The 57,671-nt window shown below is 74.4% G+C and carries 35 protein-coding genes and 1 pseudogene (1 of these 36 cut by a window edge); 15 read left to right on the top strand and 21 right to left on the bottom strand.

Annotated elements, in window-relative coordinates; all coding sequences use genetic code 11:
* Positions 1-1,363 carry the 5' portion of an APC family permease gene (locus tag IE313_RS11400; protein ID WP_189930879.1) on the bottom strand. 143 nt of this gene lie to the left of the window's left edge, so the window shows 1,363 of its 1,506 coding nt (coding positions 1-1,363); the start codon lies at positions 1,361-1,363; its stop codon lies off the left edge, out of view.
* Between the two features lie 221 nt (positions 1,364-1,584).
* On the opposite strand from IE313_RS11400, the gene IE313_RS11395 reads away from it, so the two are divergent.
* Both IE313_RS11395 and IE313_RS11390 read left to right on the top strand, forming a co-directional pair.
* Positions 1,585-2,859: an ROK family transcriptional regulator gene (locus IE313_RS11395; RefSeq protein ID WP_189930878.1), complete on the top strand. Its 1,275-nt coding sequence runs from the start codon at positions 1,585-1,587 to the stop codon at positions 2,857-2,859.
* A gap of 355 nt (positions 2,860-3,214) precedes the next feature.
* Entirely contained in the window at positions 3,215-5,989 is a 2,775-nt protein-coding gene (locus IE313_RS11390) for a glycoside hydrolase family 2 protein (protein ID WP_189930877.1), read from the top strand.
* A 46-nt stretch (positions 5,990-6,035) separates the two neighbouring features.
* Here the strand turns inward: IE313_RS11390 and IE313_RS11385 are convergent, their stop codons facing one another.
* The 8 genes from IE313_RS11385 to IE313_RS11350 all read right to left on the bottom strand — a co-directional run bounded on the left by IE313_RS11385 (position 6,036) and on the right by IE313_RS11350 (position 17,013).
* On the bottom strand, positions 6,036-8,180 hold the full coding sequence (locus IE313_RS11385) for a SpoIIE family protein phosphatase (RefSeq protein WP_189930876.1): 2,145 nt from the start codon (positions 8,178-8,180) through the stop codon (positions 6,036-6,038).
* A gap of 202 nt (positions 8,181-8,382) precedes the next feature.
* Positions 8,383-9,435 (bottom strand): aldo/keto reductase, encoded by a 1,053-nt coding sequence (locus IE313_RS11380; RefSeq protein WP_189930875.1) that lies wholly within the window; start codon positions 9,433-9,435, stop codon positions 8,383-8,385.
* Between the two features lie 424 nt (positions 9,436-9,859).
* Positions 9,860-10,282 carry a peptidase inhibitor family I36 protein gene (locus IE313_RS11375; RefSeq protein WP_189930874.1) on the bottom strand — a complete coding sequence of 141 codons (423 nt, stop codon included), beginning with the start codon at positions 10,280-10,282 and terminating at the stop codon, positions 9,860-9,862.
* A gap of 340 nt (positions 10,283-10,622) precedes the next feature.
* Positions 10,623-11,543: an ROK family protein gene (locus tag IE313_RS11370; RefSeq protein ID WP_189931006.1), complete on the bottom strand. Its 921-nt coding sequence runs from the start codon at positions 11,541-11,543 to the stop codon at positions 10,623-10,625.
* Positions 11,544-11,578: 35 nt separating this feature from the next.
* Positions 11,579-13,288, bottom strand: coding sequence for a dipeptide ABC transporter ATP-binding protein (locus tag IE313_RS11365; RefSeq protein WP_189930873.1), 1,710 nt, complete (start codon positions 13,286-13,288; stop codon positions 11,579-11,581).
* On the bottom strand, positions 13,285-14,199 hold the full coding sequence (locus IE313_RS11360; protein WP_189930872.1) for an ABC transporter permease: 915 nt from the start codon (positions 14,197-14,199) through the stop codon (positions 13,285-13,287). The genes IE313_RS11365 and IE313_RS11360 overlap by 4 nt, the downstream gene beginning before the upstream one ends.
* The gene (locus IE313_RS11355; protein ID WP_189930871.1) at positions 14,196-15,155 is read right to left on the bottom strand and encodes an ABC transporter permease; all 960 of its coding nucleotides are present in this window, start codon (positions 15,153-15,155) and stop codon (positions 14,196-14,198) included. Before IE313_RS11355 ends, IE313_RS11360 begins: the two co-directional genes overlap by 4 nt.
* Before the next feature lie 49 nt (positions 15,156-15,204).
* A complete protein-coding gene (locus IE313_RS11350) occupies positions 15,205-17,013 on the bottom strand; it encodes a peptide ABC transporter substrate-binding protein (RefSeq protein WP_189930870.1) in 1,809 nt (602 codons plus the stop codon).
* 305 nt (positions 17,014-17,318) lie between these two features.
* Between IE313_RS11350 and IE313_RS11345 the strand changes: the two genes are divergently transcribed.
* Positions 17,319-18,578, top strand: coding sequence for an ROK family transcriptional regulator (locus IE313_RS11345; protein ID WP_189930869.1), 1,260 nt, complete (start codon positions 17,319-17,321; stop codon positions 18,576-18,578).
* 6 nt (positions 18,579-18,584) lie between these two features.
* Positions 18,585-20,114, top strand: coding sequence for a M81 family metallopeptidase (locus tag IE313_RS11340; RefSeq protein WP_189930868.1), 1,530 nt, complete (start codon positions 18,585-18,587; stop codon positions 20,112-20,114).
* A 225-nt stretch (positions 20,115-20,339) separates the two neighbouring features.
* Here the strand turns inward: IE313_RS11340 and IE313_RS11335 are convergent, their stop codons facing one another.
* Positions 20,340-21,377 (bottom strand): DUF4331 family protein, encoded by a 1,038-nt coding sequence (locus tag IE313_RS11335; RefSeq protein WP_189930867.1) that lies wholly within the window; start codon positions 21,375-21,377, stop codon positions 20,340-20,342.
* 462 nt (positions 21,378-21,839) lie between these two features.
* Here IE313_RS11335 and bla point away from each other — a divergent pair, with 462 nt between their 5' ends.
* Positions 21,840-22,769 carry a class A beta-lactamase gene (gene bla, locus IE313_RS11330; protein WP_189930866.1) on the top strand — a complete coding sequence of 310 codons (930 nt, stop codon included), beginning with the start codon at positions 21,840-21,842 and terminating at the stop codon, positions 22,767-22,769.
* Between the two features lie 70 nt (positions 22,770-22,839).
* Here the strand turns inward: bla and IE313_RS11325 are convergent, their stop codons facing one another.
* From IE313_RS11325 to IE313_RS11315, 3 genes are all read right to left on the bottom strand, one after another.
* Positions 22,840-23,634 (bottom strand): SDR family NAD(P)-dependent oxidoreductase, encoded by a 795-nt coding sequence (locus IE313_RS11325; protein ID WP_189930865.1) that lies wholly within the window; start codon positions 23,632-23,634, stop codon positions 22,840-22,842.
* Between the two features lie 139 nt (positions 23,635-23,773).
* Complete coding sequence (locus IE313_RS11320) at positions 23,774-24,838, bottom strand: trypsin-like serine peptidase (protein WP_189930864.1); 1,065 nt, start codon at positions 24,836-24,838, stop codon at positions 23,774-23,776.
* Positions 24,839-25,129: 291 nt separating this feature from the next.
* On the bottom strand, positions 25,130-25,873 hold the full coding sequence (locus IE313_RS11315; RefSeq protein ID WP_189930863.1) for a response regulator transcription factor: 744 nt from the start codon (positions 25,871-25,873) through the stop codon (positions 25,130-25,132).
* A gap of 516 nt (positions 25,874-26,389) precedes the next feature.
* Between IE313_RS11315 and IE313_RS11310 the strand changes: the two genes are divergently transcribed.
* Both IE313_RS11310 and IE313_RS11305 read left to right on the top strand, forming a co-directional pair.
* Positions 26,390-27,307, top strand: coding sequence for a GHMP family kinase ATP-binding protein (locus tag IE313_RS11310; protein ID WP_189930862.1), 918 nt, complete (start codon positions 26,390-26,392; stop codon positions 27,305-27,307).
* 171 nt (positions 27,308-27,478) lie between these two features.
* A pseudogene (locus IE313_RS11305) lies at positions 27,479-27,724 on the top strand (cupin domain-containing protein); the annotation flags it as partial.
* A 54-nt stretch (positions 27,725-27,778) separates the two neighbouring features.
* Here the strand turns inward: IE313_RS11305 and IE313_RS11300 are convergent.
* Positions 27,779-28,690, bottom strand: a complete 912-nt coding sequence (locus tag IE313_RS11300) for an SAM-dependent methyltransferase (RefSeq protein WP_189930861.1) — start codon at positions 28,688-28,690, stop codon at positions 27,779-27,781.
* Between the two features lie 474 nt (positions 28,691-29,164).
* On the opposite strand from IE313_RS11300, the gene IE313_RS11295 reads away from it, so the two are divergent.
* Genes IE313_RS11295 through IE313_RS11285 form a run of 3 tightly spaced genes read left to right on the top strand, consistent with a single transcriptional unit; the run spans position 29,165 to position 40,082 of the window.
* The gene (locus IE313_RS11295; RefSeq protein WP_189930860.1) at positions 29,165-35,848 is read left to right on the top strand and encodes a type I polyketide synthase; all 6,684 of its coding nucleotides are present in this window, start codon (positions 29,165-29,167) and stop codon (positions 35,846-35,848) included.
* Entirely contained in the window at positions 35,848-38,421 is a 2,574-nt protein-coding gene (locus tag IE313_RS11290) for a hypothetical protein (RefSeq protein WP_189930859.1), read from the top strand. The genes IE313_RS11295 and IE313_RS11290 overlap by 1 nt, the downstream gene beginning before the upstream one ends.
* The gene (locus tag IE313_RS11285) at positions 38,421-40,082 is read left to right on the top strand and encodes a PfaD family polyunsaturated fatty acid/polyketide biosynthesis protein (protein ID WP_189930858.1); all 1,662 of its coding nucleotides are present in this window, start codon (positions 38,421-38,423) and stop codon (positions 40,080-40,082) included. Before IE313_RS11290 ends, IE313_RS11285 begins: the two co-directional genes overlap by 1 nt.
* Positions 40,083-40,171: 89 nt before the next feature.
* Here IE313_RS11285 and IE313_RS11280 read toward each other — a convergent pair whose 3' ends face one another.
* Positions 40,172-42,589 (bottom strand): MFS transporter, encoded by a 2,418-nt coding sequence (locus IE313_RS11280; RefSeq protein WP_189930857.1) that lies wholly within the window; start codon positions 42,587-42,589, stop codon positions 40,172-40,174.
* A gap of 744 nt (positions 42,590-43,333) precedes the next feature.
* On the opposite strand from IE313_RS11280, the gene IE313_RS11275 reads away from it, so the two are divergent.
* Complete coding sequence (locus IE313_RS11275; protein WP_189930856.1) at positions 43,334-43,780, top strand: PaaI family thioesterase; 447 nt, start codon at positions 43,334-43,336, stop codon at positions 43,778-43,780.
* A gap of 142 nt (positions 43,781-43,922) precedes the next feature.
* On the opposite strand, the gene IE313_RS11270 is transcribed toward IE313_RS11275, so the two are convergent.
* The 3 genes from IE313_RS11270 to IE313_RS11260 form a co-directional block, all read right to left on the bottom strand.
* On the bottom strand, positions 43,923-44,906 hold the full coding sequence (locus IE313_RS11270; RefSeq protein WP_189930855.1) for an NAD-dependent epimerase/dehydratase family protein: 984 nt from the start codon (positions 44,904-44,906) through the stop codon (positions 43,923-43,925).
* 39 nt (positions 44,907-44,945) lie between these two features.
* Positions 44,946-45,320, bottom strand: a complete 375-nt coding sequence (locus tag IE313_RS11265) for a DUF805 domain-containing protein (protein ID WP_189930854.1) — start codon at positions 45,318-45,320, stop codon at positions 44,946-44,948.
* A 571-nt stretch (positions 45,321-45,891) separates the two neighbouring features.
* The gene (locus IE313_RS11260; RefSeq protein ID WP_189930853.1) at positions 45,892-47,073 is read right to left on the bottom strand and encodes a cation diffusion facilitator family transporter; all 1,182 of its coding nucleotides are present in this window, start codon (positions 47,071-47,073) and stop codon (positions 45,892-45,894) included.
* Positions 47,074-47,539: 466 nt separating this feature from the next.
* Here IE313_RS11260 and IE313_RS11255 point away from each other — a divergent pair, with 466 nt between their 5' ends.
* The 3 genes from IE313_RS11255 to IE313_RS11245 all read left to right on the top strand — a co-directional run bounded on the left by IE313_RS11255 (position 47,540) and on the right by IE313_RS11245 (position 50,966).
* Complete coding sequence (locus IE313_RS11255; RefSeq protein WP_189930852.1) at positions 47,540-48,499, top strand: ATP-binding protein; 960 nt, start codon at positions 47,540-47,542, stop codon at positions 48,497-48,499.
* Positions 48,500-48,700: 201 nt separating this feature from the next.
* Positions 48,701-49,093 carry an SCO5389 family protein gene (locus IE313_RS11250; RefSeq protein ID WP_189930851.1) on the top strand — a complete coding sequence of 131 codons (393 nt, stop codon included), beginning with the start codon at positions 48,701-48,703 and terminating at the stop codon, positions 49,091-49,093.
* Positions 49,094-49,523: 430 nt separating this feature from the next.
* A complete protein-coding gene (locus IE313_RS11245) occupies positions 49,524-50,966 on the top strand; it encodes a hydrolase (RefSeq protein WP_189930850.1) in 1,443 nt (480 codons plus the stop codon).
* A 386-nt stretch (positions 50,967-51,352) separates the two neighbouring features.
* On the opposite strand, the gene IE313_RS11240 is transcribed toward IE313_RS11245, so the two are convergent.
* Both IE313_RS11240 and IE313_RS11235 read right to left on the bottom strand, forming a co-directional pair.
* A complete protein-coding gene (locus IE313_RS11240) occupies positions 51,353-52,492 on the bottom strand; it encodes a GTP-binding protein (protein WP_189930849.1) in 1,140 nt (379 codons plus the stop codon).
* Positions 52,489-55,761 carry a GH116 family glycosyl-hydrolase gene (locus tag IE313_RS11235; RefSeq protein WP_189930848.1) on the bottom strand — a complete coding sequence of 1,091 codons (3,273 nt, stop codon included), beginning with the start codon at positions 55,759-55,761 and terminating at the stop codon, positions 52,489-52,491. Before IE313_RS11235 ends, IE313_RS11240 begins: the two co-directional genes overlap by 4 nt.
* Before the next feature lie 364 nt (positions 55,762-56,125).
* On the opposite strand from IE313_RS11235, the gene IE313_RS11230 reads away from it, so the two are divergent.
* On the top strand, positions 56,126-56,599 hold the full coding sequence (locus tag IE313_RS11230) for a hypothetical protein (RefSeq protein WP_189930847.1): 474 nt from the start codon (positions 56,126-56,128) through the stop codon (positions 56,597-56,599).
* A 112-nt stretch (positions 56,600-56,711) separates the two neighbouring features.
* Here IE313_RS11230 and IE313_RS11225 read toward each other — a convergent pair whose 3' ends face one another.
* Complete coding sequence (locus tag IE313_RS11225) at positions 56,712-57,569, bottom strand: endonuclease/exonuclease/phosphatase family protein (RefSeq protein WP_189931004.1); 858 nt, start codon at positions 57,567-57,569, stop codon at positions 56,712-56,714.
* Positions 57,570-57,671 lie beyond the last annotated feature (102 nt).

The following is a 57,671-nucleotide window of genomic DNA, read 5'->3' as shown; positions in this document are numbered from 1 at the left end:
CCACCCACGCCAGCGACCACTCGATGGGATGCAGTCCCGGGTTGTTCTTGTCGGCGAAGACGTAGACGCTCAGCCAGCCCGCCAGTGCGACCACGCTGGGCAGCGGGTAGAGCCACATCCGGTACGGCCGGCGCAGCCCGGGCTGCCGCCTGCGCAGCACGGTGACGGCGGCGATCTGGGCGAAGGACTGGACGATGACCATGACGGTGGTCAGCAGCGTGATCAGCACGGTCAGGGGCGGCGTCTTCGCCGAGGTGCCCAGATGGCGGCTGATCAGGAAGGCCGCCGCGGTGATCACGCCCATCGCGACCAGGCTCAGCACGGGGAAGCGGTGCCTGGGGTGCAGACGCCCGAACTGCCGGAAGAAGACGTTGTCGCGCGCCGCGTCGTACGGCACCCGGGAGCCGCCGAGCAGCCCGGCGAAGACCGAGGTGAACGCGGTGACGAGGATCAGGACGGTGATGACGTCCGCCGTGGTCCTGCCCCACGCCCGCTCCAGGACGACCGCCGCGACCGACCGCGAGGCGGGGTTGGCCGGGTCGATCATGTCCTTCCAGTTGACCACTCCGAGCGTGCCGATCTGCATCAGCAGGTAGATGACCATCACGCCGGCGATCGCGTAGAAGATGGACCGGGGCAGCACCCGGCCGGGGTTCTTGATCTCGGCGCCCAGGTACGCGGTGGTGTTGTAGCCCAGGTAGTCGTAGATGCCGATGGTCAGTCCCGCGGCGAAGCCCAGCCAGAAAGTGGAGCTGCCGAGCGAGAAGGCGCCCGCCGGGTAGGTGAAGGCGTCGTGGGCGTGGAAGTGGGTGAAGGAGGCGATGACGACGCACCCCACGCTGATGATCATGATCACCCACAGCAGCGTGGCGAGCCGTCCGATCGACTCGATCCGCCGCCACAGCAGCAGCACCACCGCGAGGCACATGGCGAGCCCGACCAGGTCGCCCTGCCCGCTGCTCATGGACGGCCACAGATAGGTGAGGTACTGCACGAATCCGGCCACACCCGTGGACATGATCAACGGGATGAAGAGCATGGCGGTCCAGGTGAACAGGAACGGCATGAGCCGGCCCGTGCGGTACTGGAACGCCTCGCGGAGGTAGATGTACGACCCGCCAGCGCCCGGCATGGCGGCGCCCAGCTCGGCCCAGATCAGCCCGTCGGCCAGGGCGAGGACGGCACCGGCGACCCACCCGATCACCGCCTGGGGCCCGCCGAAGGCGAGCACCATGGCCGGGATGGTGATGAACGGACCGACGCCGACCATCTGGCTCATGTTGATCGCGCTCGCCTGGAACTGGCCGATCCGGCGTACGAACCCGGAATCGGCCGGCGCGGGCTCCCGCTCCGTGTCGGCCATCGGGCCACCTCCTCTGGCTGTCGTGGGGCACCGTCAGGAAAACGTCAGGAAGACCTCATCAAGTTAGGGTCCTTAACAAAAAGCCGTCAACAGTCCGGCCGGAATCCGCCGAGGCCGCCCGGCGCCCCGACCGCCGTCTCGTAACCTGGACGTCATACGCAGGGCATTCGCCGGGAAATCACACACGAAGCCACTCACCGAGGACGGCGGCCAGGGGGACGATGCTGAACGGTCTTACCGGGGACGACGAGACCGCCGTCGGCACACCGCAGGGCGAGCCCACCGGGCGGCCGTGGAACCGCGGCGTGCTGCGCGGCATCAACGAACGCACCCTCCTCGACGCACTGCGCGCCGCCGGCACCACCTCGCGCGCCGAGCTGGCCCGCGCCACCGGCCTGTCCAAGCCCACCGTCTCCGCCGCGCTGGCCAGCCTGGAGCGGGCCGGCCTGGTGCGCCGCACCGGCGAGGTCGCGCGCGGCCGGGGCCGGGGCCGGGCCGCGGTGCTCTACGAGGCCGACCCGGAGGCCGGCTTCGTGCTCGGCGTGGACGTCGGCCGCGACTGGCTGCGCGCCGCGGCCGCCGACCTCGACGGCCGGGTCGTCGGCCGCCGGGACGCACCGAACACCGCGCGCACCGCGAGTGCGATGGTCCACGACGCCGCCCGGCTGGCCCGCTCGGTCGCCGAGGAGGCGGGGCTCGACTGGTCGCAGGTGGTGCACACGGTCGTCGGCAGCCCCGGGGTCACGGACCCGGGCACGCACCGGGTGCGGTACGCGGTCAACCTCCCCGGCTGGGGCCGCAGCGGCCTCTTCGAGCGGCTGCACGCCGAGTTGGGCACCGGCCTCGACGTGATGAACGACGCCAACCTCGCCGCCCTCGGCGAGTACGCGCTGGGCGCGGGACAGGGCTCGCGGCTCTTCGCCTACCTGTGGGTCGGCACCGGCCTCGGCGCCGGAATAGTCTCCGAGGGCAAGCTGTTCCGCGGCCGGCACGGAGCGGCCGGCGAGATCGCCTACCTGCCGCTCTTCCCGCTCCCCGACGGGGCCGAGCCGCGCCCGGAGGCCGGTCCGAGGGACGTCTCCGTACCGCGCGGCCCGATGGAGGACGCGGTCAGTGCCGACGCGGTCGTGCGCCTGGCGCACGCGATGGGCATGCCGGCGGCCACGACCCGCACCGCCAAGGACGTCTTCGCCGCGGCCCGCGCCGACGAGCCGACCGCGCGGCGGGTCGTCGAGCGCGAGGCGGCCCGGCTCGCCCACGCGGTGGCGGCGCTGTCCGCGGTGCTCGACCCGGACCTGGTGGTGCTCGGCGGCGGTGTCGGGCGCAACGGCGACCTGCTGCTCGCCCCGCTGCGCAGCGCGCTGCGCGAGCTGACGCCGCTGCGGCCTCGGGTGGTCTCGTCCACGCTGGGCGACGACGCGGTGCTGCTCGGGGCGGTGGCGATGGCCGCCCAGGCCGCCCGCGAGCGGGTGTTCGACACGCGCAACGGCGGTTGACCCGCTCCGGCGGGACACGGGCCCGGCGGGCGGCGACCGGGGGCGGCCAGGTGGCCGGGCGGCCCGGTGCGGCCCGCCGGGGCGGCACGTCGGCCGGGGGCGGCACGGTGGCCCGGTGCGGTCCCCGGCTGCCCCTTCGGACGGTGGCGGTTCACCGGCCCGCCGGGCCGGGCGCGCGGTCCCCCGCGCCCCTTGGTGCGCTGCGCGTCCCCTGGTGCGCTTCTGCGCGCCGCTGCCGGGCCGTCAACCTTTTGCCCGTGAGGCGCACTTGACTTAGTTAGGGAGCTTTCCTGAATCATGGGTGGGGCCCCGAGTCCGGGGCCGCCGCGTCGCCGTCCACCTTCCGGAGGCAGGCATGCCCGTACTGAGCCCCCGCTCCCGTCCCGGCCGCAGAGCGCATCCGCGAAGGGGCCGCCGCCGGGCCGCGCTCCTTGCCGCCGCCCTGCTCACGGCCCTGCTCCCGTTCGGCCCCGGCGCCGCGCCCACCCAGGCCGCGGCCCAGGAACCGCCGCCACCGGTCAGCACCCCGCCGTTCAGGACCACGCCTTCCGGCGGGCCGGGCACGGCGAGCGCCATCCGCTCCTGGCAGGTGCAGTCCAGCGCCGTCACCGGCGACGACGGCGCCGCCGTCTCCCGCACCGGGTACGGCACCGCGGGCTGGTACGTGGCGCCCGCGCGCTCCACCGTGCTGGCCGCGATGCTGGCCGACGGCCTGTACCCGGACGTCTTCTACTCGAAGAACCTGAGCGGGATCGACCCGGCGATGTTCCAGGTGCCGTGGTGGTACCGCAGCACCTTCACCGCCACCGGCGGCGGCCGCACCGTGCTGCGGGCCGACGGCGTCATCCCCGGCGCCGACGTCTGGGTGAACGGCAGGAAGGTCGCGTCGCGGTCGACGGTCCAGGGCGCGTACACCGTCAACGACATCGACATCACCGCCGACGTCCACCCGGGTGAGAACGCCATCGCCTTCGAGGTCCCGCCCACCGACCCCGACAAGGACCTCTCCACCGGCTGGGTCGACTGGAACCAGACCCCGCCCGACAACAACATGGGCATCTGGCGCGACGTGGAGATCGTGCGCACCGGCGGCGTCGCGCTCTCGGGCGCCCGTGTCACCCCGGACCTCGACCTGACGTCGTTGCACCGCGCCGACCTCACCGTGGCCGTGGACGCGCACAACACCGGCACCGAGGCCACCACCGTGCGGATCACCGGCACGGTCGGCGGCCACGGGGCTCCGGTCGCGCTCGACCGGAGCGTGCGCCTGGCCGCCGGTGAGACGAGGACGGTCACCTTCAGCCCGTCCGACACACCGGGCCTGTCCCTGCGGGACCCCGCCGTCTGGTGGCCCGTCGGCGAGGGCGCCCATCCGCTGTACGACCTGAAGCTGGCGGCCCACCAGGGCGCTGCCCTCACCGACCGGGCCGGGACCTCCTTCGGCGTGCGCGAGGTCACCAGTTCGGTGGCGCCCGGCGGCGGGCGGCAGTTCGTCGTCAACGGCCGCAAGGTGCAGTTGCGCGGCGGTGGCTGGGCACCGGACATGTTCCTCCGCGACGACAAGGGCCGCACCTCGGACGAGCTGGGCTACGTCGCCGACCTCGGGCTGAACACCGTCCGGCTGGAGGGCAAGCTGGAGAACCCGGAGTTCTACGACCTGGCCGACCGGGCCGGCATCATGGTGCTGCCCGGCTGGGAGTGCTGCGACAAGTGGGAGGCGTGGGCCGGCACCGGCGGTGAGCCGTGGACCGCCGAGGACCGCGCCGTCGCCGCGCGCTCGATGGCCGACGAGGCGGTGCTGCTGCGCAACCACCCCTCCGTCGTCGCCTTCCTCATCGGCAGCGACAACGCCCCGCCCGCCGACATCGCGGGTGCCTACACTGACGCCCTGGAGCACGCGGGCTGGTCGGTGCCCATCGTCTCCGCCGCGTCCGACCAGAGCACCGAGCCCACCGGCGAGTCCGGCATGAAGATGAACGGCCCGTACGCCTACGTGCCGCCGAACTACTGGTACTCCACCCGTGACGACCAGGGCGGGGCGATCGGCTTCGACTCGGAGACCAGCGCCGGCGAGGCCATCCCGCGCCTGCCCACCCTCCGGGCGATGCTGTCGCCCGAGGAGCAGCGGCAGTTGTGGCAGGAGCCGAAGACCCCGCAGTACCACTCGGGGCGCACCGGCTCGCAGTTCTCCGACCTGTCCATCTTCGACAACGCGCTCACGCACCGCTACGGCGCTCCGACGAGCCTTCGCGACTACGTGCGCAAGGCCCAGCTCGCGAACTACGAGGCGACGAGGGCCCAGTTCGAGGCGTTCGGCAGCAGGGCGGACGCGGACCGGCCCGCGACCGGTGTCATCTACTGGATGCTCAACGGCGCCTGGCCGAGCCTGCACTGGCACCTCTTCGACCACAACCTCGACCAGGCCGGCGGCTACTTCGGTGCCAAGAAGGCGGGCGAGCCGGTGCACATCCAGTACGCGTACGACACCTCCGCCGTCCAGGTGGTCAACCACACTCCGGACGCGACGGGCGACCTGACGGCACGCGTACGGGTGCGGGACCTCGACGGCACCGTCCGGCTCGACCGGCACTCCGCCGTCGGCCCGGTGGCGGGCGGGCACACCGCCACCGCCCTCACCCTGAAGCCGCCGGCCGGACTGACGAGCGCCTACTTCACCGAGCTGACCCTGACCGATGCGCACGGCAGGCAGGTCAGCCGCAACGTCTACTGGAACTCGACCGATCCCGACGTCCTCGACGACGCCCACACCACCTGGTACTACACGCCCCAGAGCCGCTACGCCGATCTGACCGCCCTGCAGAAGCTCGCCGACGCCTCGATCACGACGGCCGTGCACACCACCGCCACCGGCGAGAGCACCACGACCCGGGTCACGCTGCGCAACACCGGAACGGTGCCCGCCGTCGGACTGCACACCAGCGTGGTCGGCGCCCGCCACGGGGCCGCGGTCGCACCGGTGTCGTGGAGCGATGACGACGTCACCGTCTTCCCGGGCCAGGAGTTCACGCTGACCGCGACGTACCGCACCGCCGACCTCCGCGGCGAGGCACCGGCCGTGCAACTGTCCGGGTTCAACGTGCCGGAGGCGGTGGTGGCCGCACGGGACTGACGGCGGATGTGCGCACCGCCCGGGCGATCCCGCGCCCGGGCGGTCCTCACGTCATGCCGATGATCAGCAGGGCGATGTCGTCGTTGCGGGTGTCGCCCTGCGGGGCGTGCGTCAGCAGCAGGTCGGCGCGGTCCTCCACCGACTCCCCGTGGTGCGTGTGCGCGAAGCGGCCGATCAGCTCCTGCGTCGACAGGTCGGGATCGTCCCCCGGTGCCTCGACCAGGCCGTCGGTGTACATCAGGAGCTCCGCGCCGGGCGGCAGCGGTATCTCGATGGTCGGGTACTCCGCGGCGCGGACGATGCCGAGCAGAGGTCCCGGCGGCACGTCAACGACCGACACCCGACCGTCCGGGTGGCGGAGCAGCGGGGGCGGGTGGCCCGCGCTGGACAGCCTGGCGCGGCGGGCCGAGAGGTCGAGGTCCGCGTAGAGGCAGCTCGTGAACAGCCCCGCGTCGAGGTCGGTCAGCAACCGGTTGGTGCGCGCCAGCACCTCCGCCGGCGGCACGCCGGAGGTGGCGTGCACGGCGGTGCGCACCTGGCCCATCAGCGCGGCCGCGGTGGGGTTGTGGCCCTGCACGTCGCCGATGGCGGCGGCCGCGCCCCTGCCGTCGAGCGGAATGAGGTCGTAGAAGTCGCCGCCGATCTCCATGCCGTGGGCCGATGCCTGGTAGCGGGCCGCCACAGTGAGGCCGCTGATCCGCGGCAGGGCGCTCGGCAGCAGTCCGGCTTGCAGACGCCGGGCGAAGCGGTACCGGGAGTCGTGCATGAGGGCGCGTTCGAGGGCCTGGGCCAGCAGCCCGGCCAGCGACGTCAGGAACGCGCGCTGTCCCGGCGTGAACGTGCGGGGCCGCTCGTAGGAGACCACGCAGCAGCCGACCGGGCGGCCGGCCGCGATCAGGGGCAGATAGGCCCAGGACGCCTTGCCGGTGAGGGTGGACATGCCGGTGTACGCGTCGTCCATCTCCTGCGGTGTGGAGTAGAAGGCCGCCTGCCCGCGGCTCAGGGCCAGGGACGCCGGCGTGGGCGTCCAGCGCATCTGCGCGCCGTCCAGTTGCCGCATGGCCCGCTCGGTGTAGCCGCGGTAGCCGATGTTCTTCAGCCGGCCGTCCTGGAGCACGAGCAGGGCGAGCCCCTGGGCCTCGAAGGCGGCCATGATCGGGTGGGCGGCCAGCTCCGCGATGTCCTGCACCTCCACGGCCTGGGTGAGCATCGCGGCGAGGTTCATGAGCTGGTACATCGTGCCGACGGGGGTGGGCGCGTTGTCGCTGCCCAGGACGTGGTCGCCGTCGGCCGCGGTCCCGCCCGCGGGCCGTCCGGCACCCCTGGGCGGCGGCCCGGGCCGCGGCCTGGCCGGGGCGATGCGCACGCTGACGCCGGAGTCGCCCGGGTAGAGCGTGAACGAGAGCCAGGTGCCCGGTGGCCGCAGCGCGGTGAAGGCCGCGGGCTCCCGGCTGAAGAGCGCGCCCCGATAGCGGTCCTCGAAGACCGGGTCGGCCAGCCAGGGCAGTGCCTGCCAGGGCCGTTGGCCGCGCAGGCGCCCGGTCGGGACGCCGACCAGTTCGGCCGCCGAGGCGGTGGCGAAGACGATGCGGCCCTCCAGGTCCAGCGCCATGCCGCCCTCGGGCAGCCGCTGGGCGAAGTCGACGGCGGCGACCGCCTCGTCGGCGGCCGGGACGATCGGCGGGGGCCGCCGCATCGTGTGCGGTTCGGGGCCGGGCAGCACGGGCCTGCCCCGCTTCGCGGCGTCGGCCAGCAGCAGGCCCAGTTCCTGGCAGCAACTGTCGATGGCGGCCCGCTCCCGCGGTGACAGCCGCGGCGGGTGCGAGGCCGGGAAGAGCAGGGAGAGCGAGCCCCACACGGCGTCCTCGCCGACCAGGGGAGCGCTGACCGCGGAGAAGCGGTAGGGCAGCACCACCGCGGTCTGCGGATAGCGGCCGACCGTGTCGCCGACCGGGAGCCAGATCAGCCGCCGCTCCCTGGCGGCGTCGGCCGTCGGGGTGTGCGCACCCAGCCACACCCGCTTCCAGGGCCCCGCGAAGGCGTCGGGTATGCCGGCCTTCACCGCGAGGCACAGCACCTGTTCGTCCGGCGGCAGCACGAAGATGCCGCCCCCGTAGGCGCCGGTCTCGCGCAGCACGGTGTACAGAAGGTGGTCCAGCGCTTCGACGCCGGTCGGAGTGGATTCCGCCATTGCCTGTATTTTACGCCCGTAAGGGCGCTATCCGATTATCACGGATGAATCAGGCTTTTCCTCCTCGGTCACCCGAGTGGGCGCCACCGCCCGACCCGGCGGTGGGACGCGGGCGGTGGCACACGGGCGGGCAGTGGCGTCCGAGCGGGCGGTGCCACCCGGGCCGGACCCGCGGCGTCCGGGCCCGACCGCGGCCGTGGGTTCAGGGCGCCTCGCCGTGCAGCACCCGGTCGGCGGGGCTGAAGCGGTCCTTGGCCAGGTTCGCCTGGTGCCAGTGCGGATAGATCATGGCGGGCGCGCTGACCCGGTCGAGGGCGGCCCTCTCGTCGGGGGCCAGGGTCAGGTTCGCGGCGGCCAGGTTGTCGCCGAGCTGCTCGTCCTTGCGGGCGCCGATCACCAGCGAGGAGACCGCGGGCTTGGTGAGCAGCCAGGCGAGGGCCACCTGCGCCGGCGAGACGCCGTGCGCGTCGGCGATCTGCACCTGCACCTCGACGGTGTCGTAGAGCTTCTCCCTGTCCCGGACCGGCGGCTCGTTCCACCGCTCGTCCACCTGGCGGGTGCCCTCGGGGGCGTCCCTGCCGCGGCGGTACTTGCCGGAGAGCAGCCCACCGGCCAGCGGGCTCCACACCAGCACGCCGAGGCCCTGGTCGACGGAGAGCGGCAGCAGCTCGTACTCGGAGTCGCGCGATTCGAGCGAGTAGTAGATCTGGTTGCAGACGAACCGCTGGTACCCGTGCGCGTCGGAGACCGCCAGGGCCTTCATGAGCTGCCAGCCGGTGTAGTTCGAGACACCGAGGTAGCGCACCTTGCCGGAGCGGACCATGGTGTCCAGCGCCTCCATGGTCTCCTCCAGCGGCGTCTGCCCGTCCCACTCGTGGATGTGGTAGATGTCCACGTGGTCCGTGCGCAACCGGCGCAGACTGGCCTCGAGCTGGCGCACCAGGTGGAACCGCGAGGCCCCGCCGTCGTTCGGGCCCTCGCCGAGCACCATGCGGGCCTTGGTGGAGAGCAGCACGCCGTCCCGGCGCTTCTCGACGACCTCGCCGACGATCTCCTCGGACACACCGCCCGAGTACATGTCGGCGGTGTCGATGAGGTTGACCCCGGCCTCCAGCGCCATGCCGATCTGCCGGTCGGCCTCCCGGACGCCGAGGCTGCCCAGCGCGCCGAACATGCCCTGCCCGCCGAAGGTCATGGTGCCCAGGGTCAGGGCGGACACCCGCAGTCCGGAGCGGCCCAGTTGACGGTATTCCATGGTCTCTCCTTGCCTCGGGCCCCGGGGCCCGACACGGTTCGCCTCCGCCACTTCAGTACCCACCTGTTCAGTACCCGTGCGGGGCGTCCCTACCGGGCGGGTGGCGAAGCTTCGCCGCCCGCCCGGTGGGGACGCCGGCCGCCGGGCCGCGCGGCAGGCCGCGGCGAGCAGGCCACCGGGGTGTGCCGCCCTCCGGGGCACCTGGGTGGGGCCCGGTGAGTGCGGCGGCTTGCATCGGAAGCGGTGCACGTGGGGACCGGGGGTGCCCGCCGGTGCGCGGGGCGTGCCCGCGGGCCGCCGCGCCGGAGGGCCGGAGGGCAGACGCGAACCGTGGCACCCGCCGGGCGGGTGCCACGGCTCTGCACCGCCTCCCGTCCGCCGGCGCCCCGGCCGGCGGATCACGGCACCGCGCTCCCCCTGAGCGCTAGCAGGCCCGCCACGAGGAGATCCTGTCGTTGGCCGTGGGCCCGACGTTGCCCCGCCACGCGCCCGCGTTCACGATCGCCAGGATGGACCCGCCGTAGTTCGCGTCGTCGTAGAAGCAGACCCGGGAGCCGGTGCGGTTCCAGATGGAGGTGGTCAGGTCGTTCATCGCACTGCCCACGTTGGCGCGGTCGGTTCCCGGGACGAAGAGGAAACGGCCCTCGTAGTTGCTGTCGCCCCAGACGCACACGTACCCGTCGGGGCAGTCCTCGGGATGGGCGCTCGCCTGCGTCCCCCCGACGACCACCGAGGCCGCGGCCACGCACAGCCCGGCGACGAGCCCGGCAATCAGATTCCTTTTGATGTGCTTCTCCCCTTCTCGCGCTGGTGTCCGCACCACCCGCCCGCGGGGTTTGTCCCGCAAAGGTGGCATAACCCTGGAATTACCCCGCGGGCGGGCTCGTCACTGTTCCCCTGCGGCCCGGACGTCCGTGCGGGGGGTGCGCCGGCCGCGGCGGTTGACGGGGGGGGCGGGGGGCCTCCGGGGCCGGCGCCGTTGTCGCGGGCGGTGACGGCGGCGGCCCGGGCGGTCTCCCGCGCCGCCCGGCCGGGGCGTGCGCACCCGGACCGGGCGGGGCGAAGAGGCGGGCCGCCCTCTCACGCGCGATCCGGGAGCGCGCCGGGGGTTCCGTCGTCGGGCGGCCCCGCCGCTGCCGGGGAGAGTCCGCCGGGGCGCGCCGTCGGGATCGCGTCGGAAGCGTCCCTCAGGCCCGCCCCGGCACCGCCGCGCCCAGTTCCCCGCGGGCCCGTGACGCCGCGCCGACGGCGACCGCCCGGCTGCCCAGGCGGGCCCTGACGAGCCGGATGGGGTGGCCGCTGACCGGGGGCTCCGCGGCGAGCGCAGCCCTGATCAGGGGGGCGAGGAGCGGCCAGGCGCGGCTGACGCCACCGCCGATCACCGCGGTGGTGACGTCCATCAGGCCCGCGGTGACCAGGAGCGCACGGGCGACGGCCGTGCCCGCGGCCTCGAACACGGCGACGGCGTCCGCGTCGTCCCGCACCGCGGCCTCGGCGACCTCCCGGGCGGTGCGGTGCCGTCCGGTCCGCTCGGCGTACCTGGCGCCGATCGACCTGCCGGACGCCAGTGTCTCCAGGTGTCCGCGCCCGCCGCAGGTGCAGGGCAGGTCGCCGAAGCCGGGGATGTGGCCGATCTCGCCCGCGGCGCCGTGCGGTCCTTCGAGCAGCGTCCCGTCCACCCACAGCGCACCGCCGACCCCGGTGCCCAGCGTCATCCCGAGTACGTGGCTGACGCCCGCGACGGCGCCCTTGGTCGCCTCGCCGCGCAGGAAGGCGTTGACGTCGTTGTCGAGGAACGCCGGCACGCCGAGCGCCCCTTCCACGGTCGCGGTCACCGGGAAGCCGGCCCAGTCGTGGAAGGAGTCGCTGGCCACCAGCACCCGGCCGGCCCGTGCGTCGACGACGCCCGCCGCGCCGACGCCCACCCCGGCGAGCCGGAACCCGGCCTCGTCCAGCAGCCGGCGCAGCACGTCGAGCGCGGTGCCGACCATGGCCCCGCCGCCCCGTGCCGCGGGGGTGGGCACCTCACTGCCGCCGACCACGGTGAGGTCGGCGGTGCAGAGCACCACCTGGGTGGTGGTGCCGCCGATGTCGATGCCGGCGAACACCTCGGGTGTCGAGGGGCACGGCGGGGGTCCGCCGCTCACTCCCCGGCCGCCGTCCGGCCGGCGGCCGGCGCCTCCTGCCGCGCCGCGCGGCGGCGGCGCTGGAGCACCGGGTCGGGCACGGGCACGGCGGCGACGAGCCGGCGCGTGTAGTCCGTGCCGGGGTGCAGCAGGGTGGTCGCGGTGCTGCCCCGCTCCTCGACGCGTCCCGCGCGCATCACGACGACGCGCTGCGCGAAGTGCTGGACGACCGCGAGGTCGTGCGAGACGAAGAGGCAGGCGAAGCCGAACTCGTCCTGGAGTTCGCTCACCACCTCCAGCACGGCGGCCTGCACGCTGACGTCGAGCGCGCTGGTCGGCTCGTCGGCGACCAGCAGGCGCGGTTCGAGGACCAGGGCACGGGCCAGGCTCACCCGCTGGCGCTGTCCGCCGGACAGCTCGCGCGGTGCGCGGTTCGCCAGGGCGCGCGGCAGGCGGACGCGTTCGAGTACGTCCTCGACCCTGGCCCGGCGCTCGGCCGACGTCATCCTGCCGCGGTGCACGTACAGCGGTTCCGCGACGCACTCGGCGACGCTCATCCGGGCGTCCAGGGAGGCCACCGGGTCCTGGAGGACGACCCCGACGCCGGCCAGCAGGGCGCGACGGGCCCGGCCGCGGCTCCTGCGCAGGTCGGTGCCGAAGAGGGAGACGGAACCCGCGGACGGCTGGACGAGGCCGAGCGCGACCCTGGCCGCGGTCGACTTGCCCGAGCCGGACTCGCCGACCAGTCCGACGGTCTCACCTGCGTGCACGGTGAGCGTGACGTCGCTGAGCGCCTGCACGGCACGCGGCCCCCGCCCGAACCGCACCGACACCTCGCGCAGGCCCACCACCTCGTCCCCGGCCGGGGGCGTCTCCCCGGCGCCGGCCGGCGCGGCACCCGGCTCGGCCACGGCGAGCCGGGGCACCGCGCCGAGCAGCCGCTTGGTGTAGGCGTGCCGGGGCCGCAGCAGGACCTCCTCCACGGTTCCGGTCTCGACGATCTCGCCTTCGAGCATGACGGCGACCCGGTCGGCGAAGTCCGCGACGACACCCATGTTGTGCGTGACGAGCAGGACGCCGGTGCCCGCGTCGGCGGCGAGCGAGCGCAGCAGGTCCAGGATCTCGGCCTGCACGGTGACGTCGAGGGCGGTGGTCGGCTCGTCGGCGATCAGCAGGCTCGGGCTGTTCGCGATCGCCATGGCGATGACCACGCGCTGCCGCTGGCCGCCGGAGAGCTGGAACGGGAAGGCGGTGGCGCGCTGCTCGGGGTCGGGGATGCCGACGCGGCGCAGCAGTTCGACGGCCTCCCGCGCGGCCTCGCGGGCCGGCAGCGTGCGGTGGTTGCGGATCACCTCGGCGATCTGGGCGCCGATCCTGGTGAGCGGGTCGAGTGCGGTGGCGGGCTCCTGGAACACCATCGACGCCGCCCGGCCGCGCAGCCCGGCCAGCTCGGCCTCGGGCGTGCCGATGAGCTCCCGGCCGCCGACGGCGGCGGAGCCGGTGGCGCGGGCGTTGCCGGGCAGCAGTCCCATCGCGGCGAGCGCCACGGTGGACTTGCCGGAGCCTGACTCGCCGACGAGGGCCAGGGTCTCGCCGGGCGCGATGTCCAGGCGGACACCGCGGACGGCGGGCACGTCACCGGTCTCGGTGGTGAAGGTGACGCCGAGGTCGGTGAGCCTGAGGATCGGCCCGGTGGGCGCCTGCGTGGTCTTCTCTGCGGTGGTCATCCGCGTCCCCTCACGTCGAAGGCGTCCCGCAGTCCGTCGCCGATGGCGTTGAACGCGCACACCACGAGGATGATGGCAAGGCCCGGCGGCACGATCAGCCACCAGCGTCCGGAGTAGGCGGCCGTGAGGCCGGAGGAGAGCATGCCGCCCCAGTCGGTGGACGGCGGCTGCACGCCGAGGCCCAGGTAGGAGACGTAGGCGACGAGCAGGATCGCGTCGGCGACCTGGAAGGTGGCGGCCACGACGATGGTGGAGACCGAGTTGGGCAGGATGTGCCGTGCGATCGCCCGGCTGTGGGTGCCGCCGATGGCGCGCAGGGTCAGGATGTAGTCCCGGTTCTTCAGTGTGAGCGTCTCGGCCCTGATGAGTCGGGACGGCACCAGCCAGGACACCAGGCCGAGGATGAGGATGAGGCCCGCGATGCCGGGCGTGGAGATCGCGGAGACCACGAGCAGGATGAACAGCGCGGGGATCGCGATGCCCGCGTCGACGACGCGCATCATGGCCGCGTCGACCCAGCCGCCCGCGTAGCCGGCCGCCGAGCCCCACAGGGTGCCGATGACGGTCGCGAGGATGCCGGCCGCGAGCCCCACGAGCAGCGACACCTTCCCCCCGAACATCAGCCGGCCCAGTTCGTCGTGGCCGACCGCGTCGGTGCCGAGCAGATGGGCGCCGCCGGGCGGCAGGTTCACCTGCGTCAGGGTGGTGTGGGTCTGGTCGGTGGAGTACAGCAGCGGGCCGACGAAGCAGAACAGCAGGAAGAACACGACCACCGCGAGCCCGGCCACGGCGAGCCGGTTGCGGGCGAAGCGGCGCAGGGCGAGCCGGGTGCCCGACCTGCCGGCCGCCGCCGCGGGCTCACCGGGCGGCCGGACGCCGGGGGCCTGGCCCGGTTGGAGGACGGCGCTCATGAGGTGCCTGCCTTCACTCGGGGGTCGATGATCCGTTGGAGGATGTCGGCGAGCAGGGTGCCGACGACGGTGGCGACGGAGATGACGAGGACGCAGCCGAGCAGCACCGGGTAGTCGGAGGACTGCGCCGCGCTCCAGAACAGCAGGCCCATGCCCGGGTAGTTGAAGAGCTGCTCGACGACGAGCGAGCCGCCGAAGAGCACGGGCACGTAGTACCCGAGCATCGCCACCACCGGCGTGAGGGAGTTGCGGAAGACGTGCCGCCACAGGATCGCCCGCTGCCGTGAGCCGCCGGCCCGGGCGGTCCTGACGTAGTCCTCGGAGAGGTTCTCCAGCGTCGCCGCGCGCATGTACCTGCTGAACACGGCCACCATGGAGGTGGCGCCCGCGATCACCGGCAGGACCAGTGCGTTGGAGTCGGCGAAGACCTGCCCGAGGGAGTCGCCCTGCGGCGCCTGGGACGGGAACCAGGGCAGTAGCTGGGTGAAGACCAGCACCAGGATCAGGCCCAGGAAGTACACCGGCGTGGAGTAGGCGACGAAGCTCAGCGTGGTGATCACGTAGTCGGTGGGCTTGTTGCGCCGCACCGCCTGCCACATGCCGAGCGGGACGGCCAGTGCCAGGCCGACGACCGCGGAGAGCACGGTGAGCACCAGCGTCTTCGGCAGCCGCTGCGCGATGAGCTGGGAGACCCCCTCGTTGAGCGTGTAGGAGGTGCCCAGGTCACCGTGGAGGAGGGTGCGCAGGTAGTACACGTACTGCACGGGCAGCGGCTTGTCGAGGCCCTGCTCGTGGTTGAACTGCGCGATCTGCTGCGCGGTCGCCTGGGGGCCCAGGATGCCGCGGGCCGGGCCCCCGGGGAGCGCGTGCAGGAGGCAGAACACCACCACCGTCACGATGAGGATCACCACGACGGCTTGCAGGACCCGCCGTATCAGGTAGAGGAGGTTGGCCATGGGGCTTCCGGTCGGTGGGGCGCGGCGGTGCGGCAGCGGCTGAGCGGGCTCACTTGGTCCACGTCCACTGGGCCGGGTGGAACTCGGCGAGCGAGTCCTGGAAGAAGCCGCCGAGGCGGTTGTTGACGACCGAGATCTGGTAGTCCGGCTCCGGCAGCCACACCACCGGCAGGTCCTTGGCGAGCGCCGCGCTGTAGTCCTGCATCGCCTTGGGCGAGTCGGAGGTCGTGGAGGCGTCGATCAGCTTGTCGACGTCGGGGTTGGAGTAGTTGCCGAAGTTCGAGCCGCCCTTGCTCTGGAAGAGCGAGTCACCGGTCGGGTAGGCGGGGAAGTACCAGCTTCCCGCGGTGCCGAAGAAGGAGAGCTGCCACTTGCAGATCGGCTGGCTCGCGGTGCACTGCGGCGTCTGGGACAGGACCGAGTTCACGGGCGCGGTCTTGATGGAGAACTTGATGCCGGTCTTGGCGAGCGAGGACTGGATCGCGCTCATCATGTTGTCCGTGACGGTGGAGCCGGACTGGGAGAGCACCTGCATCTCGAACGTGGTGCCCTTGTCGACGCCCTCGCCGCACGCGGAGTCGCCGCTGCCGGGCGTGGTGCAGGTCATGACGCCGTTCTGCAGGGTCCAGCCGTGGCTGGTGAGCAGGTCCTTGGCCTTGGCGGTGGAGAACGGGTAGGGGTTCTCCTTCTGCTCCTTGGAGAGGAACGAGGACAGTTGCGCCTGCGGGACCGGGCCGTAGCCGGGCACCGCGGTGCCGTTGAAGACGACCTTGGCCAGGCTGCTCTGGTCGATGGACTCCTGGATCGCCTGGCGGGCGTAGAGCTGCTTGAAGACGGGCCCCATGGTGGGGTTGTTGAAGTTGTACGGCAGGTAGGTGATCGCCCAGCCGGTCCAGGGCTTGATCTTGTAGCCCTGGGTGGTGAACTGGCCCTTCTGGTCCAGGTCGGTGGCGTCGATGTAGCCGTAGTCGACCCGGCCGGAGCGCAGCGCGTTCTTCTCGGCGTCCGTGGTGGTGAACGGCAGCAGGTTCACGGTGCTGATGCTGGGCTTCTCACCGCCGTCGTACTTCTTGTTGGCCGCGAGCACGACCTTGCCTGCGGTGGAGAAGGACTTCACCGCGTAGGGGCCGCTGATCGTCTTCCACAGCGGGTCGGAGGCGTACTGGGCGATGTGCTTCGCGGCGCCGTTGAGGTAGTTCCAGACCTGCTTGGCGCCGCCGGCGGTGCGGTCGGCGTCGGACACCTTCGCCGAGGCGCCGGTCCTGTCCCAGGCGTGCTGCGGCATGGGCGTGATCTGGCTGAGCTGGTTGGCCAGCATCCACTGGCTGTTGTACGCCTTGTCGAACGTGAGGGTGAAGTGCCGCGCGTCGACGGTCTTGAACGAGGTCCAGTTGTCGGGCGCCTTGCCGGGGCTGTAGCCGGCCCACTGGGCCTTGTTGGCCTTGACGACGTTGTACCAGAACTCCGCGTCACGCGAGGTGACCGGCTTGCCGTCGCTCCAGTGGCGGTCGCCGAGTGTGATCGTGACGCTCTTGCCGTCCTTGGCGAAGTCGGCGGCGGTGGCGAGCGAGGCGCCCTTGTTCCAGGCGATCTTGCCGGTGGACCCGTCGTAGGCGATGAGCGGTTCCCAGAGGCTGGCGATGATCGCGTTGTTGTTGGTGTTCAGGTGCGCCGCGGTGCCGACCGGCAGGATCCAGTTCGGGGTGAAGTTGGCGGGCAGCGCGTAGTTGACGGTCTCGGACGAGGCGGACGGCGAACCGCTCGTACTGGAGCACCCGGCGAGCAGCGCCCCCGCCGTGGCGAGGGCACCGGCGAGGATCGCCGGACGGCGACGGGCCGCCGTGGCAGCAGGGAACATGGCTCTCCTCAGAGAGAACGGCCCGGTACGTCCGCCGGGAACCTGGGGTGACACGCGTGAACAGCGCGTTGGCGGAGCCAGTCAACGACCATAAGGGCCGAAGAAACAAACGGGTAGTCGTAAAAAGTAAGTTTCTGCTGTCCCAAAAAAAGACACGTGTGGCGAACGTGGCATACGTTTTGCACCGTTTCGCCCTAGTTGGCTCTTTGGTAACCGAGCTGATCATCTGCCCGGCTCGGGCTACGCTCCCGGAATCGTGGGACTCGTTCCCGCGCACCTACCCCGCGGCGGAAGTTACTGCGTCCATGGATGAAAAAAGCGTGTCACCACGCAGGAGCGCCACCGGCGCCACCTCCGTGGCCATGCGCGTCCTCGAACTCCTCGCCTCCGGGCAGGCGGCGTCGCGCACCGAACTCGCGGATCTGACGGGCGCCGCACCGTCGACGATCTCGCTCACGGTCAGCCAGTTGCTGGCGCACGGGCTGGTCGCGGAGCACGGCACCCGCTCCTCGACCGGCGGCCGTCCGCGCAAGGTGCTGAGGCTCGGCGGCTCGGAGGGGTTCGTGGTCGCCGCGGACCTCGGCGGCCGGCACGCCCGCATCGGCGTGGTGCTGCCCGGCGGCGGGCTCACGGACGTGTCGACGGTGCCACTGGCGACCGCGGACGGTCCCGATACCGCGCTGCCCCGGCTCGCCGAGACCCTGGAGGCACTCGCCGGGCAGCGCGGCCGCCACCTGCTCAAGGGTGTCGGGTTCTCCCTGCCCGGGCCGGTCGACGTGGCGGCGGGTGTGGTGACCCTGCCGTCCCGGATGCCTGGCTGGCACCGCTTCCCGGTCAGGGACTGGCTGGAGGAGCGGTTCGGGGTGCCGGCCGCCGTCGACAACGACGCCAACTGCATGGCCGTCGGCGAGCACGGCGCGCAGCCGGCCGGGCGGCGGCAGTCGATCACGGTCAAGATCGGCTCCGCCATCGGCGCCGGCATCATCACCGACGGACGGCTGTACCGGGGCGCGACCGGCGCCGCGGGCGACATCACCCACGTCCGGATAGAGGCCGCCGACGACCGGCCCTGTTCGTGCGGCAACACGGGCTGCCTGGAGACGGTGGCCTCGGGCGCGGCACTGGTGCGGATCCTGCACGAGCGGGGCATCGCGGCCGGCTCGCTGGAGGACGTCGTCCGGCTCGCGTCGAACGGCGACCCGGAGACGACCCGCGCCGTCCGGCAGGCCGGGCTCCACCTGGGCACGGTGCTCGCCGCCAACGTCAACTTCTTCAACCCGGACGCCGTGTACCTGGGCGGCATCCTGTCGACGCTTGAACCCTTCGTCGCCGCCGTGCGCAGCCGCCTGTACGAGGCGTGCCACCCGCTGGTCACCGAGCACCTGGTGATCGAGCGGGCCAGCCTCGGCGCGGACGCCGGCCTGGTCGGCGCGGGCCGGTTCGCCTTGCAGAGCGCGCTCGCGCACGACCTGGAGGCCATCACTTCATCCACCACCGGCAGCGTCCGCCCGCGCTCCGCGCCGCACCGCGGCGGGACCGGGACGGCTGACGGCGAACCCGTATGAGGAGCCATGCCACAGCCACACCCCCGAACCGCCGTCGCCCGTCCCGTCATCGCCGTCGCCGGGCTCGGCATCGAGTCGTCCACGTTCTCGCCGGCCCGCACCCAGGCGCCGGCCTTCCACCCGCTGCGTGACGCGGACGTCCTGACCCGCTATCCCTTCCTCGCGCCCGGCGAGCCGCTGCGCGCCGCGGCGCACTGGCGCGGGGCGCTGGTCGGCAAGTCGCTGCCGGGCGGCATGGTGACCGCCGAGGCGTTCGCACAGCTCTCCGACGAGCTGGTCGAGCGGGTCGGGGCGCTGGGCCCGCTGGACGGCCTCTGGTACGACATCCACGGCGCCATGTCGGTGGAGGGCGTCCAGGACGCGGAGTCCGTCCTGCTGGCCCGGATCCGCGAGGCGGTCGGCCCCGACGTGCTCGTCTCCACCTCCATGGACCTGCACGGCAACGTATCCCGCGAGCTCGCCCACATGAGCGACCTGATCACCTGCTACCGCATGGCCCCGCACGAGGACGCCATGGAGACCAAGGAGCGGGCCGCGCGGAACCTGGTGGACCTGCTCGCCTCCGGTGCGCCGCGCCCGGTGAAGGCCTGGGTCCCGGTGCCCGTGCTGCTGGCCGGCGAGCAGACCTCGACCCGGATCGAGCCCGCGAAGAGCGTCTACGCGGCCGTGGCCGAGGTCGAGGCCGCCGAAGGCGTCACCGACGCGGCGATCTGGGTGGGCTACGCCTGGGCGGACGAGCCCCGCAACCGCGCCGCGGTCGTCGTCACCGGCCCCGACGAGTCCGCCGTCTCGGCCGGTGCCGAGCGGCTGGCCAGGGGCTTCTGGGACGCGCGGCACGACTTCGCCTTCGTCGCGCCGACCGGCACCCTGGACGAGTGCCTGGGGGCCGCGCTCTCCTCCACCGCCCGGCCCTACTTCATCAGCGACACCGGCGACAACCCGACCGCGGGCGGCGCGGGGGACGTCACCTGGACCCTGCACCGGCTGCTGGAGCGCCCGGAGTTCACCGCCGAGGACGGCCCGAGCGTCATCTACGCCTCGGTACCGGGCCCCGCGGCCGTCGAGACCGCGGTACGGGCAGGTGTCGGCGCGCGGGTCACCGTGACCGCGGGCGCCGAGGTCGACGACCGGCACGCCGGGCCGGTCACCATGACCGGCGTGGTGCACGCCGTCAGGCACGGTGACCGCGACGCCCGTACGGAGGTGGTGCTGCGGGTCGGCGGCCTGCACGTCATCCTCACCACGCTGCGCAAGCCGTACCACCACGAGAGGGACTTCACCGATCTTGCGCTCGACCCGCGCGGCGCCGACCTGGTGATCGTGAAGATCGGCTACCTGGAGCCCGAGCTGTTCGAGATGGCCGCCGACTGGAAGATGGCGCTCACGCCCGGCGGCGTCGACCAGGACCTGGTCAGGCTCGGGCACCACCGCATCCGCCGGCCGATGTTCCCGTTCGACCCGGCCATGCCCGACCCCGACCTCACGGCCCGCATCATCCCGCCGTCGCACACCCCGCTCACCGGGGACGACGAGTGAGAGCCCCGGCCGGACGGTGAGCGGCCCGTCCGGCCGGACCACCGCGCCCCGGGCCCGCCCGCCGCACGAGAACGCCGGCCGGCCCGGGGCGTCAGCCCGCCGGCCGCGCAGGGGCGTGCGCCCGGCGCCCGCCGACCGCGGGGCACCGGCGCGCGTCCCCGGCGGCCGCCGGCCGCCCTGGCCGCACGGCCCCGGTCGGCGCGCCGCGCCGGCCCGCCCGGGCCCTCAGGGCCGCTCGGCCGGGACGTACGGGAAGGTGCCCGTGGGCCGGGCGGTCACGGCTTCCCTGGTGAGGCCGGTGGTGACCGGGGTGTTGGTGGCGAAGGAGAACATCGTGTCGGGGGCGTTGTCGGTGAGGGCGCGCCCGTTCCACTGCGCGAAGCCGAAGGACGCCGGGGTGCCGACGGTGTACGGCAGCAGGTTGGGGAAGAGCCTCGCCGCGGCGACGTGGCCGTAGGCGTCGGGGTCCTCCGCGGTGCCGTGCGCCCGGACGGTGCCGGCGATCATATCGGCGGCGATCTTGCCGAAGACGTGCGGGTCGTCGGCGGGGCGGCCGCCGTTCAGTTGGTCGCCGAGTTCCTCGTCGTACTGCGTGAAGAGCGGGTGGATCATGGGCAGGCCCGCCCGGTTGATCTGCCGCCAGCCGCCGGAGTCGGTGGCGAGGCTGGCCAGCCCCCAGACACCGATGTGCCGGTGCGCACCGGTCAGCCCGAGCAGCTCGGTGTCGGAGATCTCCAGGACCATCGTGTGCACGCTCTGCCCGGCGAAGGCGTTCGAGGCTCCCGCCGGATCCCATCCGTGCAGGTCGACCCGGGTGCCGTCCTTGACGGCCCGGCCGACGGCCTGGAGCACGTCGGGATCGATCCAGAAGGTGTCGCCCGCCGTACCGGCCCACACCCGGGCGCCGTCGTCCAGGCCGGTGGTCCGGCCGGTGCGGCCCTCGGCCATCACCGAGCCGGGCGCGAACGGGTCCTGGGCCGGGGCGCCGGTCAGACGGCGCAGCTCGTAGGGCTGGGTGCCGTCCCGCGCGGGCTCGCCGAAGGAGAAGCGGTACGTGATGTCCTCCACCGCGTCACCGTCCGTGTCCATCTTGAACTCGTAGCGCCCCTGCGGGTGGAACCCCGAGGCGGTGGCCTCGCCGGCCAGGGAGTGCGCCGCGTTCATCACACAGGCCGTACCGCGCTCGCCCCGGAAGACGTAGAGGTCCGTGATGTCGAGGCGTGGGTCCTGCCGGGCGACTGGGGAATCGAGGTGGTGCGACATCGTGGCCTCCCCACGTGGATCAAGCGGCTACAAAAGGTGATCTGCCGTTTTTGTCGCTTTCTCCAGCCTAGCCCGCCCGGACACGGTGACCGCCTCGCCGACCGCCCCCACCCGGCACGACCTGGTCCTGGGCCGGCACGGGAGCGGGAGCGGGAACCACACCGGAACGGGACAGGAACAGGAACCACACCGGAACCGGAACCCGAGGGACAGCGACAGAACCCGGACAGGGGCAGGGAACGGGACCGGGACAGGGGCAAGGACCGGGACAGAGACAAGGACGGGGCCGGGACAGGTCGAACATGAGAGCGGCCCCTCACCCGTTCGTAGCGAGTTGCCTCCTGGCGTCCCGTCAGCACGGTTCCGCCCGGCCGGGCGGTGCTAGGAAGGGCTGGCCCCGACGGCCGCCGTCCGGCCTGGCCCCGGGGAGGACCACCGGAAAGTGAAAGCAGGTACCACCGCATGTCCCTTGAGCCGTCCGGTGAGCAGTCCAGCCCGTCCCGCCGCGCCCTGCTGATGGCAGCGGCGCTCCTGCCGCTGGCGGGATGCGGCACGCGTGACCGCTCCAGCACCGACTCGTCCCTGGCCCAGGACCCCCGTTCCGCCGAGTCCCCGGGCGCCGCGCAGTTCGCCGCGCTCGAACGCAGGCACCGTGCCCGGCTGGGCGTGTACGCGCTGGCGACCGGCACCGGCCGCACCCTGACCTACCGCGCCGACGAGCACTTCGCGTTCTGCTCGACCTTCAAGACGATCGCCGTGGCGGCGGTCCTGCACCGCAACCCCCTGCGCCACCTCGACGAGCGCGTCACCTACACCGCGGCGGACGTCAACTCCGTCTCGCCGATCGCCAAGGACCACATCACCACCGGGATGACCGTCAGGCAACTGTGCGACGCCGCCATCCGCTACAGCGACGGCACGGCCGCCAACCTGCTGATGCGCAGCATCGGCGGACCCGCGGGGCTGACCGCCTACCTGCGGGAACTCGGGGACACCGTCAGCCGACTCGACCAGTACGAGCCCTGGCTGAACAGGGACGACCCGAAGGACCGCCGCGACACCACCACGCCCCGGGCGCTCGCCGCCGTCTACCGCAAGCTCGTCCTCGGCGACGCGCTGCCCGCCGAGAAGCGCGCCCTCGTCACGGACTGGATGGAGCGCAGCGTCACCGGCGGCAAACGCATCCGGGCCGGGCTCCCCCAGGGCTGGCGGGTGGGCGACAAGACCGGCACGGGCGACTACGGCAGGGCCAACGACGTCGCCGTCGTCTGGCCGCCCGGCACCGCGCCGCTCGTGCTGGCCCTCATGTCCGACCGGGACGGGTACCACACCCCGCCCGACGAGTCCCTGATCGCCGAGGCCACGAGGCGGATCGTGCCCGCCCTCACCTGAACGGTGCAGGCGGCGAGGTGCACGGGCACGCTCGGCGGCGGGCCCGGCCGGCTGCCGACCCAGGCCCCCATCACCCGCCGGACATGGCGCGGTTGAGGCCCAGGTTGCTGGCCAGCAGGCCGCCGTCGGCCGGGAGGGTCACGCCAGTGATCCAGGATGCGTCCGGCGAGGCGAGGAAGGTGACCGCGGCGGCGACGTCGTCGGGGCTGCCGACCCGGCCGAGCGGGTAGTGGGCGGCCGCACGCTCGACGACGTCGCGGCGGCCGTCCCACGCGTTCGTGTCGATGGTGCCGGGTGCGACGAGGTTGACGCGCACCCCGCGCGGCGCGCACTCCACGGCCAGGGTGCGGGTGAGGGAGGCGAGGGCCGCCTTGGCCGCGCTGTAGGCGTGGTTGCCGAAGGACCGTTCGCCGTTGACGGAACCGACGTTGACGACCGCACCGCGTCCGCCGGCCGCGGCCAGCCGGGGCAGGGCGGCGCGTATGCAGCGGAAGGCACCGTGCACCGTGATCTCGAAGTCCCGGTACCAGGGCGCGTCCTCGTGGTCCTCGAAGCGTGCCGGGTCCGGGTGGCAGGCGTACGCGTTGTTGACCAGCACGTCGATTCCCCCGAAGGACTCGGCCGCACGGGCCGCGGCCGCCTCCACGGCGGCGCGGTCCGCGACGTCGCAGGCGTACGGCTCGGCGGCGCCGCCCGCGTCGGTGATCGCGGCCGCCACCCGCGCGGCCCGGTCCGGGTCCAGGTCGGTGACCAGTACCCGTGCGCCCTGTGCCGCGAACCGCCGTGCGGTGGCCTCGCCGATGCCCTGGCCCGCGCCCGTGATCAGTACCGCATAGCCGTCGAAACGCTGGTGTGTGGAGGTCATGGCCGGATGGTGCCACAGGGGCGGGCGCGGGCAACCGCACGAGCGGGCCCCTCGCGGCGGCCCGGTGGGCAACCGCGAGGGGCCCGCCCCGTGGGCGGCCGGCGGCACGTCGTGGCTGGTTCGCGAGGTTCCCGCGTCCCTAGGAGAGCTTCTGGGCGCGTTCGTACAGGGGCTCGGTGACGGCCGAGCTGAAGCCGGGGCCGACGAGGTAGCGGGTGCAGTCGTCGTGGGAGTCGAGCGCGCAGGGGTTGCCCGAGGCGTCGAAGAAACCGGCCTGCGTGTTGTCGCCGACCACGGTCCCCATGCCCGTCGCCGGGTCGAATCCGGTCATCCGGGGGCCGCCGCTTGAGCCGCCGCCCATGATGCAGGGCGGGCCGAACTGGCCGGGCGGTTCGGGCCAGTCGGGCGTGCCCGGGTACTCCCTGGCCCGGCCCTGGCAGTAGGCGAGGCGCTCGCCGGTGTACTCGGGCAGCCCTTCCCGTGCGGGGTCCGCGCTGGCACGCGGGTAGCCGAAGGAGAAGCTGGGCACGTCGCCCGGCCGGTCGAAGCCGATCCGCTGCGCCGCCCCGACGGCCGTCTCCAGCAACTGGCCCCGCTCGTTCGGGTTCACCGCCACGAACGCCTGGTCGTAGGCGTCGTACGTCTCGCCGTGCTGCTGGTCGTTCGCCAGCCAGGTGGCGTCGGCGACGGCGGTGCGCCCGACGAACCTGCCGTAGGGTGCCTGGCCGTCGTGGTAGCCGGGGACGAACATCTCGTTCGTCACCCACTGGTTGTCGTCACCGAGCAGGTCGGTGTTGTCGACGCAGTGCGCGGCCGTCACCACCGTGCTCCGGTTGGCGCTGTGCACCACGGTGGCCGTGCAACTGGCGTCCTCGCCGTGGTCGGTGAAGAACAGGCGTCCTGTCGTCCTGGGCAGGGCGTTGTCAGTGGTCCAGGGCGCGCCGTCGGGGCCTCCGGCGGGCGGGTTGCCCAAGGCCGGTGTGGTGAGGGCCGCGATGCGCTCCGGCGTCCAGTAGTCGAGCACCGCCTGCCGCTGCCCGGCGGTGACCGCCTGCTGGTGCACGGCGACCTGGTCGGCGGCGCCCGCCTGGGCGGGTGCCGCAAGCGCCGTCCCGGCGGCCGCCGCCACCAGTGCGGCCGCCCTCATCAGGCTCCTGAGCGGACGAGGGGCTCGCCCGCCGAAGCGGGTGGGTACGTTCAGCATGCGGCGGACGTTACGGCGGTCTTGTCAGAAACCTGTCAGCGTCCGGGCAGCAGGTGGTGAGCACCGGTCAGGCGCGGCACACGGGCAGGGGCAGGGCGCGGGCAGGAGCAGGGCGCGGCATGCACGGAGGGCGCGCCGAGGAGCACCCGCCGGGGGCGGCACGCGCGGACGACATGCCGACGCACACGCGCCAAACGAGGCGCACACGCCACGAGCACGCACCGGGCACACGCACCGCACGAGGCGTGCGGGGCCGCCCGCCGGGGTCCGCCGCGAGGGGCGCACCGCGCGTCAGGCACCGCCCCCGCGCTGCTCGCGCCCCGGTTCCCCGGCGTCCTCGTCGGAGAGCTTGTAGCCGACGCCGTACACCGTCACCAGGCAGCGGGCCCGGCGCGGGTCGGTCTCGATCTTCCTGCGGAGGTTCATCACGTGCACGTCCACCGTCCTGGTGGTGATGTAGCGGTCGAAGCCGTGCAGCCGTTCGAGGATCTGGCCGCGGGTGAACACCTGCCCCGGCCGCTCCGCGAGCACTTCGAGCAGCCGGAACTCGCCGGGCGTGCAGTCGATCCTGCGGCCGTACGCCCATGCCTCGTGCCGCGCCGGGTCCACCGTCAGCGGCCCCGCGCTGAGCACCGGGCCCGGCTCCCGCGACGCGGCGGTGCGGGCGCTGCGGCGCAGCAGCGCCCGCACCCGGCCCATCAGCTCCCGGGGGCTGAACGGCTTCGTCATGTAGTCGTCCGCGCCCAGGTCGAGCCCGAGCAGCAGGTCGTCCTCCGTCGAGCGGGCCGTCAGCATCAGCACCGGCAGGTCCGCGAGGTCCTCCTGCGCCCGGACGATCCGGCAGACGTCGAGCCCGTCGACGCGCGGCATCATGACGTCGAGGACGAGCAGATCCGGGGCCGCGTGCCGCAGTGCGTCGAGCGCGGCCCGGCCGTCGTGCACGACGGTCACCCCGTGGCCCTCGTGCTCCAGATAGCGGCGGACCAGTTCGGCCTGCGCCTCGTCGTCGTCGGCGACCATCACCTGCGCGCACATGGCGCAGAGTCTAGGAACACCCGCCGCCCGCCGGTGCCGCGCGGCCCGGCAGGCGCCGGAAGGCCACGGGTCGACGACCGCTTCCTGACCGCTTCCTGACATTCGCACGAGGCCCGCGGATGTGCTCGGGCCCGACCCGCGGACCAGGTGGTGCCGCCCGCTCCCGCACCCGGCACGCCGGACGAGTTCGTCACCGGGAAGTCGCCGACCGGTGTCGACGGCTCGACCGCGGACTCCAGTGGGAAGCGCCGCCGTCCGGCAGGTGCGCCCCGGCGCCTGGCCGCCTCGGCCCCGGCTCCCGCCGGCGAGCGGGGACCGGCTCCCGGGGCCCCGGTGCGAACGGGAGCGTGCCAAGGTGGTCGACCGCGTCCATCGGGGCGGTGGCATCATGGCGAACCGCCCTTTGCCGCCGTGGTGCGAGGACGCCGAGCCACCGGGTGGACGCCCCCGTGCCCGTCGTCGCGGCCGGTGGCACCGGCGGAGCGGGACGGAAGCGGTACGGAAGGGGGCGCGGCCATGGTGACGAGGGTCCGCACGGGCGCGGGGCCGACCGGCCGCCGGGAGATGGCCGCGACCGGTGTGAGCGCCGCGTTCGGCACCTTCGGCGAACTGCTCCAGGGAGTGCTGCCGGAGGACGACGGCGACTTCCTGGTGACGCTGCCCATCGCCCGCTGGGCCATGGCGCGCTTCGAGCTCACCGCGGCCGCGGAGGGCCCGAGCGTCTTCCCCGCGCACAAGACGAAGGCGCTCCGGCTGATGTCCATGATCATGGCGGACGCCGGGCGGACGGGCGGTGCACGGCTGAGGATCGACAGCACGCTGCCGGAGGGCAAGGGCCTCGCCAGCTCCTCCGCCGACCTGGTGGCCACCGCGCGTGCGGTCGCCAACGCCCTCGACGAGCCGATGCCGCCGCGGCGCATCGAGGGGTACCTCGCGAGGATCGAGCCGTCGGACGGGGTGCTGTACCCCGCGATCGTGGCGTTCCACCACCGCAGTGTGCGCCTGCGCGCACGGCTCGGCGCGCTGCCGTCGATGGCGGTGGTCGGCGTCGACGAGGGCGGCGCCGTGGACACCGTCGCCTTCAACGACATCCCGAAGCCGTTCACCGCGCGGGACAGGCTCCGCTACGCGCGGCTGCTCGACCGCCTCAGCCGCGCCGTGGCCCACGGCGACCTGGCCGAGGTGGGCCGGGTGGCCACGGCCAGCGCCCGGATGAACCAGGTGCTGCGGCACAAGTGGGCCCTGGATCCGGTCCTCGGGATCTGCGAGCGGGTGGGCGGTCTCGGTGTGGTGGTCGGGCACAGCGGCACGTCCCTGGGCATCCTGCTCGACACCGCCGCCCCGGCCCACGACCTGCGGCTGGCCCGCGCGGCCCGGCTCTGCCGGGAGCTCGTGGGCAACGTGGCGGTGTACCACACGCTGAGCTTCGGCTGAGGCGGCCCGGGCGCCTTCCCGTGGGCGCCGGGCGGGGCGTGCCCGTGCGGCGGGCGCGTGACCCGGCCGGCCGGCGGACGCGGCGGACGGCGATGAGCGTGTCGGTGACGGTGGCCTTCTCGCCGCCGGGCCCGGTGGCCTCCCGCCGCGGGGTGTCCAGGCGCTCCGGCCGGTAGCGGGCCGGAGCCGAAGACCCACGAGGGCTTCGAGTGGGTGTACGTCCTGGGCGGCCGGCTGAGGCTGCTGCTCGGGGACCGGCGCCTGACGCTCGCCCCGGGCGAGGTCGCCGAGTTCGACACCCATGTCCCGCACTGGCTCGGTCCGGCCGACGACCAGCCGGTGGAGCTGCTCGTCCTCTTCGGCCGCCAGGGCGAGCGCGCCCATCTGCGCGCCCGCACCCGCCACAGCGGTGAATGACCCGCCCGGCCGCCGCGGCCGGGCGGGGCGCCGGGCCCCGGGCCCCGGGCCGTGCTACCGCGCGGGCCGGTCCAGGACCAGCGCCGCGTACCCGCTCGCGTGGCGGACCGCGGTGTGCGCGTGGACGACGGCCGCGAAGCGCAGCCAGTCGCGTGCGGTGAGGGCGGACAGCGCGGGCCAGCGGCGGCACAGCAGGCGCCGGCCGGCCCGTCCCGCGCTCAGCCCCGCGCAGAGCTGCGCGAGCCGCAGGAAGCGGCCGGTGACCGGGCGGGTCCAGTCCTGGGTGAGGCGGATGCGGTAACCGATGTCCAGCGCGTGGCGGTGGTACCCGGACAGCGGTTCGAACTCCTCGAAGCGCCAGGTGTCGCGGACCAGGCGTCCCGGGTCCGCGGCGGCGATGCCGGCCGGGTCGCCGGTGCGCCACACGAAGTCGACGAGGACCAGGCGGCCGCCGGGCGCAAGGAGCCTGAAGACGTCCTCCAGGAAGGCCCGGCGGCCGTCCGGACCCAGGTGGAAGGCGGCTTCGAGGCAGTGCACCTTGGTGAGGGAGCCGTCCGGGAAGGGCCGCGGGCCGCCGTCCGCGGGCGGGCGGCGCAGGGCCGTGAGGTCCCCGGCCAGGTACCGGACCCGCGGCCGGCCGCCGAACCTGCGCACCGCCTCCTCCACATGGGCGTCGAGCAGGTCCACGCCCGTCACCCGGCAGCCCCGCCGCCCCATGAGGTGGCTGCTGTAGCCGCGGCCGCAGGCGGCGTCGAGGACCCGGTCGCGGGCGGTCAGCCGCAGCAGGGCCGTGGAGCGGGCCACCAGCCGCCGCTGGAAGGAGGCGAGCCCGGCGGGCAGGGCCGGCAGGGTCGGCGGCGTGTAGTAGCCCAGGTTGAGCAGGTCGCCCCAGCCCATCGGCTCCAGCACGCGGAAGAGGATGTTGCCGGGGCCGTAGGCGTCCTGGAGGTTCTCGGGGCTGCTCATACCGGTCTTCTCCGCGACGCTTCGGGACTGCGGGGCTTCGGGACTGCGGGACTGCGGGACTGCGGGGCAGCAGGGCTCGGGGCCCACCGGGCGGGGCGGCGTGGTGCGGCGGAGCGGGCGCGACGGCGTGCGGCTCCCGGGGCGGCCGTCGGGTCGGCACAGCGTGTCATCCGTGGCGGCCGTCCCGGTAGGCGCGGCCGGGCGGCGCCCTGGAGTGCGTTGCAGGGGCACACACTTATTGGGGGGCGCGCAAGTAACTGGTGCCCCGGCGCTGACTACCGTGCGCCCCTCGCTCACGCTGATGAAACGGTTCGCCGTCGTTTGCCCGTACGAAGGCCCGCGCATTGATGTGGTCGGCGGTCCGGGACCCGTGTGGCCTGGCGTGCCGCAAGGGGCGCGCAGGGCGCCTCCGGGCGGCGCACCGGGGACCGCCGCGGTCCTACCGGAGCGAACGAGGGGCGGGTGCACACGCACATGCCGGATGACGAGGGTGTCGACCGCAGGCTGGCCCGCGACCCCGTGGCGATCGTGGGCCTGGCGGGCAGGTTCCCCAAGGCATCGGACGTCCGCGAGTTCTGGGACAACGTCATGACGGCCAGGGACTGCTCGGACGTGGTGCCCGAGAGCTGGTGGCGCACCGAGCACCACTACGACCCGGACCCCTTCGCCGAGGACCGCACCTACTGCCGGCGCGGCGGCTTCCTCACCCCCGAGATATTCGACCCGCGCGAGTTCGCGATGCCGCCGAACGTGCTCGACTCCACCGGGCTGGTGCAGCTACTGAGCCTGGTGGTGGCCAAGGAGACGCTGCACGACGCGGCGCACGGCAGGCCGGCCTGGCACGACCCGGCCCGCACCGGAGTGGTCCTCGGGGTGTGCGGCACCAACAGCACCCTGATCCCGCTCGCGGCCCGGCTGCTGGTGCCCGAGCTGAAGCAGACCCTGCTCGCCTTCGGCCTGCCGGAGGAGACGGTCGAGCGCGTCGTGCGGACCCGCCTCGCGGCGCTGCCGCCGTGGACCGAGGACTCCTTCCCCGGCGTCCTCGGCAACGTCGTCTCGGGACGGATCGCCAACAAGCTGAACCTGGGCGCCGCCAACCACACCGTCGACGCGGCGTGCGCCAGCTCGCTCGCCGCGGTGCGCGCCGCCGTCGACGAACTGCTCGGCAGGCGCGCCGACGTGATGCTCACCGGCGGCTGCGACGCGGACAACTCCGTCGTCTCCTTCATGTGCTTCAGCAAGACGCCCGCCCTGTCGCTGAGCGGCCGGGTCAGGCCCTTCGACACGGCGGCGGACGGCACGCTGGTCGGCGAGGGCATCGGCATGCTGGCACTGCGGCGCCTGGCGGACGCGGAGCGGGACGGCGACCGGATCTACGCGGTGCTGCGCGGTCTGGGCAGTTCGAGCGACGGCAGCGCGAAGAGCATCTACGCGCCGAGCGGCGAGGGCCAGCTCCGCGCGCTGCGGCGCGCCTACGCGGACGCGGACTGCGCCGCGCGGTCCGTCGGCCTGATCGAGGCCCACGGCACCGGCACCCCCGCCGGCGACGAGGTCGAGCTGTCCGCCCTGAACACCCTGCTCGCCACCCCGGACGACCACCACTACGCGGCCGTCGGCAGCGTGAAGTCGCAGATCGGCCACACCAAGGCGGCGGCCGGCGCCGCGGGGATGATCAAGGCCGCGCTGGCGCTGCACCACAAGGTGCTGCCGCCCACCATCAACGTCACCCGGCCGAACGCCCGCACCCTGGCCGAGGACAGCGCGCTCTACGTGAGCACCGCCGCCCGGCCGTGGCTGCGGGACGCGTCCCGGCGGGTGCGCAGGGCCGGGGTGTCCGCGTTCGGATTCGGCGGCGTGAACTACCACGCCGTCCTGGAGGAGCACCCCGGCAGCGCTGCCGACCGCGACCGCGCCCTGCACGAGACGCCGCGCCCCTGCCTCTGGCACGCACCCGACCCCGCGCTGCTGCTGGAGCGCCTGGAGCGCGGCGACGCCCCGGACCCCCTCCCCGCCCCGCCGGACCACGCCCGGCTCGGCCTGGTGGCCGCGGACCCGCGGCACCATGCCGAACTGGTCGCCCTCGCGGTGGAGCGGCTGCGCGCGACGGTGCGCAGCGGGCGGGAACCGGACGGCTGGAGCCATCCGCGAGGTGTCCACTACCGTCGCCGGGCCCTGCCCGAGGGCACCGGGGTGGCCGCGCTCTTCACCGGCCAGGGCAGCCAGTACGTGGAGATGGGCCTGCACGCCGCCCTGGCCCTGCCCCCGGTGCGGGACGCCTTCGACGCCGCCGGCGACCTCTTCCCGGCCGCCGACGGGCTGGGGCGGGCCGTCTTCCCGCCGCCGGGCACCGGTGACGCGCGGGCGCACGGCGAGCGGCTGCGCCGCACCTCGTACGCGCAGCCGGCGATCGGCGCGCTGTCCATGGGCCAGTTCCGGTTCCTGCGGGAGCTGGGGTTCGCGCCGGACGGGGTGCTCGGCCACAGCTTCGGTGAACTGACGGCGCTGTGGGCGGCCGGTGTGCTGGACGGCACCGCGTTCACCTCACTCGCCCGCGCCCGCGGCCTGGCGATGGAGCAGCCGCCGGGCCCGGACACCGATCCCGGGGCGATGGCCGCCGTGCGGATGCCCCGCGGCGAGCTCGACGACGCCCTGCGCAGCCACCCCGACCTGACGGTGTGCAACCGCAACGCCCCCGACGAACACGCGCTCGGCGGGCCGACGCCCGCGGTCGAGCGGTTCGTGGCGTGGTGCGCCGAGCGCGGCCTGGGCGCCGTGCGGCTGCCGGTCGCCGCCGCCTTCCACACGCCCCTGGTCGCCCACGCCACCGACGCGTTCGCCACCGCCTGCGCGAGGGTCGACTTCGGCGCCCCCGGGGTGCGGGTGTACGCCGGCGCCGCGGGCGCGGTGTACGGCGCGGACCCGGCGGCCAACCGCGCCACCCTCGTGGCGCAGCTCGGCCGCCCGGTGGACTTCGCGGCCCGGCTTGCGGAGATGCACGCGGACGGGGTGCGGGTCTTCGTCGAGTTCGGGCCCCGGCGGACCCTGACGTCGCTGGTGCGGCGCACCCTGGCGGAGCACTCCGTGGAGGCGTTCGCCTGCGACGGCGGCCCGGGTTCGGACAGTTGCGCCACCCTGCTGGAGGCGGCCGTGCGGCTCGCCGTGCTGGGGCTGCCGCTGAACGGTCTCGACCGGTACGCGGCGCCGCCCCGCGCCGAGCGGCCCGCGCCCTCCTCGGTGGCCCGCCGCCTCGAAGGACCGCTGTTCGCCGTGGAGCGGCGTAGGCCCGCCTACGAGGAGCTGATGGCCCGGCTGACGGCCGAGGCGACACAGGCGGGCGAGCCGCCCGAGGCCACCGGTCCGGCCGATCCGACCGGCGCGCCTGCGCCGACCGGTGCGACCGACACGACCCGGGTGGGCGGCGCGACCGGCGCGACCGGCGCGCCGGGTTCCGCGCAGGCGGCCCCCGAGGCCCCCCAGGCCCCCGCGGCCCGTGCCGCGGGGGCCGCGCAGCCACCACCGGCACCCGCCGGGCCGTCACCCGCGGCGCCCTGCGCCTGGGAGGGCGATCCGCTCTCCCGCGCCGCCGCCGAGCACCTGGCGGCGCACAGCCGCTACCTGGACGGCCAGGTTCGCACCGCCGAACAACTGACGGCACTGCTGCGCGAGGGCACCGCGGGCGGCCGGGAACTCGATCCCGCGCTGCTGGCGGCGGTCGACGCGGTCACCGAGCACAGCCTGGCACTGGGCCGGGCGCACACGCGGGCAGGCGAGGCGGTACGCGACATGCTCCGGCCCGCGGTGCACGGCACGGACGCGCCGGCCGGCCCGACGGGTGCGGGCCCGGTGCCCGGCCCGTCCGGTGCGCCCCCGCACGGGGCCGTGCCTGCGGGCGGCGCGGCGAACGGTGCGCGGCCGGACGGCGGTGTGCCGGGGGGCGGCGGAGTGCCGCAGCACGGCGGTGTGCCGGAACACGGCGGTGTGCCGGAGGGCCACGTGGCGAACGGCTCCCCGGTGTTCGACGCGCTGCCCGACGGCGTCCTGCCGCGGCAGCGCACCGGCCCGCCGCCCGGCGCCGGTGACCGGGACACGGCCACGGCCACGGCGGCGGAGTCCGCGGCCGTCCCGGACCCGGCCGCGGACTCCGCGGGGGAGAACATCTCCGCCCTCGCGGAACTGTGGGCCGCACGGCAGAGCGAGGAGGACGCCCGCCCCGCCGCGGTGGACATCGCCGATCTGGACCCGGAGGAGCTGGAACGCGAGTTCCGGGCGGTGATCGCCGAGAAGACCGGCTACGACCTGGACATGATCGAGCCCGACATGCACATCCAGGAGGAGCTGGGCATCGACTCGCTGAAGCAGGTGGAGATCGCCGCGGAGATGTGGCGCCGCTACCCGGTGATCGACCGCAGCGAGCTGTACCGCTTCAGCGAGGCCAAGACCGTGCGGCAGCTCACGGAGCTGGCCAGGGGCATCCTCCTGAACCCCCAGCCCCAACTGCGCAGCCCCGCACGGCACTCCGCGCCGGGCCGCACCGCCGTCGCCCTGGCGGCGCTGCCCGAGCCCGACGTGTGCACGGACGCCTTCGCCGACCGGCCGCACGCCCTGTTCCTCGACGACGGCGGCGAACTGACCGGCACCCTGGCAGGGGCCCTGGCCGACGCCGGCTGGCGCACCACCCGCCTCGCCCTGCCGGGCGCGACGCCCGCCCGGGACCCCGGCGGTGAGGCCCCGGGCGCCCCGGGCACTCCCGACTCCCCCGGCACGCCCGGTCTGGCGGACTGGAGCGAGGACGCCCTCGGGGCGAGCCTCACCGGGATCCTGTCCGCCGCGGAGCGCCTCGACCTGTGCGTGCTGCCGGTCAGCCGGGGGACGGACACCGACGCCGAGGAGGTCGTCAGGCGGCTGCGGCACTCCGTGCTCGTCGCCAAGCTGGTGCGTCCCGCGCTGGAGGCGGCGGCCGGCACCGGCACCCGGGCGGGTCTGGTGACGGTGACCCGGCTCGACGGCGCGCTCGGCTACGCGGGCTCGGGCGGCGACGGCACGGCCGCGCTCGCCGGCGGCCTCGGCGGACTGGTCAAGACCGTCGCCCTGGAGGCGACCACCCTGTTCTGCCGCGCCCTGGACTTCGCTCCCGCACTGTCGGCGGCCGAGGTCGCCGGGGCGTTCACCGCCGAGCTCGCGGACGTGGCCACCGACGTCCGCGAGGTCGGGGTCGACTCCCGCGGCCGCCGCACGCCCCGGCTGGCGCCCGCACCCGGCGACGAGGCCCCCGCGGCCCCGCCCGCCGCGCCGCTGACCGAACAGGACGTGCTGCTGGTCACCGGTGGCGCCAGGGGCATCACGGCCTGGTGCGTCGAGGCGCTCGCCCAGGACCACCGCTGCGGTTACGTCCTGCTCGGCCGCACCCCGCTGGAGCCGGAGCCGGAGTGGGCCGCGGACCTGCGCACCCCCGAGGAGCTGTCCGCCGCCCTTGAGGCGCGCGCCCGCGACGCGGCTGAGGACCCGGGCACGGCCCCGGTGCGGGACCGCATCGAGCGGGACCGCACCCGGCTGCTCCAGCAGCGCGACATCCGGCACACGCTCCAGTCCCTGCGGGCCCGGGGCGTACGGGCCGACTACGCGGCGGCGGACGTGTCCGACGCCGGTGCGGTGGCCGAGGCGCTGGCCCCCCACGCGGACCGGATCACCGGGGTGCTGCACGGCGCGGGCATCCTGCGGGACCGGCCGCTGTCGGAGGCCACCGCCGAGACGATCGCGCCCGTGGTCGACACCAAGCTGGCCGGCCTGCGGCACGTGCTCGCCGCGCTGGAGGCGGACCGGCTGCGGCTCCTGGTCCTCTTCTCGTCGGTCGCCGGCACCTCGGGCAACCTCCGGCAGGCGGACTACGCCCTGGCCAACCAGTCCCTCAACCTGTTCGGCTGCGCCTACCAGGCCGCACACCCCGACTGCCGGGTGCTGCCCCTCGCCTGGGGCCCCTGGGAGGGCGGCATGGCCGCCGCGGTGCAGCAGGTCTTCACCGACGCCGGCGTTCCGGTGCTCTCCCGCGAGGAGGGCTGCCGGTACTTCCTGGCGGAGCTGGCCCCCGCCGCCCCCGGCAGCGGCGTGGGTACGAACGGCACGGATACGGACGGCGCGGATACGGAGGGCGCGGATACGGAGGGCGCGAGCGCGGACGGCGCGGGTACGGCGGCGGCCCGCGGCGGTGTGGTCGTCCTGGGACCCACCGCGGACCTGTTCAGGCGCTGCGACCCGCTGCCCGAGGCCGGGTACACCGCGCACCGCCTGCTCACGGGCCTGGGCGAGCAGCCGCTGCTGCGCGACCACCGCATCGGCGGCACCCCGGTGCTGCCCATGGCCGCCGCCGTCGGCTGGGCCCTGCACACCGTCGAGCGCGCGCACGGCGACAGCCGTCCGGTGACCGAGTGCCGCGACTTCCGCATCACCCGCGGCGTCTTCCTCGCCCCGGGGCACCCCGAGCGGTTCCGGGTGCGGCTGACCCGCGACCCGCAACCCGAGCTGGCGGCCCGCCTCACCCGGGTGCGCATCAGCGACGCGGGACCGGACGGCACACCGCACTACGAGGGCGGCTTCCTGCTCTCCGACGAACCCGGTGCGCCCCCGGCCGTCGAGCTGCCGCCGTACCGCTGCGGCACCGCACCGCACCCCGGGTACGCGGACGGCAGGCTGTTCCACGGCCCCACCCTGACGGGCCTGCGGGACGTCCTCGAAGAGGCCCCCGGCCGCCTGGTGGTGAGCGCGCGGATGCCCGGCGCAGACCTGGCCGGCGGCGCGTACGCGGGCCGGCTCTACCGCCCGGCACCGGCCGACCTGCTCCTCCAGACCGGTCTGCTGGCCCTGCTGGAACTCGCCGACAAGGACGCCCTGCCGGTGCCGGTGTCGGTGGAGCGGCTGGCGCTGTACGCGCCCCTGCCCGACGACGAGCCCTTCGCCATCGTCGCGGACGTGCAGGACCCGGCCTCGGCCGCGTCGATGTTCTCCCTGCTCACCCTCACCGCGTGCACACCCGAAGGGCGGGCCCTCCAGCGGTGGGAGGGACTGCGCTTCCTCTGGCTCGACCACCCCGGCGACCTCATCCCCGGGTTCGTCGACCGCGCCGGTGTTCCCGCCCCGGGTGACGGCAGCGGAGGACACGGCTGATGGACGAGCTCACCTTCGACGGCATCCCCCTCCCGATCCCACCCGCACCGCCCGCCCCACAGCCCGCACCGCCCCCTACGGTGGCCCCCGCGTCCGCGGCCCCGCCACCGGCCGCGCCCGCGCAGCCGGGCCCGCCCGCGGACCTGGCAGGGCGCCTCGCCGCCCGGCTCCAGGAGGCGCACGCCGCGGTGCTCGGCGCGCACGAGGCCATCACGGCATGGCAGCTCAGCCGGGCACCGCGGGGCAGGACGGCTGCCCGCCTCCCGTACGCCCCCGCACCCGGCACCGGCGAAGGGCCGTCCGAGGGCGCGGAAGCGGTCGTCGACGCCGTTTCTCAGGTACTGCGGGCCCTGGCCACCGCGCCGCACGCCGCCGAGGCGGCTGCCGGCACCGGAACCGCCACGACCGCCACGACCCGTACGGGCGGCACGAACACCGCAACCGGTACGGGCGGCACGAACGCCGCGGCCTGCACGAGCGGCCCGACAGACATGGCCGAGGCGGCCGAACCAGGCAGGACGGGCGGGACGACCGAGGCAGGCAGGACAGGCGGGACGACCGAGGCGGCTGGTGCACGGGCCGAGGCCGGCGTGGGCGCCGGTGCCGTCCTGCTGTCCTGGCAGCGCCCGATCCCCCCGGTCCCGGCCGGCCTGCGGGTGGCCGCGACGGACCGCGGTCGGCAGGTCCTGGAGGGCCGAAGCCCCCTGGCCGGGCTCACCCGGGTGGAGCCGGCGGACGCCCAGGAGCGCCCCTGGCCGCCGCGCCCGGTGCTCAGGTACCCGCCCGACCCCCGGCCACCGGCCCGTACCACGGTGGCCCGGCTTGCGGCGGCCGAGCTCGACGCGCTTGCCGCGGGCCGCTTCCGCGCCGTCCTCGGCGCCGCCTTCGACCAGAGCGGGCTGCCGCCCGAAGCGCTTCCGGCGCCGTGGCCCGCCCGGCTGCTGGCCGATCTCGCGCTCACCGGTCCCCGCGACGGCGCGCACGCACAGGGCCGGCTGCTCGCCACCACCCGGCCGGCCGCGGACACCGCGAAGGCGGGCGCCGGCACCTGGGCGCATCTGGTGGCGGCCGCCCTGGAGGCGCTGCGGGTGTACGTCTTCTGGCAGGGCTTCCACCTGTGCGTGCCGGGCGCGCGGGCCACCCCCTCGACCGGGCGCCCCGTACGCGTCGAAACGCTCGCCCCGGCAGGGACCACCGGGGCCGCCGGGAGCACCAGGGCCGCCGGGACCACCGGCCCCGCCGTACCGCCCGGCGCCGTCCTCCACATGGAGCTGCACGTGTCCGCCACCGGCCTGCTTCCCCTGCCGTACGCGACCGCCGACTGCCAGGTCACCGTCGGCGGCCGGCCGCTGGCGCGGCTGTGGGACCTGGGCGTCACCCTGGTGCCGGCCGCGGGCACCGAGGCGATGGGGTGGGAGCGCCGCAGTCCGCGCACGACCGCCTCGGGGCGGCGGGCCGAGCTGGACGAGTTGCAGATCGCCTTCCTGGCCGAGGGCGACCACGGCGCCGTGCGCCTGCCCGGTCTGCCCCGTGTCAGCGCCCGGGTGCGGCCCCGCCTGCCACGCGGCGACTTCCGTCTGGTGGACCGGATGACGCGGCGCCCGCAGTCGGGTGGGTACCGGCCGGGGACCGAGGGCGCCTGGGAGTACGACGTGCCCCCGGACCCGTGGTTCGTCAGGGAGAACAACGGCACGCTGCCCCAACTGGCCCTCATGGAGGCGGCACTGCAACCGGCGGGCGGCTTCAGCGGTGCGCTCGGGATCTCGGGCGAGTATCCGGACCGGAGCCTGAGCTGCCGCAACCTCACCGGCCGTGCCCGGCTGCTGGAGGACGTCGAACTGCGCGGGACCACGGTGGAGCAGCGCACCGTACTGCGTGCGCACTCCCCGCTGCCGGGCGGCATCATGCACCGCTACGACTTCTCCCTGAGCACCGGCGGCCGGACGTTCTACACGGGTGAGGCGGTGCACGGCTTCCTCACACCCGAGCTGCTCGCCGGCCACCAGGGACTGGACGGCGACGCCCCGCGCCGGCCGTGGCTCGACGACGGCTCACCGGCCCCGGGCGGGGTCCTGCGGCTGCACCCGGCGGGCGACACCCGGCTGGGCCGCGGCCGCCTGGCGCTGCTCCAGGAGGCATGGCTGGTGCCGGAGGGCGGGGAGCACGGGGCCGGGTACGTGCTGTGCGAGAAGCCCGTGCGCGCCGACGACTGGTTCTTCGAGCAGCACTTCCCCCACGACCCCGTGCTGCCCGGGTCCGTCAGCGTGCAGATGCTCTACCAGGCGGTGCACGCGTTCGCGCTGGGCACCGGCCTACTGGACGGGCTGCCCGAGCCGCGGATGCACGTGGCGGTGGGCGAGGAACTGCGCTGGAGCTACCGCGGGCAGATCCTGCGCGAGCACCGGCGGGTCCGCGGCGAGGTGCACGTGCGCGAGGTGCGCCGGGAGGGGGACCGCGTCCTGGTGCGTGCCGACGGCAGCGTCTGGCGCGACGAGGTGCGCATCTACCAGGTGGAGAACCTGGCCGCCGACTTCCGTGCCGCCCTGCGCGGCGCGCAGCGGGGCGGCGCGTGATGGGCCGGGCGGTGCGTTCCGACGCGGAGGGCGTGTACGCGGTCCTCGCGGACCTCGACCGGCCCTGTTACATCGTCAGCAGCGGGGGCAAGCCGGGTGCGCTCTGCGATCCGCCGGCCCCGGGCAGCGGCGCCACCGTCCTGGCCGTGGCGGCGCCGCAGCACCCCGGCAGGCTGGGTTCGGCGGAGTTCCGGCGGTGGCACGGGGTGCGCCATGCGTACATGGCCGGGTCGATGGCGGGCGGCATCTCCGGGGAGGACCTGGTCATCGCGCTGTCCCGGGCCGGGTACCTGGCGTCGTTCGGTGCGGCCGGGCTGCCGGAGGCCCGGGTCGACGCGGCCCTGCGGCGCCTGGCGCGGGAACTGGGCGACACGGGCCGCGCCTACGCCTGCAACCTCATCCACAGCCCGATGGACCCGGCCCTGGAGCGCCGGTGTGTCGACGCCTGCCTGCGGTACGGGGTGCGCTGTGTGGAGGCGTCGGCGTTCGTCCAGCTCACACCGGACCTGGTGCGGTACAGGGTGGCCGGCCTGCGGCGCGCGCCGGGCGCGCCGGGCGGGGTGCGGGTGGAGAACCGGCTGATCGCGAAGGTCTCCCGGCCGGAGACCGCCGAGCTGTTCCTGCGGCCCGCACCGCCGGAGCTGCTGGCGGACCTGGTGGCCCGCGGCCTGGCCGACGCGGAGCAGGCCGAGCTGGCCCGGGCCGTGCCGATGGCCGACGACATCACCTTCGAGGCCGACTCCGGCGGCCACACCGACCGCCGTGCGCTGGCCGTGATGCTGCCCGTGATCGTGGGGCTGCGGGACCGGGTGGCGCGCGAGCACCCGCACCGGGCGCCCGTGCGGATCGGGGCGGCGGGCGGCATCGGTACTCCGGAGTCCGTGGTCGCGGCCCTGGCCCTGGGCGCCTCCTACGTGGTCACCGGCTCCGTCAACCAGGCCACCTTGGAGGCCGGCACCTCGTCGGCCGTCAAACGGCTGCTGGCCGCCGCCGGTCCCGCGGACTGCACCATGGCACCGGCCGCGGACATGTTCGAGCAGGGCGTCCAGGTGCAGGTGCTCGCCCGCGGCACGGTGTTCGCCGCCCACGCGGGCCGGCTGTCCCGGCTGTACCGGGACCACGCTGGCCTCGCGGAGCTGCCGCCCGCCGAGCTCCGCCACCTGGAGGAGCGCGTCCTGCGCAGGCCCGTCGCCCGGGTCTGGCAGGACACCGCCGACTACCTCGCGCGCCACCACCCCGAGTGGCTGCGGCGTGCCGAGACGGACCCCAGGTACCGGATGGCGATGGTCTTCCGCTGGTACCTGGGCATGGCCTCGCGCTGGGCCACCGAGGGCGAGGCGGAGCGGCAGGGCGACTGGCAGGTGTGGTGCGGGCCCGCCATGGGGGCCTTCAACGCCTGGACCGCCGGCAGCGCCCTGGCCGACCCGGGCGCCAGGGGCGTCGCCGCCGTCGCCGGGCACCTGCTGCGCGGCGCCGCCTTCCACTCCCGTGTCACCCAGCTCCGGCTGGCCGGCGTCCACCTGCCGTCCGCCTGCGCCCGCTACCGCCTGCCGCCGCCCGGCACGGATGCCGCGGATCCCGCCGGCTCCACCGCCTTGGCGGATCCCGCGCGGGCCACGGCCGCCGGCGGGCGGCCGGGCACCGCCCCGGCGGCCCCGTGAACCCCACCGGGGCCGCCGGAGGGGCCCCGGTGGACCGCCTGCTCCCGGTGGACCGGTGTCCGGTGCCGGGCCGGGCCGGGGCCGAGGGCTCAGCTCTCGTGCCCCAGCTCGATGTCGAAGGTGTCGGTGCCGTCCCTGCCGAGGGTGAACGGCGTGGAGCGGGGCGGGTATCCCGCGGCGACCACCGTGTAGTGGCCGTCCGGGAGGTCGGTGAAGGCGTAGACGCCGTCCTCGCCGGTGGTGCGGTGGGACAGGACGTTCCCCGCGGGGTCGAGCAGCGTGACCCGGATGTCGGCCAGCGGGGTGCCCCGGTCGTTGCGGACGGTGCCGCTGATCAGGGCCGCCGGGCGCAGCTCGATGTCCTGCTTGGTCGGGGAGGCGGTGCCCAGGTCGACGGTGAGGGCGCTCGGCTGGTAGCCCTCGGCGCTGACGGCCAGGGTGTACAGGCCGGGGGTGAGGTCGGTGAGCCGGTAGGCGCCGGAGTCGTCGCAGCGGGCGGTTCCCGCGACGTCGCCGTGCGCGTCGGTGGCCACCACCAGGGCGCCGCCGATCGGGCTCCACTCGGCGTGCACCGTGCCTGACAGCCCGCCGGAGGCGACCAGGTGCAGATCGAAGGCGGTGGGCGCCGGGCCGACCGTGACGGTGGCGACGTGCGGCTGGTGCCCGGGCGAGGAGGCGATCAGGACGTACGCGCCGGCCGCCGGGCCCGCGAGGGCGTAGCGGCCGTCCGCCGCGGCCTGGGCGCGGGCGAGCTGGAGACCCGCCGGGTCGATCAGGGTGACGGCGGCGCCCGGGACCGGGTGGCCGGCCGGGTCGAGGACGAACCCGTGCACCTGCGGGCCCGCGGCGGGCGTGACCGGCTCGGCGGGCGCGGTGGCGGGATGGGTGCCGTTCAGGGCGGCGGGACCGGCCGTCGGGATCGCGCCCTTGGCGTGCTGGGGCCGGGTGGGCAGCGGCTCGGCGGGCGCCGGGGCCGGGGCGGGCTGCGCCGCACTCTCCTCGGCGGGCGCCGGGGTGTGCGGCTGGGGGCGGCCCTTGCGGTAGACGGTCACGGAGACCAGCAGTCCTGCGGCGAAGAACCCGGCGGCCCACCAGTAGGCGGTGGAGTAGCTGTGCAGCGCCGCGAGGACCGGGAGGTTGCGCGTCCCGATGTGGTCCTTGGCGTAGTCGGTGGCGGCGGTGGCGGCGATGGTGTTGAACAGCGCCGTGCCGATCGAGCCGCCGATCTGCTGCATGGTGTTCACCATCGCCGAGGCCACGCCCTGGTCCTGGCGGGCCACACCGAGCGTGGCGAGGCTCATCGCGGGCGGCATCACCAGACCGAGGCCGAAGCCCATCACGATCAGCGGCGGCAGGACGTGGGCCGGGTAGGTGCTGTTCAGGTCGAGCCTGGTGAACAGGACGAGACCGGCAGCCGCCGCCGCCATGCCGAATGGCACCACCGGCTTGGGACCGAGCCGCGGGACCAGGACGTTCACCGCGAGCTGGGCGGTGACCATCAGCGTGCCCACCATCGGCAGGAAGGCGAGGCCGGTCTGCACGGGCGAGTAGTTCAGGTTCAGCCGGAGGTAGTACGTCAGGAAGAGGAAGACGCCGAACATGCCCGTACCGGCGATGAAGACGCTTATGTACGAGCCCGCGCGGTTGCGGTCGGCGAGCACCCGCAGCGGCAGCAGGGGGTGCTTGGCGCGGTGCTGCCACACCACGAAGAGCACGAGCAGCAGCGCGCCGGCGGCCAGGAAGCCCCAGCACATCCAGTCGCTCCAGTCGTGCGTCTCGGCGTTGGAGAAGCCGTAGACCACGCCGAAGAGGCCGGCGGCCGCGAGCAGGGTGCCGAGCAGGTCGAGCTTGGGCCGCTCGGCGGGCATGGCGCTGCGGACGAAGACGAGGGCGCCGATGACGGCGAAGACGGCTATGCCGTCGTTGACGTAGAGGGTCCAGCGCCAGTTGAGGTGCTCGGTGAGCACACCGCCGAGCAGCAGTCCTATCGCACCGCCGGAGCCGGCGATGGCACCGAACACGCCGAACGCCTTGGAGCGCTCCTTGGGGTCGGTGAACGTCGTGGTCAGCAGGGACAGCGCGGACGGCGCGAGGATCGCGCCGAACGTGCCCTGGAGTGCGCGGGCGACGACCAGCATGGTGAAGCCGTTCGCCGCCCCGCCTATCGCGGAGGCGGCGGCGAAGCCGATCAGGCCGATGATGAAGGTGCGGCGGCGGCCCAGGAGGTCGGCGAGCCGCCCGCCGAGCAGCAGCAGGCTGCCGAAGGCCAGCGAGTAGGCCGTGATGACCCACTGGCGGCCGTTGTTGTCGAAGCCGAGCGCCTGCTGGGCGGAGGGCAGGGCGATGTTCACGATGGTGGCGTCCAGCACCACCATCAACTGGGCCAGGCCGATCACGGCCAGGGCCCACCAGCGGCCGGACGGATGCTCCTCGACCGCTCCGCCTGGTGCGCCTCCGGATGCCGGCGCGGCGGCTTCCGCGCGCACCTGGACGGTGGGTGTTGACATGACTGGGGGCCTCCAGTGCGGTGCTCTCGTGCTCGTGTGCCGTGCTGCCCGGTCCGCTGCGCGGCGCTCCGCGAGGGGCCGGACGGCCGGTGCGCTCAGGACTCCGCCGGACGGCCGGCGGCTGTGGACGGGCGGCGCCGTACCGTACTCTCCGGGCGGCTCCCGGGCTGCGGGCGCCTCAGCCCTCCGCCGGGGCGGGGCGCGGCCAGGAGGAGTCTAGAGGGCGAGCCTGTGCGGTGGCCGCGGGGAGAGTCGTGGTGCGGTGCTCCGCCCCTCGTGAACATAGGGAACGTTACCGTCTCGTACGGTGAGAGCGTAAATTCCCCACCCGGAGAAATGCAAGCTCAGCAGAACGCGGGCGTTCCCTAACTGTGGGGCAGGCACCAGGTCATGGGGTACTCCTCGTACTGGTGTGTGGGGGCATCCGGCGTGGCACTGGTGCGGGCCGACACCGCCGTGTGCCTCCGAAGTCGCCGCGCGGGCGTCGCGCGCCCCGGCGCGTTCACCCATCCGCGCCCCCAACCCGGAACGCCGGGCCAGGACACCCGACCAGAACGCCGGACCACGGCTCCGGTTGCCAGGTCCTCATCCTCTGTGCGTAGCCTGAATCTACACCTTCCTGTACATACGCCCTGGAGCCGGGTGGCCCTCGGGCCTCCCCGGGAGCGGTGGCGCCGCCGCAACGGGGCGCCGGAACGGGCCGCCGCACACCGGGCGGCGGCCCGGGAGGGAGCGGGACGCACGATGACGGAACGATCAGGGCCGTTGTGGGACCCGGTGCTGGGCCGCGCGCCGTTGCCCCGCGCCGCGGCCACCCTGGGTTTCGAGCTGCTGGACGCCGATGCCGAGGAGGGCACGGTCGAGGTGGCGTTCACGGCCACCGCGGACTTCACCAATCCGCTGGGGAACGTGCTGGGCGGGTTCCTGGCCGCGATGCTGCACGACACCGTCGGCACGGCGCTGCTCGCCACCGTGGGGCCGGGCCGGTTCCAGTCCACCGAGGAGCTGACGGTGCGCTTCCTGCGCCCGGTCAGGCCGGGCCGGTTGGTCGGGACCGGGCACGTCGTGCACCGCGACGAGGACCACGCGTCCCTGGAGGCGGCGCTGTCGGACCCGACGGGCGCGATCGTCGCCACCGCGACGGCCCTCGCACGGATCGTCGACCTGGACGCCGGGGGCACGGCCCCCTGACACCCCGCGCGGCGCCGCACCGCTCGCCCCGGTGGTGCGACCCGGGACCTCGGCCCGGCGGCTTGGCCCTGCACCTCGGCCCGGTGGCTCGACCCGGTGCGCTCCCCGCGCACGCCCGCGCGGCCGCCCCCACACGCGGCCGCTACGGCCGGGCCCGCGGCCCCGCGCCGTCCCCGACCACGATGCGGCCCTCGTCGACGAGGGCGAGGACGGCCTCCTCGGTGGCCTCCAGGACGGAGTAGCGCGGCCTGAACCCCAGCAGCCGGGCGGTCTTCGCCATGGAGCAGTGCGGGCTGTGCTCCAGATGGCTCCTGGTGGTCTCGGCCTGCTGGGGCGGTACGGTGCGCGACCACTCGTCCCAGGGCAGGAAGTCCAGGTCGGCGTCGCGCCCGAACCACCCCGCGGCCGCCTCGGCGTAGCCGCGCAGGGTGACGGCGCCGTCCGCCACCGCGTGGAAGCTCTCGCCCACCGCCACGGAGCGGTTGTTGACGGCCGCCAGGAACACCCCGGCCACGTCGGCGGCGTGCACGTGCTGGAGCGTCTCCATGCCGAGGTTCGGCAGGACCACCCGGCTGCCGTCGGCGAGGTCCTCGAAGACACCGGGGTCGAGGTGGCCGGCCGGGTTGATCGGGGCCCAGCCGGGACCGGTGATGTGCCCGGGGTGGATCACCGTCGCGGGCAGGCCGCCACGCCGCGCCCGGGCCAGCAGCCGCTTCTCGATGGCGGCCTTCTCGATGCCGTACCGGCCGAGCGGCCTGCGGACGGAGTCCTCCGTGGTGGGGACGGCCGCGCTCGGGCCGTGCACCCAGATCGTGCCGCAGTGCAGCAGGTGCCCGACCCGGCCCTCCAGCGCGTCGTTCAACTGCTCCGCGCTCTGCTCGGTGAAGCAGATCAGGTCGATGACGACGTCCGCTCCGAGGCGGGCCACCCGGTCGCCGAAGTCCCCCGCCGCCTCCTCGGCCGTCCGGTCGGTCTCGATCGTCCGGACGTGGCGCCACCCGCCGTCCGTCCGGTAGGGGCGCCGCAGGCCGCGGCTGAGCACGGTGACCTCGTGGCCCCGGGAGACCAGGAGGGGGATGAGATAGGTCCCGATGTGGCCGGTGCCACCGATGACGACGACGCGCATCGCCCCACCGTAACCCGTGCTGCCCCGGGGGCACCGGGGTCAGGCGGGGTACGAGGCGGCGGCACCGACGGCGTGGCTCTTCGGGTCCCCGCCGTACTTGTTGGGGCCGTGGGTGCCCTCCAGCGCCATGAGCACGATGAGGGCGAGCCAGCCGAGCACGGGCACCAGGGCGATCAACTGCCACCAGCCGGTCCTGTCCGTGTCGTGCAGCCGCCGGCATCCCACGGCGAGGCTCGGCACGATCGTGGCCAGGCCGTAGAGCACGTCCGGGACCCTGCTGTTGATCGCCGTGTCGACGGCGAGCAGCAGAACGGAGATCACCAGATTGATCAATGCGAACGTCCAGTACTCGGCGCGCGACGCCCGTCCGCTGAACACCGCGTACTTCCTCCACACCTGCATGTACCAATGCACGGCCGGCCTCCCGTGGACTCGATCCGGAATCACTGCGAACTGACAATTCCGGTGCCCCGGTTGGACCGCTGAAAACGCGTGAGGTACGCCGCCGCGGGGCGGCCGAGATCGCAAAAGGACGGGGTGATCGGGAAACCGGCCGCGCGGGCGCCGGAGCGCACGCGGTACGGAAAGGCCGGCGCAGCCGGGAGTTCACCGCCGTCCACATCCGCGGGCGGGCCACCGCTCACCACGGGGAATCCCATGGTGAGCGGCCCGCCCTCCTCCTCGGTGCGGCGTTCGCCTTCCTGGTGCGGCGTCCGCCTTCCTGGTGCGGCGTCCGCGCTCCGGGTGCTGCGGCCGCGCTTCGTATTCGGTGTTCGCGCTCCGGGTGCGGTGTTCGCGCTCCGCGTACGGCACTCGGTTTCGCGACGGCCCGCCTTCGCACCCGCTATTCGGTTTCGCGCCCGGTATTCGGTTTCGCCTGTGGCGTTCACGCCCGGGTGCGGTGTTTGTGTTTCCGCGCGGTGTTCGTGTTTCACCTGCGGCGTGCGGTTTCGCCTGTGGTGTCGTGCGACTGGCGGCTTCTGCGTCAGGAACGCGCCGCCTGTGCCGGGTGCGGCGGGCGGGCGCGGTGGTGGGACAGGGGCGCATGGGGGTCGGGGCCCGTGGAGGTGTGGTCGGTGTGGACGGTGGCCGCGGTGAGGCGGGGCACGGCGTGGATGAGGGCGTGCTCGGCCGCCACGGCGACGCGGTGTGCGGCGCGGACGGTCAGATACGCGTCGACGACGATGTCCGCCTCGGCGCGCAGGGTGTGGCCGATCCAGCGCATCCGCACCTGGCCGACGGCCCGCACCCCGGCCACCTCGGCGAGCGCGGCCTCGGCGGTCGCCACCAGCCCGGGGTCGACGCCGTCCATCAGCCTGCGGTAGACCTCGCGGGCCGCGTCCTTGAGCACCAGCGCGATCGCGGCGGCGATGAGGAGTCCGACGACCGGGTCCGCCTGCGGCAGGCCCAGTGCGCCGCCGCCCGCTCCGGCCAGCACGGCCAGCGAGGTGTAGCCGTCGGTGCGGGCGTGCAGGCCGTCGGCGACCAGCGCGGCGGAGCCGATCCTGCGGCCGGTGCGGATCCGCAGGCGGGCCACCCACTCGTTGCCGGCGAAGCCGGCCAGAGCGGCCACCGCCACCGCCCACGGATGGGTGACCGCTCGCGGTTCGAGCAGCCGGCCGACGGCCTCGTAGGCGGTGAACGCGGCCGACGCCGCGATGGTCAGGACGATGACCACCCCGGCCAGGTCCTCGGCCCGGCCGTAGCCGTAGGTGTAGCGCCGGTTCGCCGCCCGCCGGCCGAGGACGAAGGCGATGCCCAGCGGCACCGCGGTCAGCGCGTCGGCGGCGTTGTGGACGGTGTCGCCGAGCAGCGCCACCGATCCGGACAGTACGACGATCAGCGCCTGCACGGCGGTCGTCGCGCCCAGCACCCCGAGGGACAGCCACAGGGTGCGCATGCCGTCCCGGGAGCCCTCCATCGCCGGGTCGACCTTGTCCGTGCTCGCGTGGCCGTGCGGGACGACCAGGCGGTGGAGCCGGTGCCGCAGCCGGGCCCACCGGTGGGGCGGACGGGTCCCGGACGCCTGCGGACGGCCGTGGCCGTGGTGGTGCGGGCCGTGCTGGTGGCCGCGGCCGTGCGGGTCCGAGGGGGCGCCGGCATGCGCGTGCCCGTGCGCGGTGCCGCCTGCCGGACGGCTCGTTCCGTGCGGGTGGTTGCCTGCCATACCGCCCACCATGGCACGCGAAACCGCTTGCAGCCATCACCGTCGTACCCGTCCTGACCAGGTGCGACGTGCTCGCAACTACGTCTTGGAGGCACATCGGGGCACGGACCGGGGGGCGCAGGCCCCGGCGGGCGGCGGTGCGCGACCGCACCCGTGCGGCACGCGGATGCGGATGCGGATGCGGTCGCAGCCGCCTCCGGACGGCACCGCCCGGGACCCGGCATGCGCCCCGGGACCCGGCACGGGCCCGGGACCCGACACCAGCCCGCCATCGGCACCAGCCCGCCATCGGCGACCCCGCCCGCGATCAGACCGCACCGCCCGGGCCGCCCCCGGGAACGCCCCCGTCACCCGCGGGGGTCACATCGCCGGCGGTCCACGCTGCCCGGCCCGGTGTCGGCTTGACAGGGCGTCAGCCATCTCCACAGGATATTGCTCATGACATTCATTTCCAATAGGAGGTAGCGTGCGCGTCGCATTCGTCGGCAAGGGCGGCAGCGGAAAGACGACCCTGGCCGCTCTGTTCTCCCGGCACCTCGCCCGCTCCGGCGCCCCGGTCGTCGCCGTCGACGGCGACATCAACCAGCACCTGGCCGAGGCGCTCGGACCCGGCGGGGAAGAGCCCTTCCGCGCCCCGCCGCTCAGCTCCCGGGTGGGCGCCATCAAGGACTTCCTGCGTGGCAGCAACCCGCGGATCGCCTCCGCCGAGGCCATGGTCAAGACCACCCCGCCGGGCCGCGGCTCACGCCTGCTGCGGCTGCTGGGCGACGACGAGGTGCACGGCCGGCACGTCCAGGAGGTGGACGGAATCCCGCTGATGGTGACGGGCGCGTTCGACGAGAGCGACCTCGGGGTGGCGTGCTACCACTCCAAGCTCGGCGTGGTGGAGCTGTACCTCAACCATCTCGTGGACGGGCCCGGCGAGTACGTCGTGGTGGACATGACCGCGGGCGCGGACGCCTTCGCCTCAGGGCTCTTCACCCGGTTCGACATGACCTTCCTGGTGGCGGAGCCGACCCGCAAGGGCGTGTCGGTCTACCGCCAGTACCGCGACCACGCCGCCGAGTTCGGCGTCCCGATCGCCGTGGTCGGCAACAAGGTCTGCGGCGAGGACGACCTGCTGTTCCTCAAGGAGCACGTCGGGGACGACCTGCTGACGCACTGCGTGCACTCGCCCTGGGTGCGGGCCAGGGAGCAGGGCCGTACGCACGGCGGCCTCGAACCGCACAACACCCACGCCCTGCGCGTGCTGCGCGAGACCGTCGACGCCTGCGCCAAGGACTGGGACGCCTTCCAGCGGCACGCCGTCACCTTCCACCTGCGCAACGCGGCGGCCTGGGCCGACCGGGCCACCGGCCTGGACCTCGGCGCCCAGGTCGACCCGGACTTCCGGCACGGTCCCACGGCACTGGCGGCCGCGGTCTGAGCCCCGCACGGGCGGCGATCCCGTGCGCCGCCCGAGGCGGATCGCGCGCGCACCCGTTCGACCGTCCCGGGACCCGCGGAACCCACCGCCCACCGCCCACGGGCGCCACCGCCACGCCTCCCCGCACCGCCGGCCACGAGCCACGGGCCAGGGACCACCGACCCGACCACCGACCACCGACCACAGAAAAGGAAACCCTCCATGTCGCTCGACGTCTCCCCCCGCCTGCTCAGCGCCGCCGAGAGCGGCGATATCCGCGAAGAGGACTTCGTGGAGACCGTCCGGACCTCGCTGCCGTACGCCTACCGGCTGATCGCCCGACTGACCGGCGAACTGTTCGCGGGCACCGCCGAGTTCGCCGACAACCACACTCCGCCGCCCTCCGAGAAGGAGCGCGGCCAGCTACTGCGCGCGTTGTCCAGCGATGCCATCCGGGGCAGCCTGGAACGTCACTTCGGCGTCGCGCTCGCCTTCATGAACTGCCACCGGGTGGCCGTCTTCCGGCCCGAGTCCCGCGGCGGCGCCACGCACACCCGCTTCACCTCGCTCCGCTCCCAGATCCTCAACCAGTCACCGGAGTTCCGCGACTGCTGACCCCCACCGCCCGCCTCGCCACGCCGCCCCCGCCACGCCGCCGCCGGCCGGCCGCTCGCGCCGGCGCGGGCCACGGGCCGCACCGGTCGCGGCGCGACGCCCGCGCCGCCCGCGCCGGTCGCGAGGGGCGCGCTGAAGCTGAACGGGCGCGGTCGGGCGGCTGAACCGGGCCGGGCCGCGAGCTGAACCCGTCCGCTCCCCGCCCACGAAAGAGGCGGGGAGCGGACGTGCGTTCTGTTCAACGCCCGCTCCCGCTTGTACCGTTCAGATGTTCCGCCACGTTCTACGCGCGCAGACCATCGTTCCCCCACACCCCACCACCCCGCGATCCCCCCACCCCAGTGCACACCCCAGCACACACCCGCAGCTCACACCCCCACCACTCCGCAGTCACCGCCCCCCGCAACCCCACCGGACGGAGGTCCGACGGATGCCCGGAACCGGCATGTCCCGCAGACCCATCACCGCTCTCGCCCTGCTCGGCCTGCTCGCCACCGCGGTGGCGGCCGCCCAGACGGGCACCGCCCACCCGGCCGCCGCGGCCACCCCGCACCGGATCCTCTTCGACAACACCAAGGCGGAGACCGCGGCCAACGCCGACTGGGTGATCGGCACCAGCCAGCCCGACCCGCTGGGCGAGGACTCCAGCCCGTCCGCGGAGACCGACTGGACCGGCGCGCTCTCCTCCTGGGGCGTAGCCCTGCAGAAGACCGGCGACTACTCGCTGAAGACGCTGCCCACCGGCAACAGCATCACCTACGGCACCTCCTCGGCGCTCGACCTGCAGAACTTCGACACGTTCGTGCTGCCGGAGCCCAACGTCCTGCTGAGCTCCGCCGAGAAGACCGCCGTGATGAAGTTCGTGCAGAACGGCGGCGGGCTCTTCCTCATCTCCGACCACACCGGCGCCGACCGCAACAACGACGGCGAGGACGCGGTCGAGGTCATCAACGACCTGATGAAGAACAACTCTGTCGACAGCACCGACCCGTTCGGCTTCTCCGTCGACACCGTGGACGTGGGCAGCGACAACCCGAGGGCGATCTCCGACGCCACGAACCCCGTGCTGCACGGCTCCTTCGGCACCGTCACCGGCAGCATCATCCGCGACGGCGCCACGGCCACGCTGAAGCCGTCGGACAACGCCGCGGTGAAGGGGCTCGTCTACCGCACCGGGTCCTCGGGCAGCAGCGGCGCCTTCTTCGCCACCAGCACCTTCGGCAGCGGCCGGGTCGCGTTCTGGGGCGACAGCTCCCCCATCGACGACGGCACGGGCCACTCGGGCGACGACCTGTACGACGGCTGGAACGACCCGGCCGGCACCGACGCCGCCCTCGCCCTGAACGCCACCGAATGGCTCGCGGGCGGGTCGGGCGGCGGCGACGGCGGCGGCACGGGCAGTTGCACCGCGGCCCAGCTTCTCGCCAACCCCGGTTTCGAGTCGGGCAGCACCTCCTGGTCCGCCACCAGCGGCGTGATCACCAACAGCGGCTCCGAGCCGGCCCGCACCGGCTCCTACAAGGCCAAGCTGAACGGCTACGCCACCGCCCGCACCGACACCCTCTCCCAGTCGGTGCGGATACCGGCGGGCTGCGCGGCGACGCTGCGCTTCTACCTGCACATCGACACGGACGAGACCACCACCGCCACCGCGTACGACACGCTCAAGGCCCAGGTGCTCAGCTCCGGCGGCAGCACCCTGGCCACCCTGGGCACCTTCTCCAACCTCGACGCGGCAGGCGGTTACGTCCAGCGCACCTTCGACCTGAGCGGCTACGCCGGCCAGACGGTCACAATCAAGTTCACCGGCACGGAGGGCACCAAGCTCCAGACGACGTTCGTCATCGACGACACGGCCCTCAACGTGAGCTGACCGCCCCGGTGGCCCCGGGTCACCGGGGCCACCACGCGCGCCGGCGCACCACCCGGCCCCGCCCGGCCGGGGCGGCGGCGCCAGGTGCGCGCCGGGGACCGTGCCACGGCCTCGAAGCCGGCCGCGCGGCCCTCCGGGCGGCGGTCGGCCACGGGCAGGAGCCCCGGGTCGCTCCTCGACCTGCACCGGCACCTGCTGCCGCGCCACGTGGAGCTGGACGTGCCCTTCGACCCGGCCGCGGAACGCCGCCTGTGTGGACGACCTCGTCCAGTTCTACCTGCCCAACCTGCCCTTCGCGCCGGTCCGGGCGGGGACGGGGGCCAGGTGCCGCACGGACACGGCCGACCGGGACGCGACCGGCCGCGGGGGGCACCGGTGACGGCCGCTCAGGTCCTGGCGGGTGCCCCGGGCAACCGGTGGGTCGGGCGCGGGTAGCCGGGCCGGAAGGACGCGGGCGCGGTGGCAGCGGCCGAGGAGGCGCCGGTAGCCAGGTCGGCGGCGCGCACGGCGGCGCGCACGGCCGCGTCCAACCGCCCCGGCTCGCAGGCCACCCGTGCGTTGATGCGCACCCGGGCCCGGGCCATGGCGCCGCCGTCCGTGCCGACGAAGGGCCGCCGGCCCTGCCCGGTGACGCCGACCTGGGTGCTGCGGCCCTCGGGGTCCTCCAGGTGCACCTTGGCATGGCCGACCAGCCAGTCACGCGCGGCCAGCGAGGTGAGCAGCACGCGTGCCCAGTGCGCCGAGGAGAACGCGGGCGCACCGGACACCACGACCGTGTGGTTGAGCCAGGCGAGCAGCGCCTCGGCCGCGGCGTACCGGTCGTAGTCGACGTCCAGGTCGCTGCCGCGGCCCGGCAGCGGACCGGGGTCGGCTGCGCCGGCCAGGAGCCGGGCCAGGGCGTCGAGACCGGCGCCGGTGAGCGCCGAGCAGGTGTGCACGGGCGTCGCCGGGTGCAGGCCCGACAGCGCGGCCCGCACCGCCTGGAGGGCGCGGGGCGCGGTGACGTCGGCCTTGTTCAGCGCGATCAGGTCGGCCTCGGCGAGCTGGCGGTCGAAGAGGTAGGCGAGGTCGGCGTCCCCGGTGCCGGGGAGCGCGGTGAAGCGGGCCGGGTCGACGACGGTCACCAGGGGCGCGACACGGACGAGGGGGCCGTACTCCCGCAGCAGCGGGCGGACCACGGTGGCCTGGAGGTCCGTGCAGCTTCCGACCGCCTCGGCCAGCACCACGTCGGCACCGCGCGCGACCGCCTGCGTGGTGACCTCCGTCAGGTCCTCGAACCGGCAGCAGAAGCAGCCGCCGGTGACCTCGGCGACGACTTCCGCCGACGACCGGGCGACGGCGGTGTCGACCAGTTCCTCGCCCTGGTCGTTGGTGATCACGGCGACCCGTCTGCCGCGGGCCCCGAGCAGCCGGGCGACGGCGGTGAGCAGGGTGGTCTTGCCCGCGCCGAGGAAGCCGCCGAGCGCGGCGAAGACGAAGCGCGGGGGGCTTTCCGGGCTCCCGGGATCCTGCGGGGCGGTGGTCAACGGAACGTCACCACCAGCCGGTCGCCGCGCTCCAGGGTGACCTTCCTGGCCAGTGTGACCAGGGCCCGGCCGCCGGAGAGGGCGGTGCGGTGGGCGGCCAGCGCCACCGGCCGCCCGGCACGGGTGATCCGCCTGACGCTCGCCCCGGGGTTCCGTGCGCCGTCCTCCCCCGTGCCGCCGCCGTCCGGCGGCGCGGCCGCGAACGAGGCGAGCCGCAGCCTGCCGTAGCGGACCTCGATCTCGCTCCTGACACTCCGGCCGGTACGCGTCTGCCGGTACAGGCCCCAGCCCTCGGCGGCGGTGAACGCTGCGGCGAAGTCGTCCGGCGACAGCCTCGGCGCGAAGCCGAGGTGACCGCGCGGGCCGTGGTACTCGTAGCCGGTGGCCGCGAGGTAGACGGCGTGGCTCATCATGGCGCGCGCGTAGTGGTCCGAGCACTCGACCTCGTTGTACGGGTTGCGCCGGTCGGCGGTGTAGCGGTCGTGCACGGCGCGGGTCACCGCGAGCGCCTCGTCGACCATGCCCTCCGCCATCAACTGGGCCGCGAACTGGTACTCGACACCGGTCCACACCTCGTTGAAGTAGCCGATGACTGCGGGGTCGCCGCTGCCCGGCGCGGTGTCGGAGCCGCCGAAGGGCCAGGTGCACAGCAGCGTGCCGGCCTCGCCGGCGGTGCTGTAGACCCGGCCGCCCTCGATGCCCGACTCGTCCTTGTACGCCTGTGCGTCCGGCAGGAAGTTGTTGCGGAACATGTTCGCCAGCGCGGTGCGCGCCCGGCCCGCGGGGAAGACGCGCGGCAGCCCGAGCTGGAACGCGTACGTCTGGCCGAACATCTGGTCGAGGTGGCAGCCGCGGCCCGAGTTGACGGCGTCCGCGTGCGCCGGGTCGAGGTGCTGTTCGAAGTAGCCGTACCGCTCGTTCCACAGGCCGCCGAGCCGGGCGGTGCCCTCGGCGGCGAGGACGCGGCAGCGGGCGGCGAAGGCGTCGTCGGCCATGTCGTCGGCCATCTGCGCCGCGGCGTGCAGTGCCGCCACGTACAGACCGCTGATCCAGGGGATCTCGCCGTACCATGCGGAGTCCAGGGTGTTGTACTGGCGGCCCTGGAGGATGCCGTCGGCGCCTGCGGCATCCTGGCCGTCCGCCCCGATCAGGTACTCGGCGGCCTTCTTGACGTTCGGCCACACACGGGCGAGGAAGGTGTCGTCCGGGGCCATCTGGTGCTCGCGGCAGGCGCGCAGGATGTTGCCGCACTGGCCGTCGTGCGCGACCGTCCTGCCGTACTCGCCGCGGTAGTCGACGGCGCCGGTGTCCGGGTGGAAGGCCAGGCCGAAGTCGACGCGCTCGCGGGTGTCGCGCTCCAGCTCGGGGAAGAGGCGGGCGACGGACTGGGCGTAGTTCCACACGTGGGTGCAGGTGCCGTCGCAGCAGTACAGGCCCTCGAAGGCGTAGAAGCGCCCGCCCGCGAACCGGTGCACGGTACTGGTGGCCAGCGTCGAGGCGGGGGCGAGGGTGCGCTCCAGGAACCAGTGCGGGAGCGTGGAGTCGGTGTACCAGGTGCGGACGAAGTCGTGGGTGGCGGCGGCCAGTTCGCCACCGCGCACGGCGAGCAGCGCGGCGACCGCCCGGGCGTCGGCGAACCGGGTGCCGTAGTGCCTGCGGAGCGTCGCGGCACCGTCGAGCCGCTTGAACAGGTTCGGGTCGACGAGGTCGAAGTGCCAGCAGAGCGCGAACCGCACGGTCTCGGACGCCCCGGGCGCCAGCCTGACGCGCACGGTGACCGCGCCGGCCAGGCCGCGGGCCACCGCGTCGGCCTCGGCGGGTCCGTCCGCGGCGTCGAACCAGTCGGCCGGGGTGGCCCAGCGGTCGAGCGAGGGGCGGGCGGTGGCCGCCGGGTGGAAGGCGGTGAGGGCGAAGGTGCCGTGGTCGGTGAGCCGGTCGAGCGGCTGGGGGTCGAGCGGGGTGTCGGTGAAGCGGATCCGGTCGCAGTTGATGTGGCCCCAGCCGCCGGTCGCCTCGTCGACGATCTCGATGGTGGCCCGCCGGCCCTCGTACGCGCCGACGTCGGCGGCGCGCTCGACCAGTGTCTCCGCGTTGCGGCCGGTGAAGGACGCGACGACCTCGCCGTCGACGAGGACGTTGACGCAGGCCCGGCCGGCCTGGGCGCCGCCGCCGACGGCGGCGGCGACGTAGCGGCGCTCGACGGTGAAGGGGCGGCTGGTCAGCCTGCCGAGATGGCCGTCGGGGTCGCCGCCGTCGCCCGCGCGGAAGTTGTGGGAGGTGACGAAGCGGGTGCCGGTGGTGCCCAGGGGGCCTTCGCGGCGGAAGTAGTCGGGGCACTCGGCCTCGGTGACCGGTCCGGCGCCGAAGGCGGTGCCGGAGGCCGTCCAACCCGTGTAATCGCTGCGCTCCCACTCCTCGAAAACGATTTCCTGACGGGGTGACGGATCCGGGTCGCCGGCCCGGGCGGTGTACTGGATGCCCGTGCCGCCGCCCGCGCCGAACCGCTCCGCGCCGAGCAGCACCGGCTGCGTCGTCCGGCTGCGCACGCACACCGGGTTCTCGGCGAAACCGAGCACCTGGACGTCGGTGGTGCGGTCGGAGGTGTTGCGCAGGGTGTACTCGAAGACGGTGGCGGGCAGCGAGGAGTCGTCGGCCGCGGTGGGCACGAACGGCGAGTAGGCGTCGAGGCGCACCGCCACGGGTACCGCCGGATCGGCGAACTCCACCGTGCCCACGGGGTACTGCCCGGTGAAGACGACGTCCCGGAAGCCGTCGCCGTCAAGGCTCCGCGTTCCGCCGCTCCAGCGCAGGGCGAACCCGGTGCGCAGCGGGGCGGCGGGTGCCGGCGGGTGCGCGTAGTGCACGCCCTGCCAGTCGGCGCCGCCGTAGGGGAAGCCGTCCGGGTTGAAGACCTCCCACAGCCAGGTCCTGCCGTCCCCGGACAGGTGGACCTGCCCGGCACCCGCGCCGCCGACCGGCATCCCGATGTTGGCCTGCGCCGCCGCGCTGCCGTACCGGGTGGCGGTGCCGCGGGCGGCGAGCTCGGCGAGCCGGCCCCGGGAGAGCCCCTTGTCGGCGGGCACCGCGACCGCGCCCTGCGGCGGGAGGCCGAGCAGCACCGCGGCGGCGGCGCCCAGCGTGAGGAATCCCCTGCGTCCGACCCCCGCCCCCGGCGCAGGCCCGGCCGGCTCCCGACGTGGCGCGGGCGGGCAGCAGGACGCTCCCCCGCAGCAGGTGTGACCGGCCCTTTCCGTGCTGCGGACGGCCATCAGCCGACCCCTCTCCATGACGGCGGGCAAGGTGCTGAGCGCAGGTGGTGAAATCGATTTCTTGTATTCAATGAGCCCTGGAGGGAAACGTCAAGGACTCGGGGGCGCGCCCGGTGCGCCGACTGGCCCGGTTCCGCCCGGGGGTGACGGGTGGTCACCCCCGGCAAGGGGCCCGGCCCGCTTCGGCCACCCCTCCGCGGGGGCGGGTAAAGGGACGGCGAGGAGCGAGGGGGCCAAGCGCGGGGGAACTGAGGGCGGGGACGAGACGGGGACGAGACGGGGGGCGAGAGGGAGGCGAGAGGGGGACGAAATGCCGTTTCGGGAGCATGTGCCTGAACCAGCCACCCGGAAAAGGAGAATCCGCATGCAGTCATCACGTGTGCGTCAGCGTTTCGCCGCCACCGCCCTCCTTGCCCTCGCGGTCGGTGCGGGTGCGGTGACCACTGCCGCTCCCGCCGTGGCCGGGGACGGCTCCACCATCTTCGGCAAGGACAACACCGTGGCCATAGGCGATGTCGCGCTCGCCCCCGACAAGGCCGTCTCGGTCGACGTCACGTACTCCTGCGACGCCACCGGGGACCCGCTGCACCTGGGCGTCACCTGGCGGTTGGCCGACGAGCGTGACTCGGACATCCGCAGTCCCAGAGGGGTCGCCACGGTGCAGCACTCCGCGCTGACCTGCGACGCGAACAAGCACGGCATCCAGGTCACGGTGCCCGTACTGCTCCCGGAGGACAGCCTGCCGTTCGGCGTGGGCGACCCCGTGGAGGTCATGGCGCAGTTGGCCAATCCGGAAGGCGCCCCGTACGCGAAGATCGAGAAGGTCTCGACGCTCTGACGGCGAGCGGGAGCCGCGGCCCGCGGTGCCCGGCTCCTCCTCCCGACGGCTCCCCCTGCCCACGGCACCGGCGTGCGCGGCCGTCTCCCGGCGGCACCGGGGTCCGCGCCCGTCACAGGTCGAGGGACGCCGCGACCGGCAGGTGGTCGCTCGGGGTCGCGGGGAGGGTCCACGAGGAAACCGGTGTGATGCCCCTGACGAGGATGTTGTCGATCCTGGCCAGTGGGAACGCGGCGGGCCAGGTGAAGCCGAAGCCGGCGCCCGAGGTGTCCTGCGCGGAGCGCATCAGGCGGGTGAGGGGGGACAGGGCCGTGTCGCCGACCGTGCCGTTGAAGTCGCCCACGAGGACGGTCCTCGGCAGCGGGTCGGAGCGGACGGCGGAGGCCAGGATCCGCGCGGCGTCGTCGCGCCGGCCCGCGGTGAAGCCCGCCGCCGAGACCCGTACCGAGGGAAGGTGCGCGACGAAGACGGCGACGGGCCCCCGCGGGGTGCGGACGGTGCTGCGCAGGGCGCGCGGCCAAGCCATGATCGGCACCGTGCGGGTGTCGCTCAGCGGGTACCGGCTCCACAGGCCGACGGTGCCGTCCACCTCGTGGTACGGGTAACTGCCCGCCAGAGCCGCCGCGTAGGCCCCTGCCGTGTCGGGTCCCAGCTCTTCGAGGGCCACGAGGCCGGCACCCGAGGCGGCGAGCGCGGCGGCGGTGCCCTTCGGGTCGGGGTTCGCGGCGTTCACGTTGTGGCTGACGACCGTCAGGTCACCGCCCGCGGTCTGCTTGTCGAGGAGCGTGCCGCCGAAGAGCAGCGACCAGACGACGGCCGGCAGCAGCGCCGCGACCGCGGCGCGCGACGAGCGCCGGACGGCCGCGAGCCCCAGCGTCAGGGGCACCGCGAGCCCCAGCCAGGGCAGGAAGGTCTCGGCGAGGCTGCCGAGGTTGCCGATCCGGTTGGGCACGTGGGCGTGCAGCAGCATCAGGAGCGCGGACGCCACCGCGAAGGCGGCGGTGAGCAGCCCGCGGCGGGGGTCGGCGGGGCGCCGCACCGCACGGAGGGCGTGCCGCACCGCCCCGAGGAC

This window comes from Streptomyces sulfonofaciens, assembly GCF_014656295.1.
GTDB lineage: Bacteria > Actinomycetota > Actinomycetes > Streptomycetales > Streptomycetaceae > Streptomyces > Streptomyces sulfonofaciens.
The sequence above is the reverse complement of the archived record's forward strand: the minus strand, read 5'-3'. Positions and strand labels throughout refer to the sequence as shown.

What these genes read in the sequence shown, in the direction of transcription:
- IE313_RS11245 (WP_189930850.1), top strand. Translation starts at nt 49,524, where the DNA reads ATGCCCGGAACCGGCATGTCCCGCAGACCCATCACCGCTCTCGCCCTG.
- IE313_RS11275 (WP_189930856.1), top strand. Translation starts at nt 43,334, where the DNA reads ATGACGGAACGATCAGGGCCGTTGTGGGACCCGGTGCTGGGCCGCGCG.
- IE313_RS11380 (WP_189930875.1), bottom strand. Translation starts at nt 9,435, where the DNA reads ATGGAATACCGTCAACTGGGCCGCTCCGGACTGCGGGTGTCCGCCCTG.
- IE313_RS11270 (WP_189930855.1), bottom strand. Translation starts at nt 44,906, where the DNA reads ATGCGCGTCGTCGTCATCGGTGGCACCGGCCACATCGGGACCTATCTC.
- IE313_RS11285 (WP_189930858.1), top strand. Translation starts at nt 38,421, where the DNA reads ATGGGCCGGGCGGTGCGTTCCGACGCGGAGGGCGTGTACGCGGTCCTC.
- IE313_RS11340 (WP_189930868.1), top strand. Translation starts at nt 18,585, where the DNA reads ATGCCACAGCCACACCCCCGAACCGCCGTCGCCCGTCCCGTCATCGCC.
- IE313_RS11300 (WP_189930861.1), bottom strand. Translation starts at nt 28,690, where the DNA reads ATGAGCAGCCCCGAGAACCTCCAGGACGCCTACGGCCCCGGCAACATC.
- IE313_RS11280 (WP_189930857.1), bottom strand. Translation starts at nt 42,589, where the DNA reads ATGTCAACACCCACCGTCCAGGTGCGCGCGGAAGCCGCCGCGCCGGCA.
- IE313_RS11360 (WP_189930872.1), bottom strand. Translation starts at nt 14,199, where the DNA reads ATGAGCGCCGTCCTCCAACCGGGCCAGGCCCCCGGCGTCCGGCCGCCC.
- IE313_RS11390 (WP_189930877.1), top strand. Translation starts at nt 3,215, where the DNA reads ATGCCCGTACTGAGCCCCCGCTCCCGTCCCGGCCGCAGAGCGCATCCG.
- IE313_RS11395 (WP_189930878.1), top strand. Translation starts at nt 1,585, where the DNA reads ATGCTGAACGGTCTTACCGGGGACGACGAGACCGCCGTCGGCACACCG.
- IE313_RS11260 (WP_189930853.1), bottom strand. Translation starts at nt 47,073, where the DNA reads ATGGCAGGCAACCACCCGCACGGAACGAGCCGTCCGGCAGGCGGCACC.
- IE313_RS11355 (WP_189930871.1), bottom strand. Translation starts at nt 15,155, where the DNA reads ATGGCCAACCTCCTCTACCTGATACGGCGGGTCCTGCAAGCCGTCGTG.
- IE313_RS11315 (WP_189930863.1), bottom strand. Translation starts at nt 25,873, where the DNA reads ATGTGCGCGCAGGTGATGGTCGCCGACGACGACGAGGCGCAGGCCGAA.
- IE313_RS11345 (WP_189930869.1), top strand. Translation starts at nt 17,319, where the DNA reads ATGGATGAAAAAAGCGTGTCACCACGCAGGAGCGCCACCGGCGCCACC.
- IE313_RS11310 (WP_189930862.1), top strand. Translation starts at nt 26,390, where the DNA reads ATGGTGACGAGGGTCCGCACGGGCGCGGGGCCGACCGGCCGCCGGGAG.
- IE313_RS11365 (WP_189930873.1), bottom strand. Translation starts at nt 13,288, where the DNA reads ATGACCACCGCAGAGAAGACCACGCAGGCGCCCACCGGGCCGATCCTC.
- IE313_RS11350 (WP_189930870.1), bottom strand. Translation starts at nt 17,013, where the DNA reads ATGTTCCCTGCTGCCACGGCGGCCCGTCGCCGTCCGGCGATCCTCGCC.
- IE313_RS11335 (WP_189930867.1), bottom strand. Translation starts at nt 21,377, where the DNA reads ATGTCGCACCACCTCGATTCCCCAGTCGCCCGGCAGGACCCACGCCTC.
- IE313_RS11385 (WP_189930876.1), bottom strand. Translation starts at nt 8,180, where the DNA reads ATGGCGGAATCCACTCCGACCGGCGTCGAAGCGCTGGACCACCTTCTG.
- IE313_RS11320 (WP_189930864.1), bottom strand. Translation starts at nt 24,838, where the DNA reads ATGCTGAACGTACCCACCCGCTTCGGCGGGCGAGCCCCTCGTCCGCTC.
- IE313_RS11290 (WP_189930859.1), top strand. Translation starts at nt 35,848, where the DNA reads ATGGACGAGCTCACCTTCGACGGCATCCCCCTCCCGATCCCACCCGCA.
- IE313_RS11250 (WP_189930851.1), top strand. Translation starts at nt 48,701, where the DNA reads ATGTCGCTCGACGTCTCCCCCCGCCTGCTCAGCGCCGCCGAGAGCGGC.
- IE313_RS11225 (WP_189931004.1), bottom strand. Translation starts at nt 57,569, where the DNA reads ATGCTGCTGCACGCCCACGTGCCCAACCGGATCGGCAACCTCGGCAGC.
- bla (WP_189930866.1), top strand. Translation starts at nt 21,840, where the DNA reads ATGTCCCTTGAGCCGTCCGGTGAGCAGTCCAGCCCGTCCCGCCGCGCC.
- IE313_RS11325 (WP_189930865.1), bottom strand. Translation starts at nt 23,634, where the DNA reads ATGACCTCCACACACCAGCGTTTCGACGGCTATGCGGTACTGATCACG.
- IE313_RS11235 (WP_189930848.1), bottom strand. Translation starts at nt 55,761, where the DNA reads ATGGCCGTCCGCAGCACGGAAAGGGCCGGTCACACCTGCTGCGGGGGA.
- IE313_RS11295 (WP_189930860.1), top strand. Translation starts at nt 29,165, where the DNA reads ATGCCGGATGACGAGGGTGTCGACCGCAGGCTGGCCCGCGACCCCGTG.
- IE313_RS11230 (WP_189930847.1), top strand. Translation starts at nt 56,126, where the DNA reads ATGCAGTCATCACGTGTGCGTCAGCGTTTCGCCGCCACCGCCCTCCTT.